This is a genomic window from Streptomyces sp. NPDC028308, assembly GCF_055565855.1.
The window spans coordinates 247,666-302,255 of record NZ_JBVHTO010000009.1 but is presented as its reverse complement, the minus strand read 5'-3'; the positions used below and the strand labels follow the sequence as shown (position 1 = coordinate 302,255).

53 protein-coding genes are annotated in these 54,590 nt (G+C 72.5%); 13 read left to right on the top strand and 40 right to left on the bottom strand.

The genetic code is table 11. The features are described 5' to 3' along the window. Both ACZ4VA_RS22450 and ACZ4VA_RS22445 read right to left on the bottom strand, forming a co-directional pair. Positions 1–1,138 (bottom strand): protein kinase (locus ACZ4VA_RS22450; RefSeq protein ID WP_356243067.1); only part of this gene is annotated, 1,138 nt, incomplete at its 3' end. Between the two features lie 205 nt (positions 1,139–1,343). Next, positions 1,344–3,530 (bottom strand): serine/threonine-protein kinase, encoded by a 2,187-nt coding sequence (locus tag ACZ4VA_RS22445; protein ID WP_356243100.1) that lies wholly within the window; start codon positions 3,528–3,530, stop codon positions 1,344–1,346. 213 nt (positions 3,531–3,743) lie between these two features. Between ACZ4VA_RS22445 and ACZ4VA_RS22440 the strand changes: the two genes are divergently transcribed. Further along, positions 3,744–5,096 carry a serine hydrolase domain-containing protein gene (locus tag ACZ4VA_RS22440; protein WP_468082417.1) on the top strand — a complete coding sequence of 451 codons (1,353 nt, stop codon included), beginning with the start codon at positions 3,744–3,746 and terminating at the stop codon, positions 5,094–5,096. Positions 5,097–5,790: 694 nt separating this feature from the next. Here the strand turns inward: ACZ4VA_RS22440 and ACZ4VA_RS22435 are convergent. Next, the gene (locus ACZ4VA_RS22435) at positions 5,791–7,497 is read right to left on the bottom strand and encodes a glycerol-3-phosphate dehydrogenase/oxidase (RefSeq protein WP_355790412.1); all 1,707 of its coding nucleotides are present in this window, start codon (positions 7,495–7,497) and stop codon (positions 5,791–5,793) included. A 272-nt stretch (positions 7,498–7,769) separates the two neighbouring features. Here ACZ4VA_RS22435 and ACZ4VA_RS22430 point away from each other — a divergent pair, with 272 nt between their 5' ends. Both ACZ4VA_RS22430 and ACZ4VA_RS22425 read left to right on the top strand, forming a co-directional pair. Beyond that, positions 7,770–8,978, top strand: coding sequence for a nucleotide sugar dehydrogenase (locus ACZ4VA_RS22430; protein ID WP_356170029.1), 1,209 nt, complete (start codon positions 7,770–7,772; stop codon positions 8,976–8,978). Between the two features lie 122 nt (positions 8,979–9,100). Further along, on the top strand, positions 9,101–9,667 hold the full coding sequence (locus tag ACZ4VA_RS22425) for a hypothetical protein (RefSeq protein WP_355794078.1): 567 nt from the start codon (positions 9,101–9,103) through the stop codon (positions 9,665–9,667). Between the two features lie 65 nt (positions 9,668–9,732). Here ACZ4VA_RS22425 and ACZ4VA_RS22420 read toward each other — a convergent pair whose 3' ends face one another. The 4 genes from ACZ4VA_RS22420 to ACZ4VA_RS22405 form a co-directional block, all read right to left on the bottom strand. Beyond that, a complete protein-coding gene (locus ACZ4VA_RS22420; RefSeq protein ID WP_355794079.1) occupies positions 9,733–10,857 on the bottom strand; it encodes a GuaB3 family IMP dehydrogenase-related protein in 1,125 nt (374 codons plus the stop codon). Positions 10,858–10,985: 128 nt separating this feature from the next. Beyond that, the gene (gene guaB / locus ACZ4VA_RS22415; RefSeq protein WP_356170024.1) at positions 10,986–12,488 is read right to left on the bottom strand and encodes an IMP dehydrogenase; all 1,503 of its coding nucleotides are present in this window, start codon (positions 12,486–12,488) and stop codon (positions 10,986–10,988) included. A gap of 369 nt (positions 12,489–12,857) precedes the next feature. Continuing rightward, positions 12,858–13,445 (bottom strand): sigma-70 family RNA polymerase sigma factor, encoded by a 588-nt coding sequence (locus ACZ4VA_RS22410; RefSeq protein ID WP_355793823.1) that lies wholly within the window; start codon positions 13,443–13,445, stop codon positions 12,858–12,860. A gap of 280 nt (positions 13,446–13,725) precedes the next feature. Next, positions 13,726–14,337, bottom strand: coding sequence for a response regulator transcription factor (locus tag ACZ4VA_RS22405; RefSeq protein WP_003948568.1), 612 nt, complete (start codon positions 14,335–14,337; stop codon positions 13,726–13,728). A gap of 387 nt (positions 14,338–14,724) precedes the next feature. Here ACZ4VA_RS22405 and ACZ4VA_RS22400 point away from each other — a divergent pair, with 387 nt between their 5' ends. Beyond that, a complete protein-coding gene (locus ACZ4VA_RS22400; RefSeq protein WP_355789683.1) occupies positions 14,725–15,057 on the top strand; it encodes a WhiB family transcriptional regulator in 333 nt (110 codons plus the stop codon). An 87-nt stretch (positions 15,058–15,144) separates the two neighbouring features. Here ACZ4VA_RS22400 and ACZ4VA_RS22395 read toward each other — a convergent pair whose 3' ends face one another. Continuing rightward, a complete protein-coding gene (locus ACZ4VA_RS22395) occupies positions 15,145–16,041 on the bottom strand; it encodes a LysR family transcriptional regulator (RefSeq protein WP_356170017.1) in 897 nt (298 codons plus the stop codon). Positions 16,042–16,121: 80 nt separating this feature from the next. Here ACZ4VA_RS22395 and ACZ4VA_RS22390 point away from each other — a divergent pair, with 80 nt between their 5' ends. The 3 genes from ACZ4VA_RS22390 to ACZ4VA_RS22380 all read left to right on the top strand — a co-directional run bounded on the left by ACZ4VA_RS22390 (position 16,122) and on the right by ACZ4VA_RS22380 (position 18,503). Continuing rightward, positions 16,122–16,790, top strand: a complete 669-nt coding sequence (locus ACZ4VA_RS22390; RefSeq protein WP_355789677.1) for an MOSC domain-containing protein — start codon at positions 16,122–16,124, stop codon at positions 16,788–16,790. A 105-nt stretch (positions 16,791–16,895) separates the two neighbouring features. Beyond that, positions 16,896–17,669: an SDR family NAD(P)-dependent oxidoreductase gene (locus ACZ4VA_RS22385; protein WP_355789674.1), complete on the top strand. Its 774-nt coding sequence runs from the start codon at positions 16,896–16,898 to the stop codon at positions 17,667–17,669. Between the two features lie 126 nt (positions 17,670–17,795). After that, positions 17,796–18,503, top strand: coding sequence for an ester cyclase (locus ACZ4VA_RS22380; RefSeq protein ID WP_355789671.1), 708 nt, complete (start codon positions 17,796–17,798; stop codon positions 18,501–18,503). Here ACZ4VA_RS22380 and ACZ4VA_RS22375 read toward each other — a convergent pair. Further along, the gene (locus tag ACZ4VA_RS22375) at positions 18,500–19,408 is read right to left on the bottom strand and encodes a helix-turn-helix domain-containing protein (RefSeq protein WP_356170011.1); all 909 of its coding nucleotides are present in this window, start codon (positions 19,406–19,408) and stop codon (positions 18,500–18,502) included. The genes ACZ4VA_RS22380 and ACZ4VA_RS22375 overlap by 4 nt on opposite strands. Positions 19,409–19,522: 114 nt before the next feature. On the opposite strand from ACZ4VA_RS22375, the gene ACZ4VA_RS22370 reads away from it, so the two are divergent. Continuing rightward, the gene (locus ACZ4VA_RS22370; protein ID WP_468082416.1) at positions 19,523–20,221 is read left to right on the top strand and encodes an SDR family NAD(P)-dependent oxidoreductase; all 699 of its coding nucleotides are present in this window, start codon (positions 19,523–19,525) and stop codon (positions 20,219–20,221) included. Positions 20,222–20,348: 127 nt separating this feature from the next. Here ACZ4VA_RS22370 and groL read toward each other — a convergent pair whose 3' ends face one another. The 4 genes from groL to ACZ4VA_RS22350 form a co-directional block, all read right to left on the bottom strand. Next, positions 20,349–21,977 carry a chaperonin GroEL gene (gene groL / locus ACZ4VA_RS22365; protein WP_356170005.1) on the bottom strand — a complete coding sequence of 543 codons (1,629 nt, stop codon included), beginning with the start codon at positions 21,975–21,977 and terminating at the stop codon, positions 20,349–20,351. A gap of 111 nt (positions 21,978–22,088) precedes the next feature. After that, positions 22,089–22,397: a co-chaperone GroES gene (groES, locus tag ACZ4VA_RS22360; RefSeq protein ID WP_019066754.1), complete on the bottom strand. Its 309-nt coding sequence runs from the start codon at positions 22,395–22,397 to the stop codon at positions 22,089–22,091. Positions 22,398–22,622: 225 nt separating this feature from the next. Then, positions 22,623–23,399 carry a polysaccharide deacetylase family protein gene (locus tag ACZ4VA_RS22355; protein ID WP_388904374.1) on the bottom strand — a complete coding sequence of 259 codons (777 nt, stop codon included), beginning with the start codon at positions 23,397–23,399 and terminating at the stop codon, positions 22,623–22,625. A gap of 49 nt (positions 23,400–23,448) precedes the next feature. Beyond that, positions 23,449–24,420, bottom strand: a complete 972-nt coding sequence (locus ACZ4VA_RS22350) for a polysaccharide deacetylase family protein (protein WP_389391176.1) — start codon at positions 24,418–24,420, stop codon at positions 23,449–23,451. A gap of 90 nt (positions 24,421–24,510) precedes the next feature. Here ACZ4VA_RS22350 and ACZ4VA_RS22345 point away from each other — a divergent pair, with 90 nt between their 5' ends. Then, on the top strand, positions 24,511–25,689 hold the full coding sequence (locus ACZ4VA_RS22345) for a class I SAM-dependent methyltransferase (protein ID WP_356170001.1): 1,179 nt from the start codon (positions 24,511–24,513) through the stop codon (positions 25,687–25,689). A gap of 499 nt (positions 25,690–26,188) precedes the next feature. On the opposite strand, the gene ACZ4VA_RS22340 is transcribed toward ACZ4VA_RS22345, so the two are convergent. From ACZ4VA_RS22340 to tsaB, 10 genes are all read right to left on the bottom strand, one after another. Then, a complete protein-coding gene (locus ACZ4VA_RS22340; protein ID WP_468082444.1) occupies positions 26,189–27,397 on the bottom strand; it encodes an RNA polymerase sigma factor in 1,209 nt (402 codons plus the stop codon). A 104-nt stretch (positions 27,398–27,501) separates the two neighbouring features. After that, positions 27,502–27,858, bottom strand: a complete 357-nt coding sequence (locus ACZ4VA_RS22335; protein WP_355780647.1) for a YciI family protein — start codon at positions 27,856–27,858, stop codon at positions 27,502–27,504. Positions 27,859–28,027: 169 nt separating this feature from the next. Next, positions 28,028–29,098 (bottom strand): LCP family protein, encoded by a 1,071-nt coding sequence (locus tag ACZ4VA_RS22330; protein ID WP_468082415.1) that lies wholly within the window; start codon positions 29,096–29,098, stop codon positions 28,028–28,030. 112 nt (positions 29,099–29,210) lie between these two features. Further along, complete coding sequence (locus ACZ4VA_RS22325) at positions 29,211–30,443, bottom strand: RNA polymerase sigma factor (protein ID WP_468082414.1); 1,233 nt, start codon at positions 30,441–30,443, stop codon at positions 29,211–29,213. A gap of 13 nt (positions 30,444–30,456) precedes the next feature. Further along, on the bottom strand, positions 30,457–30,858 hold the full coding sequence (locus tag ACZ4VA_RS22320; protein WP_356169995.1) for a YciI family protein: 402 nt from the start codon (positions 30,856–30,858) through the stop codon (positions 30,457–30,459). A 180-nt stretch (positions 30,859–31,038) separates the two neighbouring features. Further along, on the bottom strand, positions 31,039–32,094 hold the full coding sequence (locus ACZ4VA_RS22315) for a LacI family DNA-binding transcriptional regulator (protein ID WP_356169992.1): 1,056 nt from the start codon (positions 32,092–32,094) through the stop codon (positions 31,039–31,041). A gap of 135 nt (positions 32,095–32,229) precedes the next feature. Continuing rightward, entirely contained in the window at positions 32,230–32,493 is a 264-nt protein-coding gene (locus tag ACZ4VA_RS22310; protein ID WP_355787111.1) for a hypothetical protein, read from the bottom strand. Next, the gene (tsaD, locus tag ACZ4VA_RS22305) at positions 32,490–33,596 is read right to left on the bottom strand and encodes a tRNA (adenosine(37)-N6)-threonylcarbamoyltransferase complex transferase subunit TsaD (protein WP_389391171.1); all 1,107 of its coding nucleotides are present in this window, start codon (positions 33,594–33,596) and stop codon (positions 32,490–32,492) included. The genes ACZ4VA_RS22310 and tsaD overlap by 4 nt, the downstream gene beginning before the upstream one ends. After that, positions 33,589–34,095, bottom strand: a complete 507-nt coding sequence (rimI, locus tag ACZ4VA_RS22300; RefSeq protein WP_355787125.1) for a ribosomal protein S18-alanine N-acetyltransferase — start codon at positions 34,093–34,095, stop codon at positions 33,589–33,591. Before rimI ends, tsaD begins: the two co-directional genes overlap by 8 nt. A gap of 17 nt (positions 34,096–34,112) precedes the next feature. After that, positions 34,113–34,766 (bottom strand): tRNA (adenosine(37)-N6)-threonylcarbamoyltransferase complex dimerization subunit type 1 TsaB, encoded by a 654-nt coding sequence (gene tsaB / locus ACZ4VA_RS22295; protein ID WP_355787117.1) that lies wholly within the window; start codon positions 34,764–34,766, stop codon positions 34,113–34,115. Between the two features lie 122 nt (positions 34,767–34,888). Between tsaB and ACZ4VA_RS22290 the strand changes: the two genes are divergently transcribed. Next, positions 34,889–35,443, top strand: coding sequence for a L,D-transpeptidase (locus ACZ4VA_RS22290; RefSeq protein ID WP_355787120.1), 555 nt, complete (start codon positions 34,889–34,891; stop codon positions 35,441–35,443). Positions 35,444–35,485: 42 nt separating this feature from the next. Here ACZ4VA_RS22290 and ACZ4VA_RS22285 read toward each other — a convergent pair whose 3' ends face one another. The 8 genes from ACZ4VA_RS22285 to ACZ4VA_RS22250 all read right to left on the bottom strand — a co-directional run bounded on the left by ACZ4VA_RS22285 (position 35,486) and on the right by ACZ4VA_RS22250 (position 43,331). Then, positions 35,486–35,653 carry a hypothetical protein gene (locus tag ACZ4VA_RS22285; RefSeq protein ID WP_356169988.1) on the bottom strand — a complete coding sequence of 56 codons (168 nt, stop codon included), beginning with the start codon at positions 35,651–35,653 and terminating at the stop codon, positions 35,486–35,488. A 160-nt stretch (positions 35,654–35,813) separates the two neighbouring features. Beyond that, positions 35,814–36,347 carry a tRNA (adenosine(37)-N6)-threonylcarbamoyltransferase complex ATPase subunit type 1 TsaE gene (gene tsaE, locus ACZ4VA_RS22280; RefSeq protein WP_355785348.1) on the bottom strand — a complete coding sequence of 178 codons (534 nt, stop codon included), beginning with the start codon at positions 36,345–36,347 and terminating at the stop codon, positions 35,814–35,816. Then, a complete protein-coding gene (locus tag ACZ4VA_RS22275; RefSeq protein WP_355785351.1) occupies positions 36,313–37,560 on the bottom strand; it encodes an alpha/beta fold hydrolase in 1,248 nt (415 codons plus the stop codon). Before ACZ4VA_RS22275 ends, tsaE begins: the two co-directional genes overlap by 35 nt. Before the next feature lie 218 nt (positions 37,561–37,778). Beyond that, on the bottom strand, positions 37,779–38,930 hold the full coding sequence (gene alr, locus ACZ4VA_RS22270; RefSeq protein WP_468082413.1) for an alanine racemase: 1,152 nt from the start codon (positions 38,928–38,930) through the stop codon (positions 37,779–37,781). A gap of 326 nt (positions 38,931–39,256) precedes the next feature. After that, positions 39,257–40,687, bottom strand: coding sequence for an NAD(P)H-hydrate dehydratase (locus ACZ4VA_RS22265; protein ID WP_355788821.1), 1,431 nt, complete (start codon positions 40,685–40,687; stop codon positions 39,257–39,259). Positions 40,688–40,750: 63 nt separating this feature from the next. Then, positions 40,751–41,122, bottom strand: coding sequence for a holo-ACP synthase (locus ACZ4VA_RS22260; protein ID WP_356169981.1), 372 nt, complete (start codon positions 41,120–41,122; stop codon positions 40,751–40,753). A gap of 49 nt (positions 41,123–41,171) precedes the next feature. Further along, positions 41,172–43,019 (bottom strand): glutamine--fructose-6-phosphate transaminase (isomerizing), encoded by a 1,848-nt coding sequence (gene glmS / locus ACZ4VA_RS22255; protein ID WP_389391168.1) that lies wholly within the window; start codon positions 43,017–43,019, stop codon positions 41,172–41,174. Between the two features lie 78 nt (positions 43,020–43,097). Further along, complete coding sequence (locus ACZ4VA_RS22250; RefSeq protein WP_355792251.1) at positions 43,098–43,331, bottom strand: hypothetical protein; 234 nt, start codon at positions 43,329–43,331, stop codon at positions 43,098–43,100. A 169-nt stretch (positions 43,332–43,500) separates the two neighbouring features. Here ACZ4VA_RS22250 and coaA point away from each other — a divergent pair, with 169 nt between their 5' ends. Together coaA and ACZ4VA_RS22240 are read left to right on the top strand one after the other, a co-directional pair. Further along, the gene (gene coaA / locus ACZ4VA_RS22245; protein ID WP_355792249.1) at positions 43,501–44,490 is read left to right on the top strand and encodes a type I pantothenate kinase; all 990 of its coding nucleotides are present in this window, start codon (positions 43,501–43,503) and stop codon (positions 44,488–44,490) included. A gap of 16 nt (positions 44,491–44,506) precedes the next feature. Further along, entirely contained in the window at positions 44,507–45,451 is a 945-nt protein-coding gene (locus ACZ4VA_RS22240; RefSeq protein WP_355792246.1) for a DUF389 domain-containing protein, read from the top strand. 261 nt (positions 45,452–45,712) lie between these two features. Here ACZ4VA_RS22240 and glmM read toward each other — a convergent pair whose 3' ends face one another. The 4 genes from glmM to ACZ4VA_RS22220 all read right to left on the bottom strand — a co-directional run bounded on the left by glmM (position 45,713) and on the right by ACZ4VA_RS22220 (position 49,784). Further along, positions 45,713–47,071, bottom strand: a complete 1,359-nt coding sequence (gene glmM / locus ACZ4VA_RS22235; RefSeq protein WP_356167248.1) for a phosphoglucosamine mutase — start codon at positions 47,069–47,071, stop codon at positions 45,713–45,715. A gap of 224 nt (positions 47,072–47,295) precedes the next feature. Continuing rightward, positions 47,296–47,817, bottom strand: coding sequence for a 30S ribosomal protein S9 (rpsI, locus tag ACZ4VA_RS22230; RefSeq protein WP_355780867.1), 522 nt, complete (start codon positions 47,815–47,817; stop codon positions 47,296–47,298). 42 nt (positions 47,818–47,859) lie between these two features. Continuing rightward, positions 47,860–48,303, bottom strand: a complete 444-nt coding sequence (gene rplM / locus ACZ4VA_RS22225) for a 50S ribosomal protein L13 (protein WP_010986363.1) — start codon at positions 48,301–48,303, stop codon at positions 47,860–47,862. 269 nt (positions 48,304–48,572) lie between these two features. Next, on the bottom strand, positions 48,573–49,784 hold the full coding sequence (locus ACZ4VA_RS22220; protein WP_355780864.1) for a glycosyltransferase 87 family protein: 1,212 nt from the start codon (positions 49,782–49,784) through the stop codon (positions 48,573–48,575). A 74-nt stretch (positions 49,785–49,858) separates the two neighbouring features. On the opposite strand from ACZ4VA_RS22220, the gene ACZ4VA_RS22215 reads away from it, so the two are divergent. Next, complete coding sequence (locus ACZ4VA_RS22215; RefSeq protein ID WP_355780861.1) at positions 49,859–50,725, top strand: hypothetical protein; 867 nt, start codon at positions 49,859–49,861, stop codon at positions 50,723–50,725. 15 nt (positions 50,726–50,740) lie between these two features. Here the strand turns inward: ACZ4VA_RS22215 and truA are convergent, their stop codons facing one another. The 5 genes from truA to rpsM form a co-directional block, all read right to left on the bottom strand. Then, complete coding sequence (gene truA / locus ACZ4VA_RS22210; protein ID WP_355780858.1) at positions 50,741–51,604, bottom strand: tRNA pseudouridine(38-40) synthase TruA; 864 nt, start codon at positions 51,602–51,604, stop codon at positions 50,741–50,743. 91 nt (positions 51,605–51,695) lie between these two features. Then, on the bottom strand, positions 51,696–52,217 hold the full coding sequence (gene rplQ, locus ACZ4VA_RS22205) for a 50S ribosomal protein L17 (RefSeq protein WP_355780856.1): 522 nt from the start codon (positions 52,215–52,217) through the stop codon (positions 51,696–51,698). 178 nt (positions 52,218–52,395) lie between these two features. Continuing rightward, on the bottom strand, positions 52,396–53,418 hold the full coding sequence (locus ACZ4VA_RS22200; RefSeq protein WP_003966937.1) for a DNA-directed RNA polymerase subunit alpha: 1,023 nt from the start codon (positions 53,416–53,418) through the stop codon (positions 52,396–52,398). A gap of 140 nt (positions 53,419–53,558) precedes the next feature. Further along, entirely contained in the window at positions 53,559–53,963 is a 405-nt protein-coding gene (rpsK, locus tag ACZ4VA_RS22195) for a 30S ribosomal protein S11 (protein WP_003956432.1), read from the bottom strand. A gap of 99 nt (positions 53,964–54,062) precedes the next feature. Continuing rightward, positions 54,063–54,443 (bottom strand): 30S ribosomal protein S13, encoded by a 381-nt coding sequence (gene rpsM / locus ACZ4VA_RS22190; protein ID WP_355780853.1) that lies wholly within the window; start codon positions 54,441–54,443, stop codon positions 54,063–54,065. Positions 54,444–54,590: the final 147 nt, after the last annotated feature.

The window sequence follows — 54,590 nt, the reverse complement described above, 5'->3', positions numbered from 1 at the left end:
GACCGGTCTCGGGGTCGTGGCCGGGGCCTCGGCCGGTCCCGGGGCCGTAGCCGCCCGGTGCCGGGAGGGAGGGGTTCGTGGTGGAGGACGGGGGCTCGGCGGGGCCCGGCGCAGGGCGGGGGCCGGGCAGGGCGGCGCGGCTGTCGCGCTCCTCGTCCTGGACCCGGGCCGCGGCACGCGCACCGGCCCGGTACGCGGCGATCGCCCCGGCCCTTGCCGCCCGTACGTCGTCGCCCTCGGGCGCGTGGCCACCGAGGGCCGGAACACCTCCGCGGGGGCCCTCCACGGCGGGTGCACGCCCCGCGGCCCGCGCCTCGACGCCGGCCGCCCGCGCCTCCATGCCCTTCTCGCGGGCCTCGATCGCGGCCCGCCGAGCCGCTTCGGGGTCCCGGCTGAGCGGGCCGCCGCCCCCGGCGCCCGCGCCGAGCGAGTGGCCCGCGACTCCTCCGGCGACCGGGCCGCCGTACGCGCCGCCAGGACCGGGGACACGCTCGTCCCCGGTGCCCGCCTCCCCGTCCCGGGGCGGTACGGGGTCGTACCCGCACAGCGCCTCCTCGGCGGCGCCGACCGCCAGGCCGCTGAGCATGACGCGGCCGTCGTCGCAGACGAGGACCGTGCGGGCGGTGATGTTCCGGTGAACCCAGCCGTGCGCGTGCAGCACCCGCAGGGCCATGAGCACGTCCGAGGCGACCTCGGCCGCCCGGTACGGCGTCAACGGTTTCTCGGCGAGCAGCGCCGCCAGCGGCCGGGCGGCCACCAGCTCACTGACGACCCAGAGCGAACCACCCTCGGCGAACACGTCGAAGACCTGGTCGAGCCGGGGGTGGTCGGGTATCTGCGCGGCGGCCTGCGCGGCCTCGATGGCGCGCCGCACGGCCGGTTCGGCGGGACGCCGGGTCGGCCGGGCGGTCCGGCCGCGCCGGTCCTGGACGCCGTCCCGCGCCACGAACCCTTCCGGCAGCCCGTCCGCGTCGAGCACCTCCGCCTCGACGACCTCGGGCAACGGCACCTGGCGGACCAGGACCTCCTGCCCGCTGTAGGTGTCGAAGGCGCGGGTCTCGGCGAGTTCGTACTCGTCGGACGGCGGCAGGGGCAGGCGGTAGCGGTCGGCGAGTACCCGTCCCGCGTAGTCGTCCACGACGCCTCCCCCGGCCGCCCGGTGGTCAATTCCGTTCGGGTTGCGCTCCGTTGTGATTCCGTACGGTCCGCAACCACTCACGATACGTGCCGGAGGCAACTCGCAAGGAGGTGATGCGAGATCTCAGGCCCTCAACTCCTACCCACACGCGGCCGGGTGAACAATCCCCTCCGAACTGTCCACCCCCACCGGCCCCGTCGCGGCGTCACGACTTCGGCTTGAACGTCCTCGTCAGCGTGCGCCAGGTGTCCCTACGCAGGTCGCTGCCCCATTTGGCGTCCTTCGCGGTGTACATGAGCCCGTACCCCTGATGCGAGTTGACGACGAATCCGCGGTCTATCGACCGGTACTTCGTCCCGCTCTCCACGTAGGTGAACTCCCAGTCGGCCGTGTTCCAGCCGCGGTAGTCCACCTTCTCTATCCGTATGCGCTGGTACTGGGGGCGCGTCATGTAGCGCTCCTGGTTCTTCCAGTCCGCGACCGGGTCGTCCTTGGGCGTGGACGTCCAGCCGACCAGCAGCTTCTGCCCGTCGGGGCCGGTGAAACGAGCCCCAGCAGCGCCCGTGGACTGGTACTTCCAGCCCTTCGGCAGTCCTATGGAGAACCCCTGACCGGAGCGGTACGTCTGTACGGCGGTGTAGTCGTCCGACTTCGTCTCGTCGTCCGAGTCCGAGTCGCCCGACGCACTCGCGCTCGGCGAGCTTCCGGCTGTGCCGTCTCCGGCCGAGCCGTCCGAGGCGCCGGCCGAAGGCTTCTTCTCGTCGCCGTCCGCACCGGCGCCGGAACCCTTGTCCTTGTCACCGCTGCCGGCCGCCGTACCGCCGGACGAGGACTTGGCGTCGCCGCCCTTGCTGTCCTCGGAGCCGCCGTCACCGCCCCCGAGGGTCAGCGCCAGCACGGTGCCGATGATGGCGAGGACCACGACGACCGCCGTTATCACCAGCGTCCGCCGCGGCACCACGTCGGTGAGCGACGCCTTGGGCGCCGGCCTCGCGGGAGCCGGGGGAACCTCCGGCCAGCCGGAACCCCGGCCCGCCGTCGCCCCCTTGTCCAGGCCGGCCGTGGCACCGTCCCCGACACCGGACGACCGGGACACCGTGGTCGCCGCACCGGCGCCTTCTCCCGAACCGGCGTCACCTGCCCGGCCCGCGCCGACCGCCGCCGCACCGGCGCCGACCGCACCCGCGGCACCCGCCCGGGACGCGGCACCGGACGTCGCGTCACCGGAACCGGGCTTGCCCGCACCGGACTTGGCGGAACCCGTCGTGCCGGAGGCCAGCGCGCCCCCGCCGGTCCCCGCGGCACCGGTGCCCGCGACGGGCGTGGAACCGGACGTCCCCGTGGAGCCGGACTTGGCGCGTGCGGCCCCCGCGGCAGCTCCCGCCGCCGTGGCCGCCTTCCGCACGGAACGCAGGGCCCCGCGCAGCCGCTCGCCCGCGTCCTCCCGCTTGGCGCCCCTGCCCGAGTCCGCGTCCGGGAGCGGCGGCATCGCCACGACCTTCGTCGCGTCCGGCGGCTCCGGCGCCGAGTCCCCGGCCTCGGTCGCGCGCAGCACCTCGGTGAGCATCGCCCGGGCGCCCGCGTCGTCGAGCCGCTGCTCGGGATCCTTGGCGAGCAGCCCGTAGATCACCTTCTCCAGCGGTCCCGCGTGCTTCGGCTGCTCCACCGGCTCGGTCATCACCGCGGTGAGCGTCGCGATGGCGGAACCCTTGTCGTACGGCGGAACGCCCTCCACCGCCGCGTACAGCAGACCGCCGAGCGACCAGAGGTCCGCCGCGGGGCCGGGCTTGTGGCCGCGTGCCCGCTCGGGCGAGATGTACGAGGGCGCGCCGACGAGCATGCCCGTCGAGGTGATGGACGGATCGCCCTCCACCTGCGCGATGCCGAAGTCGGTCAGCACGACCCGGCCGTCCTCGGAGATCAGCACGTTGGACGGCTTCACGTCCCGGTGCAGGATGCCCTCGCGGTGCGCGGAGCGCAGCACGTCGAGGATCGCCAGGCCGACCTCCGCCGCCCGCCTCGGCGTGAGCAGCCCGTCCTCGCGGATGGCCTCGGCGAGGGACTTGCCCTCGACGAGCTCCATCACGATCCAGGGCCGGTCGTCCTCGTCGACCACGTCGAACACGGTCACCGCGCCGTTGTTACGGATCCGCGCGATCGCCTTCGCCTCGCGCAGGGTCCGTGTGATCAGCCGCCGCTTCTCGTCCTCGTCGATGCTCGACGGGAACCTCAGCTCCTTGACGGCCACCGTGCGACCCAGGGTTTCGTCCTCGGCGCGCCACACCGTGCCCATGCCGCCGCGGCCGAGTACGTCTCCCAGCCGGTACCGCCCGGCGAGGAGACGCCCGCTCTTGTCCTGACGGGATGCTCCCGCCCGCTCCGCCTCCGACATGCGTCCCCTCATGCAACCCGCCCTGACAGAGCCTTCATTGTCCCCCACGTATGGACCACCCGACGCCCAGGGTGCCTCTGGACTCCGGGCGGGACCGGGCCTCGGTGCGCCCGACCAGGGGGACTGCCTGCCGCGCGACGCCATTCGTCCCGCATGATGGGCCCCCGACAAGGGAGGTTCGCGATGCCGCTGCTCCGGACACGCCGGACACTCGTGACCATTCCGGTTGCCGCCGTCCTGCTCGGCCTGACTCCGACCGGCGCCCCCGCCGACGCGAGCGTCGCCGCGGACTCCGCGCTGACCCTGCTCGTCTCCCGGGGAAAGGCCCCGGCCGCGGCCCTCCTGGCCCGCGAGGAGACGGGTACCCGCTACTCCCACGCCGAAGCCGTCACCGACGCAACCACTTACGGCGCACGGACCCCGTCGGCACCGGGCGCCCCCTCAGCCCGCGGCATCTCCGCGGCACCTGACGCCGCGTCGGCCTCGGCCGCACCCGCCGCCACGTCCGGCCGGACCGGCGTCCGGACCGAGGCCGACTCCGCGCCCGTACGAGACACCGGCCCGACCGCATCTGACGCCACCTCCGGAACAGCCACCCCTTCCCCTCCCGGAACCTCCCTTCCCGACACCGTCCGAGGCCCGACCGCCGGAACCCGCACCGAGACCGCCCTCCGCCGCGGCGACCACTTCCGCGCCGGCAGCATCACCAAGACGTTCCTCGCGACGGTCGTACTGCAACTCGCCGCCGAACACCGCCTTTCCCTGTCGGACTCCGTGGACCTGCACCTGCCGGGACTGGTGGCGGGAGCGGGCAACGACGGTCGCGCGCTGACCCTGCGTGCCCTGCTCACCCACACCAGCGGTCTGTACGACTTCACGGCGGAGACCAGGGGGGCCGTCCCCGTCACCCCGCGTCAGGCTCTGCGCATCGCCGTCACCCACCCCCCAGCCGACCCCGGCCGCTTCTCCTACTCGAACACCAACTACGTACTGCTGGGCCTGGTCGTACGACAGGTCACCGGCCACTCGTACGCCACCGAGATCCGGCGTCGCCTCATCACCCCCCTTCATCTGACGGGCACCTCCTTCCCCGGCGCCCGCACCTCGCTCCCCTCCCCGCACGGCCGCGCGTACGCCGCCGACGGTTCGGACGTCACCGAACTCGACCCGCGCGTGGCCGGCGCGGCGGGCGAGCTGGTCAGCACCCTGGCCGACCTCGACCGCTTCTACGCGGCCCTGCTGGGGGGTGAGCTGCTCCCGCCGGACCGGCTGCGGGAGATGCTCGACACCCGGGCCGCACACGGCCGGTACGGCATGGGTCTCTATCCCGTGAAGCTGCCGTGCGGCATGACGGTGTGGGGCCACAACGGACGCATAGCCGGCAGCTACGTGCGCACCGCAGCCACCGTCGACGGCCGTCGTGTCCTCACCTTCCGGGTGAACACGGACGGGATCGCAGACCCGAGCCTCGAACCGGCCCTGCTCGCCGCCGAGTTCTGCCCCCGCACCCCTCAGAACGCCCGGGTTCCGAGCAAAGATCCCAGCCCACGACACCCGTTCGAGTGACATCCCGCCGGGACGGCACCCGCCTGAGCGGCGAGCGCGAACCGCGAACCGCGAGTCGCGAGTCGCGAGTCGCGAGTCGCGAACCGCGAGCCACGAGCGGCAGCCCGCTAGCCCGCCCCACCGATGTCACCCGCCGCGAGGCCTCGACAACGTCTCCGCCGACCCCAGCGCCACCCGCCGCCCGCCGCCCGGTGAGCGGGGCCGACCGGACCCCGTGACAGTGAGCGGGGCCGGGGGCCGCCGCCCGCATGGACCACAGCGCCGCCCGACCACCCGGCGCTCACCACTCGGCGCCCGCCAGACGGTGAGCGGGGTCGGAAGGGGTCGGGCAAGCCCCCACATGACAGTCAGCGGGGCCGCGTGCCGGCGCCCGCATGGACCACCGCGCCGCCCGGCACCCGGCACCCGGCACCCGGCACCCGGCACCCACCGGACGGTGAGCGGGGTCGACCGGACCCCCACATGACAGCGAGCGGGACCGAGTGCCGCCGCCCGCGTGACCGTGCCCGGAGTCATGGCGGCGACGACGTCCGCGACCCCCAACGCGCCCCCACGACACGGCATCCGGTACGGGATCGCCCCGCACCGGACACCCTCAACCACCGCAGCAGCCTCACAGCACAACGCGGCTCGCCCCACCCGAAGCCACCGTGGCCGTCTCACCGGGCCACGGCACGACCCCCGCGCCCGCGCGTCACCGCGCCACGATGTCCGGCGCCCCCAGACGGGCCGCGTCCGCCGTCAGGTCGTCGGGCTGGCGCTGCGACTCCCGTTCCGCCTCGACCCGCTTCTCGTAGTGCTCGACCTCGCGCTCGATCTGGTCCTTGTCCCAGCCGAGAACCGGCGCCATCAGCTCCGCGGCCTCACGGGCGCAGCGCGTGCCCCGGTCGAACGTCTCGATGGAGATGCGGGTCCGGCGGGTGAGGACGTCGTCGAGGTGGCGGGCACCCTCGTGCGAGGCGGCGTAGACGACCTCGGCGCGGAGGTAGTCGTCCGCGCCCTGCAGCGGGGCGCCGAGCGAGGAGTCGGCGGCGATGAGGTCGAGGAGTTCGTCGGCGAGGGAGCCGTAGCGGTTCAGCAGGTGCTCCACCCGCACGACGTGGATACCGGTCTCGGCCGCGATGCGCGCCCGCGCGTTCCACCGGGCGCGGTAGCCCTCGGCGCCGAGCAGCGGGATGTCCTCGGTGACGCACTCGGCGACGCGCTGGTCGAGCCCGTGCACCGCCTCGTCCACCGCGTCCTTGGCCATCACGCGGTACGTCGTGTACTTGCCGCCCGCCACGACCACGAGTCCCGGCACCGGATGCGCGACGGTGTGCTCGCGGGAGAGCTTGCTCGTGGCGTCGGACTCGCCGGCGAGCAACGGTCGCAGTCCCGCGTAGACGCCCTCGACGTCGTCACGGGTCAGGGGCAGGGCGAGGACCGCGTTCACGTGCTCCAGCACGTAGTCGATGTCGGCGCTGGAGGCCGCCGGGTGCGCCTTGTCGAGGTCCCAGTCGGTGTCGGTGGTCCCGACGATCCAGTGCCGTCCCCACGGGATGACGAAGAGCACGGACTTCTCGGTGCGCAGGATCAGACCGGTCGTGGAGTGGATGCGGTCCTTCGGTACGACCAGGTGGACGCCCTTGGACGCCCGTACGTGGAACTGGCCGCGCTCCCCCACCATCGCCTGGGTGTCGTCGGTCCACACCCCGGTCGCGTTCACCACCTGCTTGGCGCGGATCTCGTACTCCCCGCCGCTCTCGACGTCGAGCACCCTGGCGCCGACGACGCGTTCGCCCTCGCGCAGGAAGGCGGTCACCCGCGTTCGGTTGGCCACCTTGGCGCCGTAGGCCGCGGCCGTGCGCACCAGCGTGGCCACGTAACGGGCATCGTCCATCTGCGCGTCGTAGTACTGCAGCGCGCCGACCAGCGCGTCCTTCTTCAACGCGGGAGCGACGCGCAGGGCGTGGCGGCGTGTCAGGTGGCGGTGTCCGGGCAGGCCGCGGCCGCGCCCCCGGGCCATCGCCATGACGTCGTAGAGGGCGACGCCGGAGCCCGCGTACAGCCGCTCCCAGCCCTTGTGCTGCAACGGGTAGAGGAAGGGCACGGGCTTCACGAGGTGTGGAGCGAGCCGTTCCAGGAGCAGTCCGCGCTCCTTGAGGGCTTCGCGCACCAGTGCGAAGTCGAGCATCTCCAGGTAGCGCAGACCTCCGTGGATCAGCTTGCTGGACCTGCTCGACGTGCCGGAAGCCCAGTCGCGCGCCTCGACCAGTCCCGTGGACAGGCCCCGCGTCACGGCGTCCAGCGCGGTCCCCGCACCGACCACGCCCGCGCCCACGACCAGCACGTCCAGCTCCCGCTCGGCCATTCCCGCAAGTGACTCGGCGCGCTCCGCCGGCCCCAGTGTCGCTGTCCTCACCGCTGCCTCCCGCTATCCGTTGCGCTGGCCGCACCCGTCCGGCGAAGCCCGGCTCTCATCCCCCATGCCCAAATTCTGACCGTGCTGCCCACCTTCGGCCACTGCCCGCCGTACCGCCTGTGGAGATCAATCGGGGACTCTCGAGAAAACACAGTCGAGTAATCCCGCAAATCGGTCATATTTACTCCTAGTCTGACATTGCGCTCGCCCGTTCTGTCCACCGGGCTTGCACACCTGTCCCACTACGGCTACTGGGAAGGACGGCCCACGCCATGCCCGCAGATCTCGCCGTCATCGGACTCGGTCATCTCGGCCTGCCCCTGGCCCAGGCCGCCGTCGCCGCCGGCATCCCCACGGTCGGCTACAAGACCGGCCCCGAGGGCGGCTCCCTCACGGCCGCCGAGCTGCGCCGGATGCACTCGGAGGGCTTCCGGCCGACCACCAACGCGGCCGAACTCGGCCGCGTACGCACGGCGGTCATCTGTGCGCCCACTCCACGCGGCGCGGACGGGGCCCCGGACATGAGCCAGGTGGCCGGCGCCGCCCGCACCCTGGCCGCCCGGCTGCGCCCGCACACCACGGTGATCCTGGAGTCCCCGGTGCACCCGGGGACCACGGAGGAGTTCCTGCGCCCCCTCCTGGAGGAGGGCTCGGGCCTGCGTGCCGGCCGCGACTTCCACCTCGCGTACTCGCCCAGCCGGGTCGACCCGGGCAACCGCGACTTCCACCCGTCCAACACCCCCAAGGTGATCGGCGGCCTCACCCCGGCCTGCACCGAGTCGGCCGCCGCCTTCTACGGGCGCCTCACCGACAAGGTCGTACGCGCGCGTGGACCACGCGAGGCGGAGACCGTGCAGCTCCTGGAGACCAACTTCCGGCACGTGAACATCGCCCTGGTCAACGAGATGGCCGTGCTCTGCCACGACCTCGGCGTCGACCTGTGGGACGTCATCCGGTGCGCCGAGACCAAGCCGTTCGGCTTCCAGGCCTTCCGGCCGGGACCCGGCGTCGGCGGCCACGCAGTCGCCCAGGACCTCACCGGACGCTCGGGCCGCACCCTGCGCATGGTCGAACTGGCGCGGCAGGTCAACGACCACATGCCGCAGTACGTCATCCAGCGCGCCGCCACCCTCCTCAACGAGCACGGGAAGTCGGCCCGCGGCGCGCGCGTGCTGCTGCTGGGCGTCACCTACAAGCAGGACCTCGCCGACCAGCAGGGCTCCCCCGCGCACGAGATCGCGCTGCGCCTGATGGAACTCGGCGCGTCCGTCAGCTACCACGACCCGCTCATCCCCGCCTGGAGCGTCCTCGACCGCCCGATCCCGCGGGCCGACTCGCTCTACGAGGCCGCGGCCGACGCCGACCTGACGATCCTGCTCCAGCAGCACCGCACGTACGACCTCCAGGGCCTGTCCGTGAAGGCGCAGCTCCTCCTGGACACGCGCGGCGCCACGCCGACCGGGGCGGCACACCGCCTCTGACCTCCCGGAAATCCCCGTACGGACTGTCGGTGCGGCCTGCTACTGTGCGGCAGCTCTCGCACACACGTGCGCTCGCGTTCTCGGCGCACCCGTCGTGCGCCGCTGTCCCTGGGGGGATCCACATGAGCCAGTCGTCCACGCCGCCGCCCGTGCCGCCGGCCGAGCAGTCCGGGAACCCGTACGCGCAGGGTGCGGGCCCGCAGGACACGCCGCCCGCGCCCGGCTTCCCGCAGCAGCAGGGCGGCTCCGCCTTCCCGATGGCCCCGGTCGCCCCCACCGGCCCGGTCTTCACCAACCTCGGCCTCGGCCTCGCGGCCGCCGTCGGCGCCGCTCTGGTCGGGGCGGTCGTCTACGGCGTCGTCATCGGCCTCACGAAGCACCAGATCGGTTGGGCGGCCGTGGGCGTCGGCTTCCTGATCGGTCTCGCGGCGGGCCGTGTGGGCGGGCGCAACCCGGTCCTGCCGGTCGTCAGCGTCGTGCTGGCCGCGGGGTCGGTCTACCTCGGCCAGCTGGTCGGCGAGGCCATGATCGGTGCCAAGGAGATCGGCGTCGGCTTCAACGAGCTCTTCTTCGACCACCTCGACCTGGTCCAGGAAGCATGGAAGGCGGACGCCGATCCGCTGACCTTCGTCTTCTTCGCGATCGCCGCGTACGTGGCCTTCTCCAGCGCCAGGAAGGCCGGTCACTGACGGCGGACAGCACGCGGAAGGGCCCGGTCACCCCAAGGCGACCGGGCCCTTCGACGTCGTACGGGCTAGCGCTTGTGCTGCGCGTCCGCGACCGTGACCTCGACGCGCTGGAACTCCTTGAGCTCGCTGTAGCCGGTGGTGGCCATGGCGCGGCGCAGGGCGCCGAAGATGTTCATGGAGCCGTCGGGGATGTGCGAGGGACCGGTGAGGATCTCCTCGATCGTGCCGACGGTGCCGAGGTCGACCTTCTTGCCGCGCGGCAGCTCCTCGTTCACCGCCTCCATGCCCCAGTGGTGGCCCCGGCCGGGCGCGTCCGTGGCACGGGCCAGCGGGGAGCCCATCATCACGGAGTCGGCACCGCAGGCGATGGCCTTGGGGAGGTCGCCGGACCAGCCGACGCCGCCGTCGGCGATGACGTGCACGTACCGGCCGCCGGACTCGTCCATGTAGTCCCGGCGGGCCGCGGCGACGTCCGCCACCGCGGTCGCCATCGGGACCTGGATGCCCAGGACGTTGCGGGTGGTGTGCGCGGCGCCGCCGCCGAAGCCGACCAGCACACCGGCCGCGCCCGTGCGCATCAGGTGCAGGGCGGCGGTGTACGTGGCGCAGCCGCCGACGATCACCGGGACGTCCAGCTCGTAGATGAACTGCTTCAGGTTCAGCGGCTCGGCGGCACCGGAGACGTGCTCGGCCGACACCGTCGTACCGCGGATGACGAAGATGTCGACGCCCGCGTCCACGACGGCCTTGGAGAACTGCGCCGTCCGCTGCGGGGACAGCGCCGCCGCGGTGACCACGCCCGAGTCGCGCACCTCCTTGATGCGCTGCCCGATCAGCTCCTCCTTGATGGGAGCCGCGTAGATCTCCTGGAGGCGGCGGGTCGCGGTGTCCGCGTCCAGCCCGGCGATCTCGTCGAGCAGCGGCTGCGGGTCCTCGTACCGCGTCCACAGCCCTTCGAGGTTGAGGACGCCCAGGCCGCCCAGCTCGCCGATGCGGATCGCGGTGGCCGGGGAGACGACCGAGTCCATGGGGGCGGCCAGGAAGGGCAGCTCGAAGCGGTAGGCGTCGATCTGCCAGGCGATCGAGACCTCCTTCGGGTCCCGGGTCCGGCGGCTCGGGACGACGGCGATGTCGTCGAAGGCGTACGCCCGGCGGCCGCGCTTGCCGCGCCCGATCTCGATCTCAGTCACGTGTGTGGCCTTTCCGTCTGCGTTCCAGCGCCTACCAGTATCCCCGACGCATACGGCGAGAGCGGCCCCGAAGGCTCCGGGGCCGCTCTCGATCGCACATCGGGACGCGCTTCACGCGCGCGGGGACCTCACGGACGGCTGTAGTTGGGGGCCTCGACCGTCATCTGGATGTCGTGCGGGTGGCTCTCCTTGAGACCCGCCGAGGTGATCCGCACGAAGCGGCCCTTGGTCTCCATCTCGTCGATGGTGGCGGCGCCGACGTATCCCATGGTCTGGCGCAGACCGCCGACGAGCTGGTGCAGCACGTTGGCGAGCGGGCCGCGGTAGGGCACCTGGCCCTCGATGCCCTCGGGCACGAGCTTGTCGTCGGAGGCCACCTCGGCCTGGAAGTAGCGGTCCTTCGAGTACGACCGGCCCTGGCCGCGGGACTGCATGGCACCGAGGGAGCCCATGCCGCGATAGGACTTGAACTGCTTGCCGTTGATGAACTGCAGCTCGCCCGGCGACTCCTCGCAGCCCGCGAGGAGGCTGCCCAGCATCACCGTGTCGGCGCCGGCGGCGAGCGCCTTGCCGATGTCACCGGAGTACTGCAGGCCGCCGTCGCCGATGACCGGGACGCCCGCGGCGCGGGCCGCGAGGGCGGCCTCGTAGATGGCGGTGACCTGGGGGACGCCGATGCCGGCGACCACACGGGTCGTACAGATGGAGCCGGGACCCACGCCCACCTTGACGCCGTCGACGCCGGCGTCGATCAGGGCCTGGGCGCCGTCACGCGTGGCGACGTTGCCGCCGATCACGTCGACGCCGACGCTCGACTTGATCTTGGCCATCCAGTTGAGGGCGTTGCTGTTGTGCCCGTGGGAGGTGTCGACGATCAGGAAGTCCACACCGGCCTCGGCGAGCGCCTGGGCCCGCTCCAGCGCCTCGGGGCTGGCGCCGACGGCGGCACCCACGAGGAGGCGGCCCTCGGCGTCCTTCGCGGCGTTCGGGTACTTCTCCGCCTTGACGAAGTCCTTGACCGTGATGAGGCCCTTGAGGATGCCCGCGTCGTCGACCAGCGGCAGCTTCTCGATCTTGTGGCGGCGGAGCAGCTCCACCGCGTCGTTCCCGGAGATGCCGACCTTGCCGGTGACCAGGGGCATCGGGGTCATGACCTCGCGCACCTGACGGGAGCGGTCGGTCTCGAAGGCCATGTCGCGGTTGGTGACGATGCCGAGCAGCTTCTTGTTGCCGTCGGTGACGGGCACGCCGCTGATGCGGAACTTGGCGCACAGGGCGTCCGCCTCGGCGAGCGTCGCGTCCGGGTGCACCGTGATCGGGTCGGTGACCATGCCGGACTCGGAGCGCTTCACGAGGTCGACCTGGTTGACCTGGTCCTCGATGGACAGGTTCCGGTGCAGCACGCCGACACCGCCCTGGCGGGCCATGGCGATGGCCATCCGGGACTCGGTGACCTTGTCCATCGCCGCCGAGAGCAGCGGGATGTTCACGCGCACGTTGCGGGAGATGCGGGACGAGGTGTCGACCGCGTTGGGCAGCACTTCCGATGCGCCCGGCAGCAGCAGCACGTCGTCGTAGGTCAGCCCGAGTGTCGCGAATTTCTCGGGCACTCCGTCGACGTTTGCAGTCATGACACCTTCCCCAAATGGCCTTGATCGGTGCGGATGTCCATGCTAACGGGAAGCACGGCTCTCTCATTCCACGGTTTCCGGCGCCCGTCGGCTTCGTAGCTTCGTACGAGCCGGGAGCCGGCTCCGTTCACGCGCCGCCCCCGGGAGGGTCTCCCGGGCACTCGGCGCCGACCTGGCCCGCCCGGCGCTTCCGCGTCCCGCCCGTCACGGTCCTCGCCGACGCGGCGGAACGCAACTGCCGCCCCTGCGCGAGGTCCCGCACCGGCGGACGTCGGCCCGACGCCGTCGTCCCGGTGCCGCGAACAGCGGCGACCGCCGGGAAGCCCGCGGCTCCCGGAGCGGAGGCGGTGCGTGCCCGGCGGGGAGCCGTTACTGCTCCGCCAGGGCCCGCAGGCGGCTCAGGGCCCGGTGCTGGGCCACGCGGACCGCACCGGGTGACATTCCCAACATCTGACCCGTCTCCTCGGCCGTGAGCCCCACCGCGATGCGCAGCAGGAGCAGCTCCCGCTGGTTCTCCGGGAGGTTGGCCAGGAGCTTCTTGGCCCACTCGGCGTCGCTGCTGAGCAGGGCGCGCTCCTCGGGACCGAGCGAGTCGTCCGGCCGCTCGGGCATCTCGTCCGAGGGCACGGCCGTCGAGCCGGGATGGCGCATCGCGGCGCGCTGGAGGTCGGCGACCTTGTGCGCGGCGATGGCGAAGACGAAGGCTTCGAAGGGGCGCCCGGTGTCCTTGTAGCGCGGCAGCGCCAGCAGCACCGCGACGCAGACCTCCTGCGCCAGGTCCTCCACGAAGTGCCGCGCGTCGCCCGGGAGCCGGGAGAGACGCGTGCGGCAGTACCGCAGAGCGAGAGGATGTACGTGGGCGAGCAGGTCGTGTGTGGCCTGCTCGTCGCCGTCGACCGCACGATGGACGAGCGCACCGATTGCCCCTTGGGCAGTGGCCGCCTCGTCGTCACGCATCGGTCCATGGTGCCTCGGCGTCGTTCGATCCGTGGCACCGCGTCCGTAGTTGTGCACCGAAGCGTTATGAGCAGGTGCGCCGGAACTCATCTCCTGCGCCCTCCCCTTCCGCTCGACCGAATCGTCCCCGAGGAACTCCACACCTCAAGGATGCGGCATCCGCCGGGAAACGGGGATCGGGCATCGGAGGGACCGTGTGAATGGGCCCGGCCCCGCCCGCCCGGAGGCGGACGGGAGGCGCCGTACGGCGGGTGGGGATCGCCGTCCCGGGGCAGCTCACCTAGCGGACCAGGCCCCAGCGGAAACCGAGCGCCACGGCGTGCGCGCGGTCGGAGGCGCCGAGCTTCTTGAAGAGCCGTCGCGCGTGGGTCTTGACGGTGTCCTCGGAGAGGAACAGCTCACGTCCGATCTCCGCGTTGGAGCGGCCGTGGCTCATGCCTTCCAGGACCTGGATCTCACGCGCAGTGAGCGTCGGCGCGGCGCCCATCTCGGCCGACCGCAGCCGGCGCGGGGCGAGCCGCCAGGTCGGGTCGGCGAGCGCCTGCGTCACCGTGGCCCGCAGTTCGGCGCGCGAGGCGTCCTTGTGCAGGTAGCCGCGGGCACCGGCGGCGACGGCGAGCGCCACACCGTCCAGGTCCTCGGCGACGGTGAGCATGATGATGCGGGCGCCCGGGTCGGCGGAGAGCAGCCGCCGGACCGTCTCCACGCCGCCCAGACCGGGCATGCGCACGTCCATCAGAATCAGGTCGGAGCGGTCGGCGCCCCAGCGGCGGAGCACTTCCTCGCCGTTGGCCGCCGTCGTCACGCGCTCGACGCCGGGCACGGTAGCAACCGCGCGGCGGAGCGCCTCTCGGGCAAGCGGGGAGTCGTCGCAGACGAGGACGGATGTCATGGCCGCCCTCCGCAGCTGATGCGCGTCACCTTGAGCCTCCAGGCTGGTACGAATCGTCACCTGTGCGGTCGACACTCGTGGACGGATACTGCCGTCTGCCCGAGCGCTTGTTCCTTCAACCGCCTCGCACTCTCAACGATGGTCACTCGAAAGAGTTACGGGGCCGTCCGCCATCTTCGGCACTCTACGTGAGGGGGCGGACACGGTGCAGACATGCACAACGGACCCTCAACCTTTCATCACAAGCCATGCCCCATTTAGCCGGTTTTCTTCCCTTTTGCTGGTGTCTATGGCTAGATTCGCAATGAGTCATATTTTCATCTCCTTAGATCGTAGATGTACGGTCGGTGGGCACAGAGGCCCAGAACGGCAACAAGGGGACACGCAATGGCAGATTTCTCCCGCCTTCCCGGTCCGAACGCGGACCTCTGGGACTGGCAGCTCCTCGCGGCCTGCCGCGGGGTCGACAGCTCGCTCTTCTTCCACCCGGAGGGCGAGCGTGGTGCGGCACGGAGCGCTCGCGAGAACTCGGCCAAAGAGGTCTGCATGAGATGCCCCGTACGCGCCCAGTGCGCGGCCCACGCCCTGGCGGTGCGCGAGCCGTACGGCGTGTGGGGCGGGCTGACCGAGGACGAGCGCGAAGAGCTGATGGGACGGGCGCGCAACCGGCTGGTCTCGGCGGCGAGCAGTGGTGGGCCGGCAGACCGGCCGCACAACTGAAGGAACGTTTCTCCAACGACGGGCACGCGCAGGCGTGCCCCTGCTTTTGGTGCCGCGGAGCGTGCCGCTGAGCCGGCGCCGCGCGCGTCAGCGGGCCGCGGCCCGGGCCAGCCGGTCGAGGGTGGCCGCCACGGCGGGCACCTGGGCGAGGTCGGGCAGGGTGAGCGCGACGATCTCCCGCCGCACCGGGGGTTCCACCGCCACCGTGCGCACCCCCTTGGGGCGTACGGACTCCACGGCCAGCTCGGGCAGGACCGCGACGCCGAGGCCCGCGCCGACGAGGCCGACCACCGCCGGGTAGTCGTCCGTGGCGAAGTCGATGCGAGGCACGAAGCCGGCGCTCTCGCAGACCTCGACCAGCTGGCCGCGGCAGCGCGGGCAGCCCGCGATCCACGGCTCCCCGGCGAGTTCCGCTATGGCCACCGAGTCCGCCGTCCCCAGTCGGTGGCCCGCCGGGACGAGCCCGACCAGCCGGTCCACCAGCAGCGGCCGTACGACCAGGTCGTGCCACTCCTCGGCGCCCGCCGCGCCCTCGTAGCGGAAGGCGAGCGCGATGTCGCAGTCGCCCTCGCGCAGCATCTCCACCGAGCGCGGCGGTTCGGCCTCCTCAAGGGAGACGCGGGTGCCGGGGTGGTCGGCGCGCAGGGCCGCGAGCGCGGTCGGCACCAGGGTGGAGCTGCCGCTCGGGAAGGAGACCAGGCGGACGCGGCCCGCGCGCAGTCCGGCGATGGCGGCCACCTCCTCCTCGGCGGCCGTCAGCCCGGCGATGATGCCCGCCGCGTGCCGGACGAGGGCCTCGCCGGCCTGGGTCAGGCGCATCTCGCGGCCGGTGCGGATCAGCAGCGGCGTGCCCACCGAGGATTCGAGGGCCTTCATCTGCTGGCTGACGGCGGGCTGGGTGCAGCCCAGCTCGCGCCCCGCCGCCGAGAACGAGCCGGTGGCGGCCACGGCGCGCAGGACACGGAGATGACGGGCCTCGATCACCCGTCGAGCATAAGCGACGCTTGGGTACGCCGCCGAATATTGCGTCGACGCTTTGGCCGCCCGTCGCCTAGCGTGCCGCCATGAAGCTTCTGTCGCTGAACATCGGCCGCCCGCGGGCGGTCACCTACACGGACCAGCCCGAGGGCCTGACCGGCATCGACAAGCGGCCGGTGGACGGGCCCGTGGCGGTCTCGGCCCCCGGGCCCAAGGGCGTCGGGGCCGGCGGGCTGGCCGGGGACGCGGTGTGCGAGAAGCGCCATCACGGCGGTGACGACCAGGCGGTGTACGCGTTCGCGCGGGAGGACCTGGACGAGTGGGAGCGCGAGCTCGGCCGCCCGCTGACGAACGGCTCGTTCGGCGAGAACCTGACCACGTCGGGGCTCGACGTGTCCGGCGCCCGGATAGGCGAGCGGTGGCGCGTGGGGCCCGAGGCCGTCCTGGAGGTCACCTGCGGGCGCATCCCCTGCCGTACCTTCCAGGGCCACCTGGGCGAGCGGGGCTGGGTCAAGCGGTTCACCCAGCGGGGTGCACCCGGCGCATACCTGCGGGTGGTCCGGCCCGGCGAGATCCGCGCGGGCGACCCGATCGAGATCCTGCACCGCCCGGACCACGACGTGACCGTGGCGCTCCAGTTCCGTGCCGTCACGGTCGAGCGGACCCTGCTCCCGCGGCTGCTCGCGGCCGGGGACGCGCTGCACCCGGAGGTGCTGGCGGACGCGCGGAAGTACGTGGAGAAGTACGGCCGCTGACGCGGGCGGGGGACGCGGGAGACCGGTGCCGGCGCGGGTGCGGCGGGCGCGGCACCGGGCGGTGGGGGGCGTCGGGACGTGCGCCCCGGTCACTAACCTTGGCCCATGACAACGGCTCTGATTACGGGATCGACCGCGGGCATCGGCGCCGCGTTCGCGCGGCGGCTGGCGGCCGACGGCCACAACCTCGTCCTGGTGGCGCGCGACACCAAGCGGCTGCGCGAGCAGGCGACCGAGCTGCACGACCGGCACGGCATCGAGGCGGAGGTGCTGACGGCGGACCTGGCGACGGACACCGGCATCGAGGCGGTCGCCGCGCGTCTGGCCGACCGCAGAAGCCCGGTGGACCTGCTGGTCAACAACGCGGGCTTCGGCAACAAGGGCCGCTATCTCGACGTCTCGATGGCGGACGAGCTGAAGATGCTGAAGGTGCACTGCGAGGCGGTGCTGCGGCTGACCTCGGCGGCGTCCGAGGCGATGCGCGAGCGCGGCCGGGGCGGTGTCGTCAACGTCGCCTCGGTCGCCGCCTTCGTACCGCGCGGGACCTACGGGGCCTCGAAGGCGTGGGTCGTCCAGTTCACCCAGGGCGCGGCGAAGGACCTGGCGGGCAGCGGCGTACGGCTGATGGCCCTGTGCCCCGGCTTCGTGCGCACCGAGTTCCACCAGCGGGCCGGGATGGGCACGGACAACATCCCCGGCTGGATGTGGCTCGACGCGGACAAGCTGGTCGCGTCGGCGCTGGCGGATCTGGCCCGGGGGAAGACCGTGTCCGTCCCGGACCCGCGGTACAAGGCGCTGATGGGCGTGGTGAAGCTGACGCCGCGCGCCCTGCTGGGCGGGGTCACGTCGCGGACGGGACGCAAGTACGGGCCCCAGTAGGGGCGTACGCGCGCCGACCCGCCCGGCGGGCCGGTGCGGAGCGCGTACCGCGGAGCGGGTGGTGCCGTCCTTCCGGTGGGACGATGGGAAGTGTTCGACCGGACCCAGGGGGCCGGAGGCGGCGCCATGACATTCGTACAGCTCATCGACTGCAGGACCAGCCGGTTCGACGAGATGAACCTGCTGATGGACAAGTGGGTCGAGAAGACCAGGGGCAAGCGGACCGCGACGCACAGCGTCGTCGGCCGGGACCGCTCCGACGGCGACCACTTCGTGGAGATCGTGGAGTTCCCGTCGTACGAGGAGGCGATGCGGAACTCGAAGCTGCCCGAGACCGACGCGATCTTCGAGGAGATGGTGGCGCTCTGTGACGGGATGCCGACGTTCACCGACCTGGACGTGGTCCGGGACGAACGGCTGTTCGCGGCGAACATCCGCCGGTTCTTCGAGACGGCGGCCGCCGAGGGCGAGCTGTCCCCGCTGAACGACCTGGTCGCGGAGAACTACCACGACCACGATCCCGGCAACGAGCAGGACACCATCGGCCTCGACGGGATGCGGCGCGACCTGAGGATGTGGCGCGCCGGGTTCGACTTCCGGTTCACCGTCGAGGACCAGATCACCGAGGGGGACCGCGTCTGCACGCGGTGGACCTGGGACGGCACGCACAAGGGCGACTTCATGGGTATCCCGGCGACCGGCCGGAAGGTCTCCATGACGGGGGTGACCGTCTTCCGCTGCCAGGAGGACGGGAAGATCACCGAGGGCTGGTGGCAGTACGACCGGCTGGGCTTCATGTCGCAGCTCGGCGCCCTCGACGGCTTCGAGAACTAGGGCCTGGCACCAGGCAGTTCGGACGTCGGCGTCTCCTGGTGCTGTCGGTCGGCGGTGGCCGGCGGGCCCGCGACGGCGGCGAGGCGGAGCCTGGTCTCGTCCTCGCCGGGCGCGGCGGTCATGACGACGATCTTCAGCTCGGAGTCGCCGTCGGACAGCACGTCGCAGTCCACGGTGACCGGTCCCACCGAGGGGTGCTCGATCGTCTTGTGGTCCTCGCGGTGGGCCGCCACCCGCCCGGTCGCCCACAGCTCGGCGAACCTCGCGTTGCCCGCGTCCAGCTCGCGGACCAGCGCGGCCAGGCGGGCGTCCCGCGGGAAGCGGCCCGCGGCGCGGCGCAGGTCGGAGACGACGGCCGCGTCGGTGGCGGCGCGGTCGGTCTCGGTGACCGGCCACTGCGCGAGGCGGGCGGGGCCGCCGTCCACCGGGAACCTGTCGCGGGCGAAGTTGCGCAGCCGGGGCGGCGTGGCCGAGGGGTCGCCGAGCAGGGCGGCCCATCCCTTGTTCCACCACACGAGCTGCCAGTCCGCCGCGAAGACGGCGACGGCGACGTCCCCGAGGCGGGCCAGCACCCGCCGCACGCCAGGCGGGACGTGGTCGGAGATCGCGCCGTCCGCCGGCGGGACCAGCCGGGCCAGCCGGTACAGGTGGTCGCGCTCGGCGGTGGACAGCTGAAGCGCACGGGCCAGGGACGCCACCACCGACGCCGAGGGGGTCGTGGCCCGCCCCTGCTCCAGACGTACGACGTAGTCGACCGACACCCCCGCCAGGTCGGCCAGTTCCTCGCGCCGCAGTCCGGCGGCGCGGCGTCCGACCGCCACCGGCAGTCCGGCGGCCGACGGGGGCAGCCGGTCCCGCCAGGTGCGGATCATCGCGCCCAGTCCGGTTCCGGGGATCGTCGCCATGATCCCCATGCTCCCGCATCACCGGCCGTACGGGCGGCGGCGAGGGTGGTACTGCTCTTCCCTGTGTCGGACCGTCCCTGGAACGACTTCCGGACCGGGGCCATGGTCGGACGTATGACCATCACTTTCATCACCGGAGCCAACAAGGGTCTCGGCCGCGAGACCGCCCGCCGCCTGGCCGAGCACGGGCACACCGTGCTGGTCGGGGCCCGCGACCGCGAAGAGGGCGAGAAGGCCGCCGCGGCGGTCGGCGCGCGCCACGTGCTGATCGACGTGACCGACGACGCGTCCGTGGCCGCCGCCGCGGCGGACGTCGCCCGGCACGAGGGCCGGATCGACGTCCTGATCAACAACGCCGGTGTGCACGGCCCGCTCGGCGACCCCGGTGACCTCACCGCCGCCGAGGCGCTCGCCGTCCTCGACGTCAACGTGGTCGGCGTCGTCCGCACCACCACCGCGTTCCTGCCGCTGCTGCGCCGTTCCTACGACCCCGTGATCGTCAACGTCAGCAGCGGTATGGGCTCCCTCGCCCTCACCCACGACCCGGCCCGGCCGGAGTCGCGTGTCGTCGCGCCGCTGTACACGTCCTCGAAGGCGGCGCTGACGATGCTGACCACCCAGTACGCCAAGGCGCTCGAGGGCGTCCGTGTCAACGCCGCCGACCCCGGCTACACGGCGACCGACCTCAACGGGCACAGCGGCCCGCAGACCGTCACCGAGGGCACGGACGCGATCGTGGCCCTCGCCACCGAAGGGCCCGGCGCCGGCACCGGACGCTTCGTCTCGCGGCACGGCGAGATCGCCTGGTCATGAGCCCGGACCGGCCGCCCGCCGGAACGGAGGAAGCCTCCCTCGCCCCGGACGGGGAGAGGGAGGCTTCCGGAAGGTGTGCCGCTCCTCCCCCGCGGGGGAGGAGAGCCGCCTCGGTGCGCTAATGGCCTCAGTGGGAGTGGCCGTGACCGTGACCGTGGCCCGCGTCGCCCTCGTCCTCGGCCGGCTTCTCGACGACCAGGGTCTCGGTCGTGAGGAGCAGGGAGGCGATGGACGCCGCGTTCTCCAGGGCGGAGCGGGTGACCTTGACCGGGTCGATGACGCCGGCCTTGACCAGGTCGCCGTACTCGCCGGTCGCGGCGTTGAAGCCCTGGCCCTTGTCGAGCTCGGCGACCTTGGAGGTGATGACGTAGCCCTCCAGGCCGGCGTTCTCGGCGATCCAGCGCAGCGGCTCGACGGCGGCGCGGCGGACGACCGCGACACCCGTGGCCTCGTCGCCGGTCTTGCCGAGGTTGCCCTCCAGGACCTTCACGGCGTGGACGAGCGCGGAGCCACCACCGGAGACGATGCCCTCCTCGACCGCGGCGCGGGTCGCGGAGATGGCGTCCTCCAGACGGTGCTTCTTCTCCTTCAGCTCCACCTCGGTGGCGGCGCCGACCTTGATCACGCACACGCCGCCGGCCAGCTTCGCGAGGCGCTCCTGGAGCTTCTCGCGGTCCCAGTCGGAGTCCGTGGCCTCGATCTCGGCCTTGATCTGGTTGACCCGGCCGACGACGTCCTCGGAGTTGCCGCCACCGTCGACGATGGTGGTGTCGTCCTTGGTGACGGTCACGCGGCGGGCGGTGCCGAGCACGTCCAGGCCGACCTGGTCGAGCTTGAGGCCGACCTCCTCGGCGATGACGGTGGCACCGGTGAGGGTGGCCATGTCGCCGAGCATCGCCTTGCGGCGGTCGCCGAAGCCGGGGGCCTTGACCGCGACGGCGTTGAACGTGCCGCGGATCTTGTTCACGACCAGGGTCGACAGGGCCTCGCCCTCGACGTCCTCGGCGATGATCAGCAGCGGCTTCGAGGAGTTGGTCTGGATGACCTTCTCCAGCAGCGGCAGCAGGTCCTGGATCGAGGAGATCTTGCCCTGGTGGATCAGGATGTACGGGTCGTCGAGGACGGCCTCCATACGCTCCTGGTCGGACACCATGTACGGCGACAGGTAGCCCTTGTCGAAGGCCATGCCCTCGGTGAAGTCCAGCTCCAGACCGAAGGTGTTGGACTCCTCGACGGTGATGACACCGTCCTTGCCGACCTTGTCCATCGCCTCGGCGATGAGCTCGCCGACCTGGCTGTCCTGGGCGGACAGACCGGCGACGGCGGCGATGTCGGACTTCTCGTCGATCGGGCGGGCGGTCGCGAGGAGCTCCTCGGACACGGCCTTGACGGCGGCGTCGATGCCCTTCTTGAGCAGGGCGGGGGACGCGCCGGCGGCGACGTTCTTCAGGCCCTCGCGTACGAGCGCCTGGGCCAGCACGGTGGCGGTGGTCGTACCGTCACCCGCGATGTCGTTGGTCTTGGTCGCCACCTCCTTCACCAGCTGGGCGCCGAGGTTCTCGTACGGGTCCTCGACCTCGACCTCACGGGCGATGGTCACGCCGTCGTTGGTGATGGTGGGGGCGCCGAACTTCTTGTCGATGACGACGTTGCGGCCCTTGGGGCCGATCGTCACCTTCACCGTGTCGGCAAGCTTGTTGACGCCGCGCTCAAGGGCGCGACGGGCGTCCTCGTCGAACTTCAGGATCTTCGCCATGGAGCGATTCAGCCCTCTCGGAAAACTTGGGAGAAACGAACTGCGCCCCCAGCGCCCGGCTGATTAGGTCGCGGGGGCCAGGGGCGCAGCTCACTGCAAAACTGGGATGAACTACTTCTCGATGATCGCGAGCACGTCGCGAGCCGAGAGGACGAGGTACTCCTCGCCGCTGTACTTCACCTCGGTGCCGCCGTACTTGCTGTACAGCACGATGTCGCCGGTCTTCACGTCGAGCGGCAGGCGCTCGCCGTTCTCGAAGCGGCCCGGGCCCACGGCCAGGACGACGCCCTCCTGGGGCTTCTCCTTGGCGGTGTCCGGGATGACCAGGCCAGAGGCGGTGGTCTGCTCGGCGTCGAGCGGCTGGACCACAATGCGGTCCTCGAGCGGCTTGATGGCAACCTTGGAGCTGGTGGTCGTCACGATCCGACCTCCCCCTTCGGAGATCTCACGGGGTTAACTGTCTGAGGTGGCGACCAGGTGGATCCGTCGTCGCGGGTGCCGGACCTGCCCGTCGCTATTGGCACTCTCCAGGGGGGAGTGCCAGACCAGAGACTATGACCGCGATTAGCACTCGGTCAAGCGGAGTGCCAAACGGGCGGCGGCGCGGCGTGGGATTCCCACCCCGCGGGTGACCCCCCGGAGCCCCTACAGGTAGTCCTCCAGTCGGGCCGGGGTGAGGCCCTGGGCCCGGATGCGCCGCAGCAGGCGGGTGGTCGTCGCGGCGAGGTCGGGCTCGTCGGTGCCGAGGAGGATGTCGCCGGGGCGCAGGCGGCCGGGGCCGGGCTCGCGGCCGAGGACGACGGCCGAGATCCCGCAGTCGGCGGCGGCGCGCAGGGTGGTGGCGTCGTAGGTGCCGTACGGCGGGCGGAGCAGGCGGGGCCGGACGCCGAAGCGCTCCTTGAGCTTGTCCTGCTGGCCGCAGATCTCGGCGCGCTGGCCCGCGTACGGCAGGCCGCGCAGGGAGGTGTGGTCGAGCGTGTGGTTCTGCACGCTCACGCCGACCGCCCGCAGCCGGGCGAACTGCCCGTACCCCGGCCCGACGACCCGGTCGGTGAGGAACATGCTGACCGGCAGCCGGAGCTCGCGGACCATGGCGGCGAACCGCGGATCGCGCTCGGCACTGTCGTCATAGGTCAGGAAGACCACCTTGTCGCGGGTGGCGACGCGGTCGACGACCGGCGGCAGCGCCGGGTCGCCGGTCCCGCCGGGCGGCAGCGGGCCGGGGTCGAGCGGGGCCGCCGGCTGCCCCTGGCGGCGGTGGACGCCGGCGGGCGGCCCCTGCTGTCCGTGCGGGCGCACGCGCTGCGCCGCCTTCTTGCCGAGCCGCTCGATCGGGTCGACGGACTGGGCGCAGCCGGTGGCGCCGGTCAGCAGGGCGCAGGCCAGGAGCGTGCCGAGCAGGGTGCGCGTCCGCCCGGTCACCGCCGGTGCTCCGATCGCGCGGGACGGGCCGCCGGGCGGATCGCGCTCCTCACAGGTAGTCCTCCAGCCGCGCCACGGCGTACCCCTCGTGCGTGACCTTCTTCAGGAAGCGGCGGAGCATGTCGGGCATGGTGCCCTTCCAGTCCTCGCGGCCCCGGAAGTGGGTGAGCACGATGTCGCCGGGGTGCAGGGACCGGTCCCACTCGCGGTAGTCCCAGTGGTCGGGGAAGACCTCCTCGTTCCACAGCGGGGCGGCCTTGATCCCGCAGGAGCGGGCGGCGCGCAGGGTGTCCTCGTTGTAGTTGCCGTAGGGCGGCCGGAAGAGCGTCGGGCGCTTGCCGAACTGCTTCTCCATGGTGTCCTGCATCCCGCAGATCTCCCGTTTCTGCTGCTTGTACGACAGGTTCGGCAGATACGGGTGGTGGAGCGTGTGGTTGTTCAGGCCGACGCCCCCGGCCTGCATCCTCCTGAAGTAGCCGTAGTCCTCCTTCGCCAGGTAGTGGCTGAGGAAGGCGGTGTACGGGATCTTCAGCTCGCTCGTCATCCTCAGGAACGCGGGGTCCTTCTCGGCTCCGTCGTCGATGGTGAGGAAGACGACCTTGTCCTTGGTGGGGACGGTGGTGAAGACGGGCGGCAGCTCGTCCTGGCCGTCGACCTCGAAGCCCTTGCGGGTGCCGATCACCGGCTTCTTCTCCGGCGCCGGCGGCGCGGTCAGCGGTGTCCGGGTGAGCCCCCAGCGCTTGGCGGCGGCGACCCGCGCGGCGTGCGCGGCGCGCAGTTTCGAGGCGTACGCGTCCAGCGCGCGGGCGGGCGGGGCGTTCAGTGGCTGCTGCCCGGAGGCCGGGCGCACGCCGGAGCCCGCGTCCGCGCACCCGGCGGCGAGCACGGCGGCGGTGAGCACGAGGAGACCGCCCCGGACCCCGCGCAGCGCCCTCCCGGCGGTTGCCGCACCGCGCAGCGCCGCACCACAAAACAGCGTCCGCTCCGTGCGATTTCCGTCATTTTGTCGTACTGGTCGCATGGTGCCGGATCCTCGCAGGTGACCGTCCGCCGCCCGGGCCGACACCGCCGCCGGACGCGCGCCGTCCACCGACTGGCCCACAATGGGCCGGTGACCGACCTGGACCCGCTGGCCTCCTTCGCCTCCCTGCACACCCCCGGGGGCCGTGCCCTCCTCGACGAGGTGCGCGGCACCGACCCGGCGCGGGAGCTGGCCGTCGCGACCCGGCTGCGCCGCGAGCACCCGGCGTCCCTGGTCACGGCGGCACTCGCGCAGGAGCGGCTGCGGCAGCGGGCGGTGGCGAAGTTCGGGGCCGGGGACGCGGAGCGGATGTTCTTCACGCCGGCCGGGGTGGAGCAGTCCACGCGGACGAGCGTCGCGACGTACCGCGCGGAGCGCTTCCGCGCGCTCGGCGTGCGCTCGGTCGCCGACCTGTGCTGCGGCATCGGCGGGGACGCGATCGCGCTGGCCCGCGCCGGTATCCGGGTCCTCGCGGTCGACCGGGACCCGCTGACGGCGGCGGCGGCCCGCGCGAACGCCGAGGCACTGGGCCTCGCGGAGCTGATCGAGGTGCGCGAGGCGGACGTCACGGAGGTCGCCACCGACGCGTACGACGCGGTCTTCGTGGATCCCGCCCGGCGCGGCGGCCGGGGCCGGATCTTCGACCCCGAGGCGTACTCGCCGCCGCTGTCCTGGGCGACCGCGGCGGCGCTGAAGGCACCGCGGGCCGCGCTGAAGATCGCGCCCGGCGTCCCGCACGAGGCGGTCCCGGCCGAGGCGGAGGCCGAGTGGATCTCGGACGGCGGGGACGTGAAGGAGGCCGTGCTGTGGTTCGGCACGGAGCCCGGGCTGATCCGGGCCACCCTGCTGCCGGGCCCGCGCGGACTGCGCGGCCGGGGTCTGCCCGACCCGCCGGTGCGTCCGCTCGGGCGCTACCTGTACGAGCCCGACGGCGCCGCGATCCGCGCCCATCTCGTCGCCGAGGTGGCCGAGGAGCTCGACGGGGGTCTGCTCGACGAGACGATCGCGTACATCACCTCCGACCACCTGCGCCCGACCCCGTACGCGACCGCGTACGAGATCACCGACCGGCTGCCCTTCAACGTGAAGAAGCTGAAGGCGCTGCTGCGGGAGCGGGAGGTCGGCATCCTCACGGTCAAGAAGCGCGGCTCGGCCGTCGAACCGGAGGAACTGCGCCGCAAGGTGAAGCCGCAGGGCCGCAACTCGGCGACGGTGTTCCTCACCCGGGTGGCGGGAGCGCCGACGATGCTGGTCGGCCACCCGGCGTAGGCCGACGCGAGCCGGGGCTCACGGCGCCGGGGCCCGGGTTCGGCGGCGCCGAGGGCTTCCCGAGGTACGGGTTCCGGGCCGGTCGGGCCGGTGTCGCTCCCCCGGCCGCGGGCACGGCGCGGGCGGCCCTCCGTCCGGCCCGGGTGCTGAACCGGCCGGGCGCTCCCGCGTACGGTTCCGGACCGTCGGCGCTCCCCCGGGCTGCGCGCACGGCGCGGGCGGCCCTCCGTCCGGTCCGGGTGCTGAACCGGCCGGGCTCCCCCGCGTACGGTTCCGGACCGTCGGCGCTCCCCCGGGCCGCGGGCACGGCGCGGGCAGCCCTCCGGACGGCCCAGGTGCCGGAACTCCACCGCGTACGGGTTTTGGGCCGTCGACGCCCCCCCCCCGGCCGCGGGCAGGGCGCGGGCAGCCCTCCCGGCAGCCCGGGTGCGGAACCGGCCGGGCTCCCCCGCGTACGGATTCCGGGCCGGCGCTTCTCCCGGGTGGCGGGGGCGAGTTCTCAGCCGCACTCCGCCGCGCGGGCCCGCAGCAGGTCGCGTTCGCGTTCGTTGCGGGCCAGGGACGCGGCGCGTTCGAACTCGGCGCGCGCCTCGGACGTGCGGCCGAGGCGGGCCAGCAGGTCCCCGCGCACGCTGGGCAGCAAGTGGTAGTCGCGCAGGGCGGGTTCGGCGGCCAGGGCGTCCACCAGGACCAGGGCGGGCCCGGGACCCTCAGCCATCGAGACGGCGACCGCGCGGTTCAACTCGACCACCGGGGACGGCGACCGGGCGGCGAGCAGCCCGTACAGGGTGGCGATCCGGCGCCAGTCCGTGTCCTCGTACGCGTACGCCTGAGCGTGGCAGGCGGCGATGGCGGCCTGGAGGGCGTACGGCCCGGGCACCCCGGCGGAGACGGCGTCGGCGCGGGCGAGCGCCGCGAATCCGCGCCGGATCAGCATCCGGTTCCAGCGGCGGCGGTTCTGGTCCCGGAGCACCACGGGCTCGCCGGACGGGCCGGTGCGGGCGGCCGACCTGGACGCCTGGAGTTCCAGCAGCGCCGCCAGGCCGTGCACTTCGGGCTCCTTGGGCATCAGCCCGGCCAGCACGCGGGCCAGCCGCAGCGCGTCCTCGCACAGGGCCGGGCGCAGCCAGTCGTCCCCCGCGGTGGCCGCGTAGCCCTCGTTGAAGATCAGGTAGATGACCTCCAGGACCGACCCGAGCCGGGCCTCGCGCTCGGGGCCGTAGGGCACCTCGAAGGCGACGTTCCTGGTGGCCAGCGTCCGCTTGGCGCGCACGATGCGCTGGGCGACCGTCGCCTCGGGGGCGAGGAAGGCGCGGGCGATCTCGGGCGTGGTCAGGCCGCCGGCCAGCCGGAGGGTGAGGGCGATGCGGGCCTCGGCGGACAGGACCGGGTGACAGGCGGTGAAGACGAGCCGGAGCAGGTCGTCGTCGATGTCGTCGGGGTCGGCGGGTTCGTCGAGGTGGGGCGGCGCCGTCTCCAGGTCCCGGCCGACCTCCGCCAGCTTGCGCGCGTAGCGCTCCCTGCGGCGTACGAGATCGACGGCGCGCCGTCTGGCCGTGGTCATGAGCCAGGCGCCGGGGTTGTCGGGGACCCCCTCGCGCGGCCACTGCTCCAGCGCGGCGACCAGCGCGTCCTGCGCCAGTTCCTCGGCGATCCCCACGTCCCGGACGACGCGTGCGACCCCGGCGATGATGCGGGCCGACTCCATCCGGAAGATCGTGTCGACGGCCTCGGCGGCGGCGGGTGCGTCGGTGGGCTGCTCGGTCACAGCCCACCATGACACATCCGCCCTGCCGCGGGCCGGGCGCCGGCTCAGCCCTCCATGATCTCCCGCACCTCGGACGTGACCGTCCAGTGCTCCTCGTGGATCTTCAGGAACCGCTTCGCCCACTCGATCGCCTCGGCCTTGTCCTTAGCCTGGATCAGCGCGTAACCGCCGACGACCTCCTTGGTCTCGGTGAACGGGCCGTCCGTGACGGAGATCTGCCCGTTCTCCCAGCGGACGCGGGTGCCCTGCGCGGTCGGGGCGAGCCCGGCGGTGTCGAGCAGGACGCCGGCCTTGGTCATCTCTTCCAGCAACTCGCCCATCCGCTGCATGAGTTCGGGGCTGGGGCCCTCGGCGGGCGCGTTGTTCTCGTCGATACGGACCATCGTGAGGTAACGCGGCATGGTGGCTCCTTCGGTACGGCGGCCGGGGTGTTACCGGCCGTCCCGAGCGGGGCCTGTCCCCGCTCTCACCCGTGCGTCGACCAGGAGACACCGGAATCGACACCCGCTCCGGGATTCCCCGAAGTTTTTTTCCGAGGCGGCTCCGCCGGCCCGCTGGGGCCGCCGCGGGTCACCGGAGCGACGCCCACAGCCTCCCCGCCTCCGGCTCGTCGGCCACCACCCGGTTCGGGTCCGAGGGGGCCGGCACGACCGGCATCGTCACCGTCCTGACCTCTTCGGTCGACAGGGCTCCGAGACTGCGCCCGAGCCGCGTCAGCTCGCCCAGGGAGTCGAGGCCGGTGTCCGTCGTGAGGCTTCCGGTGACGGCGTCGGCGGCCCGGTAGAGCCTGGCCGGGTCGGTGAGCAGGCCGGCCGAGGCGGTCTGCTCCAGCAGGGCCTTCACCAGCTTCTGCTGGAGCCCTATGCGGCCGAGGTCGCTGCCGTCGCCCACGCCGTGGCGGGTGCGGGCCAGCGCCAGCGCCCTCGTGCCGTCCAGGTGGTGGGTACCGGCGGCCAGGTGCAGGTGGCTCAGGTCGTCGTCGATGTCCTCGTCCGTGGTGACGGTGACCCCGCCGAGCGCGTCCACCAGGTCCGCGAAGCCCGAGAAGTCGATCTCGACGTAGTGGTCCATGCGTACGTCCGTGAGGGCCTCCACGGTCTTGACGGCGCAGACGGGACCGCCGACCGCGTACGCGCTGTTGAACATCGCGCCGGACACCGCCGGTGCCGATCCGCCGGACTCCAGCGGGCAGGCGGGACGCGTCACCAGCGTGTCGCGCGGGATGCTCACCACCGTCGCGCTCGTCCGGCCCTCGTCGAGATGGACGACCATCGCCGTGTCCGAGCGCGCGCCACCGCTGTCGCCGCCGCCCAGCGCGGCGTTCTCCGCGCCGCTGCGCGAGTCCGAGCCGAGCACCAGGATGTTCAGGGCGCCCGTGGACGGCGGGACCGCCGGGGCGGACGTGGACGCGGACGCCGAGGGGGCCGGCGCCATCGCCGGGCGGTCGTCGCCGAGCGCGCCGTCGATGTCGACGCTCTTGATGTTGCCGTTCAGGTGCCGGTAGGCCCAGCCGGCCCCGGCTGCGGAGAGCACCAGGACACCGGCGAGGGCGATTCCGGCGGCCTTGAGCAGGCCCCGCCGTCCGCCCGCCGCTCGCGCGGGGGCGCTCCGCCCGTCCCCGGGCTCGTCTTCTCCAGTCACACGGGGGAACGTAAGTCCGAATTATGACGAGCAGGAACCTCTTCTCGGCTTTCCTTCGGAAATTCTCAGACTTCTCAGGCCGGCTTCAGCCCGCTCCGGCACGAGCGGCACGTCACGTGATGTCGCCGAGGCGGGCCGCGCGGGCCCGGAGGTAGCGCTGTTCGGGGAGGCTCAGGGTCTTGGCGGCGGCCGACTCGTAGGCGGCCCGGGCGGCCTCGGGGTCGCCGGCACGTTCCAGGAAGTGGGCGCGGACCGAGTCCAGACGGTGGCCCGTGGTCAACTCCGGGGCGAGGGCGTCCAGTTCGGCCAGGCCGGCCGCCGGTCCGTGGACCATGCCGACGGCCACCGCACGGTTGAGCCGTTCGACAGGGCTGGGGACGAGGTGGACGAGGACGTCGTACAGGCCGAGGATCTCGGGCCAGTCGGTGCTGTCGGGCGAGTCCGCCTCGTCGTGGACGGCGGCGATCGCGGCCCTCAACTGGTAGGGGCCGGGGCTGCGTCGGGACAGAGCCCAGGTCACCAGGGCCACGCCCTCCTCGATCGCCGCCTTGTCCCACAGCCCGCGGTCCTGCTCGTCGAGGGGGATCAGTTCACCGCCCGCCCCGGTCCGCGCGGCGCGGCGGGCGTCGGTGAGGAGCATCAGGGCGAGCAGGCCGGCGACCTCGCAGTCACCGGGCAGCAGGCGGTGCACCGTTCGGGCCAGCCGGATGGCCTCGCCCGCGAGTTCGGCCCGCTGGAGGGAAGGGCCGGAGGTCGCCGTGTAGCCCTCGTTGAAGATCAGGTAGAGCGTGTGGAGGACGGCGGGCAGCCGCTCCTCCCAGTGATCGGGGCGGCCGAAGCGTGTGCCCTTCACCCGCTGCTTGGCCCGGCTGATCCGCTGGGCCATCGTCGCCTCCGGCACCAGATGCGCGCGGGCGATCTCGGCCGTCGTCAGACCGCCGACGGCCCGCAGCGTCAGCGCGATCTGCGCGGGCTGGGACAGCTCCGGGTGACAGCAGAGGAAGAGCAGGGTCAGCGTGTCGTCCTCGGAGGGCGCACGGTCGGGCCCGGGCGGCGGCGCGGTGAAGGCGTCGCGCGGTGTGAGCGCCGCCGCCCTCTCCTCACGCAGCCGCCGTGCCCGATCACTGCGCAGCGCGTCCGTGAGCCGCCGGGAGGCGACCCTGATCAGCCAGCCACGCGGATTGTCCGGAACACCCGACCCGGGCCACTGCCCGGCCGCTGCCAGCAGCGCCTCCTGTACGGCGTCCTCGGCGGCGTCGAAGTGCCCGTACCGGCGGACGAGCGCGCCGAGGACCTGCGGCGCGTGCAGGCGCAGCAGGTCCTCGACCTCGCCCGTACGTCTCACGTGTCTCCCCTGCTCACGCTCCGCCGAGCGGCCGGATGACAACGGGGTACGTGTTCGCGCCCTCGGGAACGGGGCACTGGACGACCCGCGCGGCGATCTCCGTGACCCGCTCCAGGCTCGCGCACTCCAGGAGCCAGTAACCGGCGATCACTTCCTTGGTCTCGCCGTACGGCCCGTCGGTGATCACGGGCTTGCCGTCCGCGCCGGCGCCGACCAGGCGGGTCCTGGCGGGCTCGGCCAGTCCCTGGGCGTCGATGAACTCGCCGCTCTCGGCGAGGTCGTCGTTGATCGCTCCCATGTGCTGGAACATCGCCTGCATGTCCTGGTCGCTCCAGGCCGGGAGACCAGCAGTGGGCTTGCCCGCCTGGGCGTCGTAGTCCGCCTGCGTGCCCTGCACCATCACCAGGTACTTCATGAGTCCGCTCCTTCGGCTTGGGCCGCCCGTGGCGGGCGGCTCTCAGAGGGGACGTCGGAACCGGCCCGCGTTTCTCTACATGCTCGCGGAAGTTCTTCGGGCTCGCGGGACGAGCGTCGGGAGTTCCCGCTGTTCGGCCCTGTCGGCCGCCGTCCGCTCGCCCGCGCGGACGGGCAGCCTTCAGCCCGCGGACTCCGCGGGCCGCTCGCCGCTCGGGGGCGGGGCCGTACTGCTGCGCACCACCAGACTCGTGGCCAGTTCCACCCGGGTCGCAGCCGACGACTCCTCCTCGCGGCCCAGCTCCAGCACCAGTCTGGCCGCCGCCTCCGCCATCTCGGTGAGCGGCTGCCGGACCGTCGTCAGGGGCGGGCCGACCCAGCGGGCCACCGGCAGGTCGTCGAACCCTACGACGCTCAGGTCCTCCGGGATGCGCAGTCCCAGCTCGCGCGCGGCCTCGTACAGGCCGAGGGCCTGGAGGTCGTTGCCCGCGAAGACGGCCGTCGGGCTGTCGGGCGAGCGCAGCAGTTCGAGGCCGGCGCGGTAGCCGGTCTCGTGGTGGAAGTCGCCGGCCCGGATCAGCGCCGGGTCGACGGGCAGCCCCGCCGTCTCCAGCGCGGCGCGGTAGCCGTCGACCCGGGCGCGGCTGCACATCATCCGCGAGGGCCCGCTGATCGCGCCGATCCGGGTGTGCCCGAGCTCGACCAGATGCCGGGTCGCGGCCAGGCCGCCCTGCCAGTTGGTGGCGCCGATGGAGGGCACGTCGGCGCCCGGGTCGCCCGCCGGGTCCATCACGACGAAGGGGATGGAGCGGCTGGTGAGCAGCGCCCGCTGCGACTCGTCCAGGCCGGACAGGACGAGGATCACGCCGTGCGGCCGGCGGGCGGCGACCTGGTCGGCCCAGGACCGGCCGGGGGTGAGCCGGCCCGCGCTCTCGGAGAGGACGACGCTGAGGCCCGCGTCCCGCGCGACGTTCTCGACGCCCCGGATGACCTCCATGGCCCAGGCGCTCTCCAGCTCGTGGAAGACCAGGTCGATGAGGGGCGAGCGGCCCGCCTCGGCCCGGCGGCGCCGGTAGCCGTACGCGCGCAGCAGTTCCTCGACGCGGGTGCGGGTCGCCGGGGCGACGTCGGCCCGCCCGTTGAGCACCTTCGAAACAGTCGGAGCCGACACGCCGGCCTCGCGGGCGATCTCAGCGAGCGTCGCGGACTGCGACTCAGGGCTCTTCACGGGTTTCATGGCCGCGATCGTATCCCCGCGGCCCCGTCGGACGGACCCCCCTGACCGGCTCACGTTCCCGTAACATTCGGCGACACGACCGAAACATTCGCGCACGGGTCCGGCCGAGGGGCCCGCGACGGAACTGCCGAGGGTCTAGGAGGAGGCTTCGGGGACCGACTCGAACCGCCAGCGGTGCACCGCCCGGGCGACCAGGTCACCGGGCGGCTCGGGCAGTTCCGGGAGCACGGCGTCGTACGCCGCGTCCCACCACGTGATCACCAGCACCCGGTCCTGCGGCGCCCGCAGGACCTCCTGGCGCAGGGGCCGCTCGGCCGGCCGCCGCGCCCGCACCCAGGCGAGCAGGTCCTCGCCGCGTCCGGCGACGGCACGGGCCTCCCACATCAGCGCCACGGTCACGAGTACAGGTTCTCCCCGTCCGTCTCGTGCATGTGGTCGTGCGAGTGGGAGCTGCCCGGCACGTGCGGGTCCGTCACCGGCAGCGAGGAGTCCGCCGACAGGTCCCAGTCGGAGGGCGCCCGGTTGCGGGCGACCATCTCCGCGCCGAGCGCGGCCACCATGGCGCCGTTGTCCGTGCACAGCTTGGGCCGCGGGACCCGCAGCCGGATCCCGGCCGCCTCGCAGCGCTCCTGCGCCAGCACGCGCAGCCGCGAGTTGGCGGCCACCCCGCCGCCGATCATCAGGTGGTCGACGCCCTGGTCCTTGCAGGCACGGACGGCCTTGCGCGTCAGCACGTCCACGACCGCCTCCTGGAAGGACGCCGCCACGTCGCGCACCGGAACCTCCTCCCCCGCAGCCCGCTTCGCCTCGATCCAGCGGGCCACGGCGGTCTTGAGACCGGAGAAGGAGAAGTCGTACGCCGGGTCGCGCGGGCCGGTGAGACCGCGCGGGAACGCGATCGCGGCCGGGTCGCCCTCCTTGGCGTACCGGTCGATGACCGGGCCGCCCGGGAAGCCCAGGTTCAGCACGCGGGCGATCTTGTCGAAGGCCTCGCCCGCCGCGTCGTCGATGGTCGCGCCCATCGGCCGTACGTCGGAGGTGATGTCCGTGGACAGCAGCAGCGAGGAGTGGCCGCCGGACACCAGCAGCGCCATCGTCGGCTCGGGCAGCGCGCCGTGCTCCAGCTGGTCCACGCAGATGTGGGACGCCAGGTGGTTCACGCCGTACAGCGGCTTGCCGAGCGCGTAGGCGTACGCCTTCGCCGCCGAGACCCCGACGAGCAGGGCGCCCGCGAGGCCGGGCCCCGCGGTCACGGCGATCCCGTCCAGGTCCTTCGCCGTCACGCCCGCGTCCTTCAGCGCCCGCTGGATGGTGGGCACCATCGCTTCGAGGTGGGCGCGGGAGGCGACCTCCGGCACGACCCCGCCGAAACGGGCGTGCTCGTCGACGCTGGAGGCGACCGCGTCCGCGAGCAGGGTGGTGCCGCGGACGATGCCGACGCCGGTCTCGTCGCAGGAGGTCTCGATGCCGAGGACGAGGGGTTCGTCGCGCGCGTCAGCCATTGATCTCGGTTCCTTGTGTTCCTTGTACGGAGGTCGGGCCGGCGGCGGGGCCGCCGTCGGAGGCCGTGTTCAGCCGCATCACCAGGGCGTCGACGTTCCCCGGCTGGTAGTAGCCGCGCCGGAACCCGATGGCCTCGAAGCCGAAGCGCTCGTAGAGCTTCTGCGCCCGGACGTTGTCGACTCGGCACTCGAGCATGACCTCGGCGCACTCGAAGGCGGTCGCGGCCCGCAGCAGCTCGGTGAGCAGCCGTGCGCCGAGGCCGGTTCCCCACTGGTCGCGGGTGACCGCGATGGTCTGCACGTCACCCAGGTCCCCGGCGGCGGCCAGTCCCGCGTATCCGACGAGCCGCTCCCCCTCGACCGCGACGACGTAGCGCCGGGTGGCCTCGGGGCCGCGGGAGTGGGCCAGCTCGGACCAGAACATCCCCCGCGACCAGGCGTCGTCGGGGAAGAGGTCCTTCTCCAGCTCCAGTACGGGATCGATGTCCCACCAGCGCATCTCGCGCAGCTCCGCGGTCACTTCGGGGTGACCACCTTGTAGTTCTTGGGCACCTGGGCGTCCGGGCGGCGCAGGTACAGCGGTCGGGGGGCGAGCAGTTCCTCCCCCGCGGCGAGCCGCTCCGCGGCGAGCGCGGCCAGCGCCGCCGCGGCGACGTGCTCGGGTTCGCGGGCCACCGGGAAGGCGTCGGGGTAGAGCAGCGCCCCGGCGCCCACGGCGGGCAGCCCCGCGACCGCCTCCGCGATCTCGGCGGGCCGGTCCACGGCGGGTTCGCTCACGCGCGTCCGGGCGTCGGCGTACCGCGCCCAGTAGACCTCTTTGCGGCGCGCGTCCGTGGCCACGACGAAGGGCTCGTCGAGGCCGGAGGCGTAGGCGAGCCCGTCGAGGGTGCACAGGCCGTGCACCGGGACGCCGAGGGCGAGTCCGAAGGTGTCGGCGGTCATCAGGCCCACCCGCAGTCCCGTGTAGGGGCCGGGGCCCACACCGACGACGACGCCGGTGACGGAGTCGAGCCCGGTACCCGCCTCGGCGAGGACCCGGTCGACGGCGGGCAGCAGCAGTTCCCCGTGCCGTCGTGCGTCCACCTGGCTCGACGAGGCGACGACGGACGTCCCGTCGTGCAGGGCGACGGTGACGGCGGGGGTGGCGGTATCCAGAGCGAGCAAGAGCACGCAAACAGCCTACGGCGCCGGGGACCGGGGCACGGCCGCCCCGGTCAGCCGCGCCCCTGCTGCTACCGTCACTTCAAAGGACGTACAGGGCAGGTACGTGGTACGAGAGGTGGGCACACAAGGTGGCTAGGAGCAGCTCGGGATTCGTGGCCGGGCTCACCGCGGCGGCCGTCGCCGCAGTCGGATTCCTCGCCTACCAGGCGTCGGCCAACGTGCCGGACACGCTGGGGAAACCGCACGCGGCCAAGTCGCCCTCGGCCACCACGTCGAAGGCGCCCAGGGACAAGAAGAACCCGGCGGCGCTGCCCGCCCGGTCCGGCACCGGCGAGCGGGTCGTCTACTCGATCGACGACGACCGGGTCTGGCTCGTCGGCGCGGGCGACAAGGTCAGGCGCACCTTCAAGGTCACGCCCAGCGCGGTCGACCCGCTCCCCGCCACCTACACGGTCACGTCCCGGTCGAACGCCGTGACGGGCTCCGACGGCACGCCGATCGAGCACGTGGTCCGCTTCGCCTCCAACCAGGGCGTCGCCATCGGGTTCAGCGCGGCCGTCAGCGGGTCCACGGCCAGGCCGTCGTCGGCCGCGAAGACCGGCGGCATCCGCGAGTCCCGCGAGGACGCCGACGCCATGTGGGACTTCGCGACCATCGGCCAGAAGGTCGTCGTCATCAAGTAGCCGCATGTGCGGCGGCCCTTCCCGGCGGGCCGGGCCCGGAGGTCAGGCGGCTTCCGGGCGCCGTACCTCGGCGGGCTCGGCGCGGGGCGGCGCGGGCGCGGGAGGCGGGGTGGACACCGCGTCGGCCGCCGCGCGCGAGGCCAGCAGGTCCCGCACGGACACGGCGGCTGGCACGCGCGGCAGTGCCTCGTCTCGTTCTGAAGTCGGCATGGACGCCTCCTGGGGCCGCGGGGGCGGGCGTGGTTAGGTAGACCTAACCACGATCTGGTGTCCATGTGACCACGGCCGGGACGCCCTGTGCAACATGTTGCCGACGTCCTGTCGGAACGTTCCCGTCCTCATCGCCCGCGACGGCCCCGGCAAGGCTCCGTCAGAGCGCGAGCACGCCCAGATCCGCCGTCGCCCAGCGCCCGCCGAGCCCGGTCAGCGTGACGTGCCGGACCTCGTCCGTGGTGTCGCCGACGGCACGGTGGATCACCACGTGCAGCCGGTCGTCGGTCAGCTCCTCGACCTTGCCCTCGCCCCACTCCACGACGATCAGCGAGTCGGACAGCGACACGTCGAGATCGAGGTCCTCCATCTCGTCCAGCCCGCCGCCGAGCCGGTACGCGTCCACGTGCACCAGCGGCGGCCCGTCGCCGAGGGACGGGTGGACGCGGGCGATGACGAAGGTCGGGGAGGTGACCGCGCCCCGGACGCCGAGGCCCTCGCCGAGCCCGCGGGTCAGCGTGGTCTTGCCCGCGCCGAGCTCGCCGTTCAGCATGACGAGGTCACCGGCGCGCAGCAGCCCGGCCATGCGGCGGCCCAGCTCCTGCATCTGTTCGGGGGAGGTGACGGTGATCCGGACGCTGACGCCCCCCGCGGCGGGCTCAGCCGGGCTGTGCGGTGCTGCTGGTGCTTCCATAGCCACCCACGGTAGCCCCTGCGGGTACCGCTCCCGCGCGCACGAGGAGGTCCGCGAGGCGGTCTATGACGACCTCCGGATGCTCCAGCATCACGAGGTGCCCGGCGTCCGGCACGAGGACCAGTTCGGCCTCCGGCAGCAGGTCCGCGATGGCCTCGCTGTGCTCGCTCGGGGTCACCAGGTCGCCCACCCCGGCCAGCACCAGCACGGGCAGCCCCGCGAAGTGCACGAGGGCCTCGGTCTTGTCGTGCTCGGTGAACGCCGGGTAGAACTCGGCGACCACGTCGATCGGCGTGCCCTCGATCATCCGCTCGGCGAACCGCTCGATCGCCGGGTCCACCTCCCGGGACGCGAACGAGTACCGCTTGATGACGCCCGCGAACAGGTCGGCCGTGGCCCGCCGCCCCTTCTCCACCAGCTCCGCCCGCTGCCCCAGCGCCTTCAGCACCCCGGGCAGGACACGCCGCACCGCGTTGACGCCCGCGACCGGCAGCCCGAAGTTGACCTCGCCGAGCCGCCCCGACGACGTACCGACCAGCGCCACGGCGACGACGCGGTCGCGGATCAGGTCGGGGTACTGGTCGGCGAGCGCCATCACGGTCATGCCGCCCATGGAGTGGCCGACCAGCACGATCGGGCCCTCGGGGGCGGCCGCGTCGATGACGGCCTTCAGGTCGTGGCCGAGCTGGTCGATCGTGACCGGCTGCCCGTCCCGCACCTGGGCGGCGCCGCGCCCGGACCGGCCGTGGCTGCGCTGGTCCCAGTGCACGGTGCGCACCACACCGCGCAGCGCGGCCCGCTGGAAGTGCCAGGAGTCCTGGTTGAGGCAGTAGCCGTGGCTGAAGACGACGGTGACGGGCGCGGGGGCCTTGCGGCCGAAGAGACGGCGGCGCCGCGGGCTGAGCGAGGCGTCGCTCTCGACCTCGTCCACCTCGTAGTACAGCTCGGTGCCGTCGTCGGCGTACGCCTTGCCCGGGGTGCCGCGCAGCGAGCCGTAGGGACCCGTGGAGTCGAGCGCGAGCCGGGCCTTCCTGCGCATGCCGCGGCCGACGGTGAGCCGCTCGATCGCGACACCAGCGGCGGCGCCCGCGGCGACCACGCCTATCGCGGCCCCGGCGAAACCGGCCCTGCGCCAGTTCCCCGCGGTACCGGCGGCGGAGGCGGCGGCCGCCACGGCGGCGTCCGCGACTGCCTCCGCACTGCTCTCGCTCACGTACCGCTCCTCTTCGCCGGCATGCCGGCTGTCGTCCAGGGCCGGGTCCGGATGGTCGGGTGCCGCCGTCGGCGCCGGCACCCGGGGCGCGGGCGCCGTCGGGCGGGCCATGTCCTGTTGTCCTGCGCAGGTGACCGTCACCGTATGCCGGTTACCCGCGCTGCCGGGACTTCACCTTGTTCATTTGTCGCCGCCGCCCGGTTCCCCGGCCGGCGGCGTCAGCTGCTCGGTCCTTCTCCCGTATGGACGCGCGGGACGCGGGTTCCGATGCGCGTGACGATCTCGTACGCGATGGTGCCTGCCGCCTGCGCCCAGTCCTCGGCGGTCGGTTCACCGCGGTCGCCCGGGCCGAACAGCACCGCCTCGGCACCGGCCGGCGGCTCGTCCCCGCCGAGGTCGACGACGAACTGGTCCATCGCGACCCGGCCCGCGACCGTCCGCCACTTCCCGCCGACCAGCACGGGACCGGTGCCCGAGGCGTGGCGCGGGATGCCGTCCGCGTAGCCGACCGGCACGAGGCCGAGGGTCGTCTCGCCCGGGGTGACGTAGTGGTGGCCGTAGCTGACGCCGTGGCCGCCCGGTACGTGCTTCACGAGCGCGAGCGACGCGCTGAGCGTCATCACCGGACGCAGCCCGAAGTCGGCGGGCGTACCGATCTCCGGGCTCGGCGAGATCCCGTACACCGCGATCCCGGTGCGTACGAGGTCGAAGTGGCTCTCGGGCAGCGTCAGCGTCGCCGGCGAGTTGGCGAGGTGCCGCACCTCGGGGGTCGCTCCCCGCTCCTCCGCGTACGCCACCATCTCGCGGAAACGCGTGAGCTGGGCCTCGATCGAGGGGTGGCCCGGTTCGTCGGCGCAGGCGAAGTGGGACCAGAGCCCGGTGATCCGGACGAGGCCCTCCCGCTCGGCCCGCAGCGCCTCGGCGACCAGCTCGGGCCAGTCGGCGGGCTGGCAGCCGTTCCGGCCGAGGCCCGTGTCGGCCTTCAGCTGCACCCGCGCGGCGGCACCCGCGTCCCGGGCGGCCTCGACGACCTCCCGCAACGCCCACATCGCGCTCACCGACACGTCCAGCCCGGCCTCCACCGCCTGCCGCCAGGGCCCGCCGGGAGTCCACAGCCAGCACATGATGCGCCCGTCGAGACCGGCCGCGCGCAGCGCCAGCGCCTCCTCGGGCGTGGCGGTGCCGAGCCAGGTGGCCCCCGCCTCGGTCGCGGCCCGGGCACACCGCACCGCCCCGTGGCCGTACGCGTCCGATTTCACGACGGCCATCAGGGCCGCGCCGGGCGCGTGGGCGCGCAGGGTCCGCACGTTGGCCCTCAGTGCGGCCAGGTCGATCTCGGCGCGGGCGCGCAGATGTGCTGTCTCAGTCATGGCGCCCCCAGTGTCTCAGAGCCGACCCCCACCCCTCCCGCAGCCCCGTCGGGGTACGGGCGGGCATCTCAGCCCTTCCGGCGTTTATGCCAAGAGCCCGGAGGGCTGATGTCAGCCCGTCCGGCGTTTGAGGACGAGGGCGCAGCGCGAAGGGGGGTCCGGGGGCCGCAGCCCCCGGGAACGGGACGGGAAGGGGCGGAGGAGGCGAAACACCCCTGCCCCGGCCCCTGTTCACCGGGGGAACACGCCCACCCCGGGGCACTTTCGCCCACCCCGGGGCACCCTCACCCACCCCGGTGGAACGCAAACCCCGACAAGGCGGGCGGCTAGCCCCGTACGTCCCGCCACGCGTCCGGAATCGCGTCGGCGACATCGTGCGCCCCCGCGGGAGCCCCACCGGAGGCGAACCTCCCCGCCAGCCCGTGCAGATACGCGGCGACACTCCCCGCGTCCACCGCGGAGAGCCCCGACGCGAGCAACGACCCGGCCAGCCCCGACAACACGTCCCCGCTCCCGGCGGTGGCCAGCCACGACGTCCCCGTCGCGTTCACCCGCACCGCCCCGCCCGCCGCGTCGGCGACCAGCGTCGTCGACCCCTTGAGCAGCACCGTCGCCCCGTAGAGCCCCGCGAGTTCCCGCACCGAGGTCAGCCGGGACCGCTCGACCTCCTCGCGGGCGACGCCGAGCAGCGCGGCGGCCTCCCCGGCGTGCGGGGTCAGCAGGGTGGGCGCGGTACGCCCGCGTACGGCCTCGCGGTCGGCGAGCCGCAGCCCGTCCGCGTCGACCAGCACGGGCACGTCCGCCGCGAGCACCTCGGCCACCGCGGACGCGTCGTCCCCGGCGCCGGGTCCCACCACCCACGCCTGGACCCGCCCGGCCTGCCGGGGCCCCCGGTCGGACACCAGCGTCTCGGGGAACCGGGCGATCACGGCGTCCCCGGCCGCCCCGACGTACCGCACCGCCCCCGCGCCGCCCCGCAGCGCACCGGCCACGGCGAGCACGGCGGCGCCCGGATAGCGCGCGGACCCGGCGGCGACGCCGACCACCCCGCGCCGGTACTTGTCGCTCTCCGCGGAGGGCGAGGGCAGCAGGGCCGCCACGTCCGCGTGCTGCAACGCCTCCAGTTCGGGCGCCACCGGCAGGTCGAGCCCGATGTCGACGAGGCGTACGGAACCGGCGTACTCGCGCGCCGGATCGACCAGCAGAGCGGGCTTGTGGGTCCCGAAGGTCACCGTCAGGTCGGCGCGCACGGCCGCCCCGGACAGCTCGCCGGTGTCGGCCTCGACCCCGCTCGGCAGGTCCACGGCGACGACGGCCGCCCGGGATCTCGCCGCGTGTTCGGCCAGCACGGCGGCCTCGTCCCGCAGACCGCCCCGGCCGCCGATCCCGACGATGCCGTCGACCACCAGGTCGGCCCGCCGGATCAGCGGTTCGGCGGCACCGGGGGCGACCGTGCCGCCGCCCGCGCGCCGCAGCGCGGCCAGCCCTTCCGCATGGGTGCGTCCGGGTGCCGTCAGCACCGCGGTGACACCGGCGCCACGCCGGGCCAGCCGGGCCCCCGCGTACAGGGCGTCCCCGCCGTTGTCCCCGCTCCCGACCAGCAGCACGATCCGGCTGCCGTACACCCGTCCCAGCAACTGGGCGCAGGCGGCGGCGAGTCCGGCCGCCGCGCGCCGCATCAACGCTCCTTCGGGGAGCCGCGCCATCAGCTCCCGTTCAGCGGTCCGCACGGTCTCCACGCTGTACGCAGTACGCATACGTCGAGTGTCCCGTACCCCCGTCGCCCCCGCGCCCCTGCCCCGCCCGGCCGGGCGGGCCGGTCAGCCCTCCGCCACCACCACCGCCGACGCCACCCCGGCGTCGTGACTCAGCGACACGTGCCAGGAACTGACGCCCAGTTCGGCCGCCCGCGCCGCCACCGTCCCGGTCACCCGCAGCCGCGGCCGGCCGCTGTCCTCGACGTAGACCTCGGCGTCCGTCCAGTGCAGGCCCGCCGGGGCGCCCAGCGCCTTGGCGAGCGCCTCCTTCGCCGCGAAGCGCGCCGCGAGGGACGCGATGCCCCGGCGCTCACCGCTCGGCAGGAGCAGTTCCCGTTCCAGGAAGAGCCGTTCGGCCAGTCCGGGCGTTCGCTCCAGCGACACCCGGAACCGGTCGATCTCGGCCACGTCGATGCCGACCCCGATGATGCTCATGCCCCGCACCCTAAGGCGCGGGGCACCGGCACCGCCCGGGGGCCCCGCCTCACTCCACCGTCACGGACTTGGCGAGGTTGCGGGGCTGGTCGACCTCGTTGCCGCGGGCGGTGGCCAGCTCGCAGGCGAACACCTGGAGCGGGACGGTCGTCACCAGCGGCTGGAGCAGGGTCGGCGTGACCGGGACGCGGATCAGATGGTCCGCGTACGGCACCACGGCCTCGTCGCCCTCCTCGGCGATCACGATCGTGCGCGCTCCCCGCGCCCGGATCTCCTGGATGTTGGAGACGATCTTGTCGTGCAGGACCGAGCGGCCGCGCGGCGAGGGGACGACCACGACGACCGGCAGGTCCTCCTCGATCAGCGCGATCGGCCCGTGCTTCAGCTCGCCCGCCGCGAAGCCCTCGGCGTGCATGTACGCAAGTTCCTTCAGCTTGAGGGCGCCTTCGAGTGCCACGGGATACCCGACGTGCCGGCCGAGGAACAGCACCGTGTCCTTGTCGGCGAGCGAGCGGGCCAGTTCCCGCACCGGCTCCATGGTCTCCAGCACCCGTTCCACCGAACGGGAGATCTCCGCCAGGTCCCGGACCACCGCGCGGATCTCGTCGCCCCACTTGGTGCCGCGCACCTGGCCGAGGTACAGCGCCACCAGGTAGCAGGCCACCAGCTGGGTGAGGAACGCCTTCGTGGAGGCGACGGCGACCTCGGGGCCGGCGTGCGTGTAGAGCACCGCGTCCGACTCCCGCGGGATCGTCGACCCGTTGGTGTTGCAGATCGCCAGCACACGGGAGCCCTGCTCACGGGCGTGCCGCAGTGCCATCAGGGTGTCCATGGTCTCGCCGGACTGCGAGATGGCGATCACTAGGGAACGGGGGTCGAGGATCGGGTCGCGGTAGCGGAACTCGCTGGCCAGCTCCACCTCGCAGGGGACCCGCGTCCAGTGCTCGATTGCGTACTTGGCGATCATGCCCGCGTGGAAGGCCGTACCGCAGGCCACGATGACGACCTTGTCGATCTCGCGCAGCACCGAAGCGGGGATCCGCACCTCGTCCAGCGACAACGAACCGGAGCCGTCGATGCGCCCCAGCAGGGTGTCGGCGACCGCCTTGGGCTGCTCGGCGATCTCCTTGAGCATGAAGTAGTCGTAGCCGCCCTTCTCGGCCGCCGAGGCGTCCCAGTCGACGTGGTAGGAGCGCACGTCGGCGGTCCTGCCGTCGAAGCCGGTGACCGTCACCCCGTCCCGGCGCAGCTCCACCACCTGGTCCTGGCCCAGCTCGATCGCCGACCGGGTGTGGGCGATGAACGCGGCGACGTCGGAGGCGAGGAACGCCTCGCCCTCCCCCACGCCCACCACGAGGGGCGAGTTCCGGCGCGCCCCGACGACCACGTCCGGCTCGTCGGCGTGCACCGCGACCAGGGTGAAGGCGCCCTCCAGACGGCGGCACACCAGCCGCATCGCCTCCGCGAGGTCGGCGCACGAGGAGAACTCCTCGGCGAGCAGGTGCGCCACCACCTCGGTGTCCGTCTCCGAGGTCAGGTCGTGTCCGCGCTCGGCCAGCTCGGCGCGCAGCGCGGCGAAGTTCTCGATGATGCCGTTGTGCACGACCGCGACGCGGCCGGCGTTGTCCAGGTGAGGGTGGGCGTTCGCGTCCGTGGGGCCGCCGTGCGTGGCCCAGCGGGTGTGCCCGATGCCGGTCGAGCCGCTCGGCAGCGGCCGGTCGACCAGCTCCTTCTCCAGGTTGACCAGCTTCCCGGCCCGCTTGGCGGCGGCGAGGCCGCCGTCCGCGAGCACGGCGACGCCCGCCGAGTCGTATCCCCGGTACTCCAGCCGCTTCAGGCCGGCCACCACCACATCGAGTGCCGACTGCGACCCCACGTATCCCACGATTCCGCACATGGCTGGCAGCCTAAGGGCCCGTCCTCGTCCCGGCCCGGCAGCGCGTGCCCGATATCGGAGATTGCGGCCCCGGGCGGCTCAGTCCCCGCGCTCGATCCGCTCGATCGCGTCCTGGACCATCCCCAGGTACTCGACCTCCTCGCAGCGCGGCTTGCTGCCCAGCTCGTAGAGGGCCAGACAGTCGTCGAGGTCCTCGCCCAGGTCCTCGTCGGGCAGGTCGACGGCCAGTTCGCTCCACACGCGGCCGGCGAGATCGGCGGGCGCGGCCTCGGTGGCGGGCGTCCTGCGGCGTACGAAATCACGGATGTGCATGGCGATCGCCACTCCCAACCCCCGCGCTTCCGGAGGGCGGCTCTGCCTCCCGGATGGCGGGAACCTATCCCCGCGGAGGGCTCCGGTCCAGACCTGGGACGGGCTGTCACCCGGGAGTGCGTGACGGATCCCACCTCACGCCCCGTTCAAATCCCCGTAACAATGGACTGTGATCTCTCCGGTCCCCGCGCCGCCACGGAGCGCCCACCGGCCCAGGCCGGAGGCGACTCCCTACGTCGACCTCACCCGTGCCGAGTGGAGCGTGCTGCGTGAGAAGACGCCGCTCCCGCTGAACGCCGAGGAGGTCGAGAAGCTGCGCGGTCTGGGCGACGTCATCGACCTCGACGAGGTACGGGACATCTACCTCCCGCTGTCCCGGCTCCTCAACCTGTACGTCGGGGCCACCGACGGGCTGCGCGGCGCCCTCAACACGTTCCTCGGCGAGCAGGGCTCCCAGTCCGGCACGCCCTTCGTCATAGGCGTCGCGGGTTCCGTCGCGGTCGGCAAGTCCACGGTGGCCCGTCTCCTGCAGGCCCTGCTGTCCCGCTGGCCGGAGCACCCGCGCGTCGAGCTGGTGACCACGGACGGGTTCCTGCTCCCGACGAAGGACCTGGAGGCGCGCGGCCTGATGTCCCGCAAGGGCTTCCCGGAGTCCTACGACCGGCGCGCCCTGACCCGCTTCGTCGCCGACATCAAGGCCGGCAAGGCCGAGGTCACCGCGCCCGTCTACTCGCACCTCATCTACGACATCGTGCCGGACCAGAAGCTGACCGTCCGCCGTCCCGACATCCTCATCGTCGAGGGCCTGAACGTGCTCCAGCCCGCCCTGCCCGGCAAGGACGGCCGCACCCGCGTCGGCCTCGCCGACTACTTCGACTTCAGCGTGTACGTGGACGCGCGGGCCGAGGACATCGAGCGCTGGTACCTCAACCGCTTCCGCAAGCTGCGCGCTACCGCCTTCCAGAACCCCTCCTCGTACTTCCGCAAGTACACCCAGGTCTCGGAGGAGGAGGCGCTCGACTACGCCCGCACGACCTGGCGGACCATCAACAAGCCCAACCTGCTGGAGAACGTGGCGCCCACGCGGGGCCGCGCCACCCTCGTCGTCCGCAAGGGCCCGGACCACAAGGTGCAGCGCCTGAGTCTGCGAAAACTCTGACCGTTACGCTGCCGCCATGCTGCATCTGCGCCTGATCACGCCCTCCGACACGACCGACGAGGTGGTCCGGCTCATCGAGCGGACGGTCGGCACCACGCACGTCGTCGTCCTGCCGGGTGCCGCGCGCAACCCCGCCGGGGACGTGGTGCTGTGCGACGTGGCGCGCGAGGCCGGTGACGGACTGCTCAGCGCGCTCCAGGGGCTCGGCCTCGACCGGACCGGTTCCATCGCGGTGGAGAACATCGACCTGTCGCTGTCCAAGCGCGCCGACAAGGCCGAGGACGAGGCTCCGGGCGAGGGCGCCGACGCGGTGCTGTGGGAGCACCTGACCGACGCGACGCACGAGGAGTCGACGCTGTCGGTCACCTATGTCGCGTTCATCACGCTGGCGACGATGATCGCGGCCTGCGGTGTCGTGCTGGACAACGCGATCCTCATTGTGGGCGCCATGGCGGTGGGCCCGGAGTTCGGGCCGCTGGCCGGCATCTGCACCTCGGTCGTGCAGCGCAGCCCGCGGCTGGCGCTGCGTTCCCTGGTCGCGCTGCTGGTCGGGTTCGCGGTGGCGATGGCGGTGACGGTGGGCTTCAGCCACTTCATGGACGCCGTCGGCCTGTTCACCGAGGCCCAGTTGGAGGGCAAGCGGCCCAACACGGGCTTCGTGTACGCCCCCGACTGGTTCTCCTTCGTCGTGGCGGTCCTCGCCGGTGCGGCCGGCACGCTCTCGCTGACGTCCGCGAAGTCGGGCGCCCTGGTCGGCGTCGCCATCTCCGTGACGACGGTCCCGGCGGCGGCGAACGCGGCCGTGGCGCTGAGCTACGGCGACACCGGCCAGACCTGGGGCTCGACGGAGCAGCTGCTGCTGAACCTGCTCGGCATCGTCGTGGCCGGGACCCTCACGCTGCTGGCCCAGAAGTGGTTCTGGGCCAGGCAGCGCGAGCGGGAGCCGGCGACGATCGGCTGAGCGGTCGTCCCGAGCCGTCGTCCCCAGGCCGTGTCCGGCCTAGGGCCTGTCGTTTGGATCAGGTCGGCCGTGACAGACGGTTCGTCCCGGCCGACCCGAGCGGGGTCTGGTGCGTGCAGCTGCAAGGCGGAGGAGGGAGTCGAAGCGATGGGGGTCCCCCCGCTCGAGCGGAGCCGAGAGTGGGGGAGTCGGCGACCGACGACAACGCCGCAGATGTGCGTGCCAGACCCCGCGACACCGGCCTGATCCAAACGACAGGCCCTAGCCGAGCGCGGACTTCACCGCGTCGGCGAGGCGTCCGGCGACGGACCGGGCATGGTCGATGTCGGCGGCCTCGACCATCACGCGCACCAGCGGCTCGGTGCCGGACGAGCGGAGCAGCACCCGCCCGGTGGAGCCGAGTTCGCGCTCGGCCTCGGCGACGGCGGCGGCCAGCTCTGCGGAGGTCTGGACGCGGGACTTGTCGACGTCCGGCACGTTGATGAGCACCTGCGGCAGCCGCTCCATGACGGACGCGAGGTCCCGGAGCGTACGGCCGGTCTCCGCGACGCGGGCCGCCAGCAGCAGGCCGGTCAGCGTGCCGTCGCCGGTGGTGGCGTGGTCGAGGATGATGACGTGGCCCGACTGCTCGCCGCCCAGCGCGTAGTCGTGCTCCTTCATCTCCTCCAGGACGTAGCGGTCACCGACCGCCGTCTGCACCAGGGAGACCCCCTCGCGCTCCATGGCGAGCTTGAAGCCCAGGTTCGACATGACCGTCGCGACAACGGTGTCGGACCGCAACGCCGAGCGCTCCCGCATCGCGAGCGCGAGCACGGCCAGGATCTGGTCGCCGTCCACCTCGGCGCCGGTGTGGTCCACGGCGAGGCAGCGGTCGGCGTCGCCGTCGTGCGCGATGCCGAGGTGGGCGCCGTGCTCGACGACGGCGGCCTTCAGCAGGTCCAGGTGGGTGGAGCCGCAGCCGTCGTTGATGTTGAGGCCGTCCGGCTCCGCGCCGATCGTGACGATCTCAGCGCCGGCGCGCGTGAACGCCTCCGGCGACACCCGGGCCGCGGCGCCGTGCGCCTCGTCGAGGACGACCTTCAGCCCGTCGAGCCGGTTCGGCAGCACGTTGATCAGGTGGGCGACGTACTTGTCGAAGCCCTCCTCGTACGAGGACACCCGGCCGACGCCGGCTCCGGTCGGGCGGTCCCAGGGAGCGCCGGTGCGGTGCTCCTCGTAGACGGCCTCGATCCGGTCCTCCAGCTCGTCGGCGAGTTTGTGCCCGCCCCGGGCGAAGAACTTGACGCCGTTGTCGGGCATCGCGTTGTGGCTCGCCGAGAGCATCACGCCGAGGTCGGCGCCGAGCGCGCCGGTGAGATACGCCACCGCGGGGGTGGGCAGCACACCGACCCGCAGGACGTCCACGCCCGCGCTGGCCAGGCCCGCGACCACGGCGGCCTCCAGGAACTCCCCGGACGCGCGCGGATCCCGCCCGACGATCGCCACCGGCCGGTGGCCCTCGAACGTACCCGCCTCGGCCAGTACGTGAGCCGCCGCGACGGAGAGACCGAGTGCCAACTCGGCCGTCAGATCCGCATTGGCGACACCGCGCACGCCGTCCGTGCCGAAGAGTCGTCCCACTTGCTGTCCTCCGAACTATCGGAAATCCCGAAGAAACCGTCCGAGGCCTCGACCCTGACGAGGACTCAGAAAGTAAAGGAAGCCGTATGAGGCTTCTATAAGCATCCGAGCAGCCAATGCTTTGAACGCCTTATGCCGTTATACGCCCACGGCTGTGATAAACGAACGCCCCGGCGGCACACAGCGTGCCGCCGGGGCGAACGAACGTACGAAGCAGGCAGCGATTAACGCTTGCTGTACTGCGGGGCCTTACGGGCCTTCTTGAGACCGGCCTTCTTGCGCTCGACCGCACGGTCGTCACGCTTGAGGTAACCGGCCTTCTTCAGCGCCGGGCGGTTGTTGTCCACGTCCGCCTCGTTCAGCGCGCGGGCCACGCCGAGGCGCAGGGCACCGGCCTGACCGGAGACGCCGCCACCCGAGATACGGGCGATGACGTCGTAGCGGCCGTCGAGCTCGAGCACCTTGAAGGGCTCGTTGACTTCCTGCTGGTGGACCTTGTTCGGGAAGTAGTCCTCGAGCGTGCGCCCGTTGACCTTCCACTTGCCGCTGCCCGGCACGATGCGCACACGCGCGATGGCGTTCTTGCGGCGGCCCAGGCCGGCGGCCGGCTGGGGGTCACCGAAGCGGGACGCCATCGACTCGGAGGTGTACTCGCCCTCGACGGGGACCTCGGACTCGGTGGTGTAGTTCTCGACGTCGACGAGCTCAGTCTCTTCGACCGGCTGCTCAACAGTGGTCTCGGCCACGATTCTCCTCAGATTCTCTTCAGTCTTAGGGGGTGGCCGGAACTACTGCGCGACCTGGGTGATCTCGAACGGCACCGGCTGCTGGGCAGCGTGGGGGTGCTGGTCGCCCGAGTAGACCTTCAGCTTCGAGAGCACCTGACGGCCCAGGGTGTTCTTGGGGATCATGCCCTTGATGGCCTTCTCGACGGCCTTCTCGGGGTTCTTCGCCAGCAGCTCGTCGTAACGGACGGAGCGCAGACCACCCGGGTAACCGGAGTGGCGGTACGCCAGCTTCTGGGTCTTCTTGTTGCCGGAGAGGTGCACCTTGTCGGCGTTGATGATGATGACGAAGTCACCAGCGTCGACGTGGGGCGCATAGATCGGCTTGTGCTTGCCCCGCAGGATGTTCGCGGCGGTGGTCGCCAGACGACCCAGGACGACATCCTGGGCGTCGATGACGTACCACTGGCGAGTGATGTCGCCGGGCTTGGGGCTGTACGTACGCACGGTCGTAGCCTTCGCTTCTTCAGTGAGTGGGTCCTGACATGGCCACCACGGACGATCACGACAGCCCTGACCGCACTGCGGTGACGCAAACCGCGTGCTGGTCGCTGGTCATCGGCCCGGTGGACCGGTGTAAGGGCCCCTCACGTGAGAATGAGCAAGCCAATACACATAACGAACTGCAAGAGTACCGTCCTGCCCCGGACGGGTCAAAACGCGCGTGCACCACCCGTCCGGCGGCTGTCGCCGCGACCGTGCCGGCCACTATGACGCTACCGCTGCGCACAGTCCTCCCGCCCCGCGGGGCGGGCCGGGACGACCCGTGGCGCCGGGCGCCGGGGGACGGTCCGTGGGAGGACCCCGGGCCGCACGGCCACCGAAGCGGCCAGTACGCACAGCGTAAGACAGTCCTTGAAGGCCCGCCTGGTCACCGGCTCCAGGCCCGGCCAGCCGACGCCGGGGACCTGCGGCACCAGCGCGAGCCAGAACCAGGGCCCGCGCGCCACCGACCCGGCCGACAGCGCCCCGGCCAGCAGCAGCGGCACCACGACCAGCAGATAGTGGTCGTAGGACGGCCGCGAGACCAGGAACGCCGACAGCATCAGCAGCACCGCCGTCTCCACCACCCGCAGCGGCCCCGGATCACCGAGCCGCCACCGCCGGTACGCGCACCAGGTGCCGCAGCCAGCCGCCGCCAGCCCCAGCAGCGCCGCCGCTCCGGCCGGCACCCCGAGCCGCGGCAGCACCGCCCCGGGCGACGCCTCGTAGAGCCGTACGAAGTCGTCGCCCCCGCGCAGCAGGAACGGCAGCGTCCGCGTGAAGAAGCCCGCCGGGTCCGGCATCAGCAGCGCCGCCCCGCCGGAGACCGCCGCCGGCACCAGCACGGCCGCGGCCAGCGCCCGCCACCTCCCGGCGAAGACGAACAGCAGGGCCACCGGCGCGAGCAGCGGTTTCAGCGCGACCGCGGCCCCGATCACGGCACCCGCCGCGACCCACCGCCCGCGCACCGCGCACAGCAACGCCAGCGGCAGCGCCGCGGCCGCCGTCACGGTCCAGTTCCCGAGCCGCACCAGGTGCCCGAACGGCGCGAAGCCCATCGCGAGCGCCGTCAGACCGAGCACGGCGAAGCGGCTGCGCCACGGCACCCCGTGGATCCGCAGGGCACACGCCCACCCCGCCACCAGCAGCGCCGTCACCACCAGCGGGACCAGCACCTTCAGCACGTACGCCGGGAGCAGTGCCTGCGGCACCGCGGCGAGGACCGCGCTCGGCAGATAGAGGAAGTGCGGGTCGTCGTACGGCGAGCCGCCGTCCAGCCAGGCGCGCGCGGCCCGTACGACGATGGCGTTGTCCATCCCGCCGTCCGCCCTCCGGCGCGCGACCCCCAGCACGCCGGCACCGAGGACCGCCGCGAGCACCGGCCACGCGTGCCAGGACGCCCGACGCACCAACCACCCGGAGATGTCACTTTTGCCCGTGTGCATTCAGATCACGCTAGGGGCTCAAGTGCCCTTCGGGGCGGACCGGCACCCCGTGCGGCACGTCTAAGATGCGGCCCATGAGTTATGGGCAGGGGGAGCCCCCGTGGGATCCCTGGAAACCGGGTTCTCAGCAGCCGCAGTGGGACAGCTCGACGCCGGACTGGGCCGCACTCGCCGAGGCGTCCGAGTCGCGCAACCGACGCCGCAGGCTGCTGCTCGTCGGCGGCGCGGCGCTGGCCACCGTCGCGGTGGGCGCCGCGGTCGCGGTGGCCATCGTCTCCTCGGACGGCGACAGCCGGGCCTCCCAGTCGCCCAGCGGGCTGCCCGCCACCGCGGACATCCCGAGCGGCACCGCGGACCCGACGCCCTCGTTCGAGCCGACCTCGGCCCCTCCCCCGCTGGATCCGAAGGACTTCATATCCAGCGCCAAGAAGGACACCGCGCCGCTCAGCCCGGACATCCTCTTCCCCGGCTCGCAGCTGACGATGGGCGAGCGCGTCTACCGCAAGGGCCCGACCGCCTCCACGACCGACTGCGCGTCCGCCGCCCAGAGCACGCTCCCCGCGGTGCTCACCAAGAACAAATGCACGCGCCTCCTGCGGGTCACCTACGCCAAGGACGGCGTCGCGGTGACCGTCGGGGTCGCCGTCTTCGACACCGAGGCGCAGGCCGCCAAGGCCAAGACCGACGCGGACAAGAAGAGCATCGTCGCCTCCCTGTCCGGCCAGGGCGTCCCCACGTTCTGCCGCACGGCGATCTGCCGCTCCACCACCAACTCCTTCGGCCGCTACGCCTACTTCACCCTCGCCGGGTTCACCGACGGCAAGGACGTGACGACGAAGGACGCCAAGGTCTTCACGACCGGTGACGACCTCGCCGAGTTCACGTTCCGCCAGATCCGGCGCCGCGGTGAGGCACAGGCGTCCGCGGCGGCCAACCAGTAGCGGGACGCCGGGAGTTCAGCAGCAGCCGGCGCCGGCTCCAGGGAGCGTGCGCCGGTTGCGTGCCTCCTTGCTGCGCGCGGCCAGCAGCTCGTCGGCCGGGTAGCCGACCTCCTCCAGCGTCAGCCCGTGCGGCCGTACGACGTGCACGGCGGAGTCGCGCACCCCGGCCGCCAGCACCTTCCCCGGCCACTCGGGCCCGCGGTGCCCGTCCCCCACGAACAGCAGCGCCCCGATCAGCGAGCGCACCATGTTGTGGCAGAACGCGTCGGCCCGGACGGTCGCCGTGATGACCCCGTCGTCGCCCCGCACCAGGCTCAGCTGCTGCAGCGTGCGGATGGTGGTCGCACCCTCCCGCTTCTTGCAGTAGGCGGCGAAGTCGTGCTCACCGACGAGCCGGGCGGCGGCCTCGTTCATGGCGTCGACGTCCAGCGGCCAGTCGTGCCACAGCACGTGTCCCCGCAGCAGCGGGTCGACGCCTCCGGGGTTGTCCGTGACGCGGTACGCGTAGCGCCGCCAGATCGCCGAGAAACGGGCGTTGAAGCCGCTCGGCGCCTCGGTAAGGGACCACACCCGCACGTCCTTGGACAGCCGCCCCGCGAGCCGCTTGAGGAGCTTCTCGCGGTGCTCCTCCCACAGCTCCCCGGGCAGGTCGACGTGCGCCACCTGACCGCGGGCGTGCACCCCGGCGTCCGTGCGCCCGGCCACGGTCAGCTCGTACGTGGTCTCCCCCGACCGCGTGACCGTGCGCAGGGCGTCCTCGATCTCGCCCTGGACGGTCCGCCGGCCGCTGGCCTGCTTGGCCCAGCCGGAGAAGGCGCTGCCGTCGTACGACAGGTCCAGCCGCACCCGTACGAACCCGGGCTGTACTTCGTCACTCACTCGCTGATCCTCTCAGGACCGGATTCCGTCCGGACACAGGGAAGCGGGCCCGCCCCCGAAGGGACGGACCCGCTCACAGCCAGGCAGAGCCTCAGGCGTCCTTGGACTCCTCGGCGGCGGCCTCGTCGGCCGGCTTGGCGTCCTCGACCTTGGCGTCCTCGGTCTTGGTCTCCTCGGCCTTGGCCGGAGCCTCGGCGTCCTTGGCGGACCGCTTCGTGGCCGCCTCGGCCTCACCGGTGGCCTGCTGGGCCACGGTCAGGGCCTCCACCAGCTCGATGACGGCCATGGGCGCGTTGTCGCCACGGCGGTTACCGATCTTGGTGATACGGGTGTAGCCACCCGGGCGGTTCTCGTAGCGCGGGCCGATCTCGGTGAAGAGCGTGTGGACGACGCTCTTGTCCGTGATGACCTGGAGCACCTGACGGCGGTTGTGAAGGTCGCCCTTCTTCGCCTTGGTGACCAGACGCTCCGCGTACGGGCGCAGGCGGCGGGCCTTCGCCTCGGTCGTGGTGATGCGGCCGTGCTCGAAGAGCGACTTCGCGAGGTTCGCGAGGAGCAGCTTCTCGTGCGCGGCGCTGCCGCCCAGACGGGCACCCTTGGTGGGCTTCGGCATGGTGTTTCTCCTAGGTGTCTGCCCCGGCCGTATCAGGTACCGAGGTCAGTGTCCGAGCAGGCGATCGCCTGTCGAAGATCCGGGGCGGCCTCGAAGAGGCGCCCCGGAGGAGGTGCGGGGAGCTGCGCGTCGTGCCACAGCGCACCCGCACCGGGTACGGACCGTCGGGTCCGAGCCGTCAGTACTGCTCGGTCTCGACGAATCCGGCGTCCGCGTCGTCGTCGGCGCCGAAGGCGTCGGCGGCGGCGGTCGGGTCGAATCCGGGCGGGCTGTCCTTGAGGGCCAGGCCCATGCCGGCCAGCTTCGCCTTGACCTCGTCGATGGACTTCGCACCGAAGTTGCGGATGTCCAGGAGGTCGGCCTCGGAGCGGGCGACGAGCTCACCCACGGAGTGGATGCCCTCACGCTTGAGGCAGTTGTACGACCGAACGGTGAGCTCCAGCTCCTCGATCGGCAGGGCGAGATCGGCGGCCAGGGCGGCGTCCGTGGGGGACGGGCCCATGTCGATGCCCTCGGCGTCGATGTTGAGCTCGCGGGCCAGACCGAACAGCTCGACCAGGGTCTTGCCGGCCGACGCCATGGCGTCACGGGGACGCATGGCCTGCTTGGTCTCGACGTCGACGATCAGCTTGTCGAAGTCGGTGCGCTGCTCGACACGGGTCGCCTCGACCTTGTAGGTGACCTTGAGAACCGGCGAGTAGATCGAGTCGACCGGGATGCGCCCGATCTCCTGACCGACCTGCTTGTTCTGGACGGCGGAGACGTAGCCGCGGCCGCGCTCGACGGTCAGCTCCATCTCCAGCTTGCCCTTGCCGTTGAGCGTGGCGAGGACGAGGTCGGGGTTGTGCACCTCGACACCGGCCGGGGGCGCGATGTCGGCGGCGGTGACCAGACCCGGGCCCTGCTTGCGCAGGTACATCACGACCGGCTCGTCGTGCTCCGAGGAGACGACCAGCTGCTTGATGTTGAGGATCAGGTCGGTGACGTCCTCCTTGACGCCCGGCACGGTGGTGAACTCGTGCAGGACACCGTCGATACGGATGGACGTGACCGCCGCACCCGGGATCGAGGAGAGGAGCGTACGGCGCAGGGAGTTGCCGAGGGTGTAACCGAAGCCCGGCTCCAGCGGCTCGATCACGAACCGGGACCGGAACTCGTCGACGACCTCTTCGGTCAACGAGGGGCGCTGAGCGATCAGCATGTGTGAATCAGATCCTTCTTTCGTGGACGCCCGCTATTTGACGCCCGACGGATCCGCACGTTCGACGGTGCGGTTACTGCAAGGGTACGGGCGGCACGGCAGAAGAGCCGTACCGCCCGGAACCTCAAGACGACCGAGCCTCAGACGCGGCGGCGCTTGGGCGGACGGCAGCCGTTGTGCGGGGTGGGGGTGACGTCCTGGATCGAGCCGACCTCGAGGCCGGTGGCCTGGAGGGAGCGGATCGCGGTCTCACGGCCGGAGCCGGGACCCTTGACGAAGACGTCGACCTTGCGCATGCCGTGCTCCTGCGCGCGGCGGGCGGCCGACTCGGCGGCCATCTGCGCGGCGAAGGGGGTGGACTTGCGCGAGCCCTTGAAGCCGACGTGGCCGGCGGAGGCCCAGGAGATCACGTTGCCCGAGGGGTCCGTGATGGAGACGATCGTGTTGTTGAACGTGCTCTTGATGTGCGCGTGGCCGTGAGCGACGTTCTTCTTTTCCTTGCGGCGCACCTTCTTGGCGGCGCCCTGACGTCCCTTGGGGGGCATGTCTTGTTCTCCTACGGGAGGTGGTCGGTCCTACAGCGAAGACCGCTGGAATGCGGGCGTCCGGGACGCACCCGGACGCTCCGCAGCGTCCGCTGAGGACTACTTCTTGCCCGGCTTCTTCTTGCCGGCGATGGCGCGACGCGGGCCCTTGCGGGTACGGGCGTTCGTGCTGGTGCGCTGACCGTGGACGGGCAGGCCACGACGGTGGCGCAGACCCTGGTAGCAGCCGATCTCGACCTTGCGGCGGATGTCGGCCTGAACCTCACGACGGAGGTCACCCTCGGTCTTGATGTTGCTGTCCACGAACTCGCGGATCTTGACCAGCTCTTCCTCGGAGAGGTCGCGAACGCGGGTGTTCGGGTTGACGCCGGTCTCGGCCAGCGTCTTCTGCGAGAGGGTCCGGCCGATGCCGAACACGTAGGTGAGGGCGACCTCCACGCGCTTGTCGCGCGGGATGTCAACACCGGAAACGCGTGCCATTCAATGGCTCCAGTTGTCGTTCGGAGGTCTTCCGCAGAACCGGATCCCGCCCGCCGTCGTCCTCCCTCGGGAGAAGTCGGTACGGCGCGGGTCCCCGGCCTCCGACCGGGGGTGTCAGGGTCCGATGAGACTCAGGCCCTGGGCTCT

Bases quoted from the DNA above. Each gene is read 5' to 3' on its own strand.
- ACZ4VA_RS22405 (WP_003948568.1), bottom strand. From the start codon at position 14,337: ATGACATCCGTCCTCGTCTGCGACGACTCCCCGCTTGCCCGAGAGGCG.
- guaB (WP_356170024.1), bottom strand. From the start codon at position 12,488: ATGACTGCAAACGTCGACGGAGTGCCCGAGAAATTCGCGACACTCGGG.
- ACZ4VA_RS22265 (WP_355788821.1), bottom strand. From the start codon at position 40,687: ATGCGTACTGCGTACAGCGTGGAGACCGTGCGGACCGCTGAACGGGAG.
- alr (WP_468082413.1), bottom strand. From the start codon at position 38,930: ATGACTGAGACAGCACATCTGCGCGCCCGCGCCGAGATCGACCTGGCC.
- ACZ4VA_RS22375 (WP_356170011.1), bottom strand. From the start codon at position 19,408: ATGGCGACGATCCCCGGAACCGGACTGGGCGCGATGATCCGCACCTGG.
- ACZ4VA_RS22320 (WP_356169995.1), bottom strand. From the start codon at position 30,858: ATGAAGTACCTGGTGATGGTGCAGGGCACGCAGGCGGACTACGACGCC.
- ACZ4VA_RS22250 (WP_355792251.1), bottom strand. From the start codon at position 43,331: ATGCACATCCGTGATTTCGTACGCCGCAGGACGCCCGCCACCGAGGCC.
- tsaD (WP_389391171.1), bottom strand. From the start codon at position 33,596: ATGGCTGACGCGCGCGACGAACCCCTCGTCCTCGGCATCGAGACCTCC.
- ACZ4VA_RS22215 (WP_355780861.1), top strand. From the start codon at position 49,859: ATGAGTTATGGGCAGGGGGAGCCCCCGTGGGATCCCTGGAAACCGGGT.
- tsaE (WP_355785348.1), bottom strand. From the start codon at position 36,347: ATGGAAGCACCAGCAGCACCGCACAGCCCGGCTGAGCCCGCCGCGGGG.
- ACZ4VA_RS22385 (WP_355789674.1), top strand. From the start codon at position 16,896: ATGACAACGGCTCTGATTACGGGATCGACCGCGGGCATCGGCGCCGCG.
- ACZ4VA_RS22220 (WP_355780864.1), bottom strand. From the start codon at position 49,784: ATGCACACGGGCAAAAGTGACATCTCCGGGTGGTTGGTGCGTCGGGCG.
- ACZ4VA_RS22410 (WP_355793823.1), bottom strand. From the start codon at position 13,445: ATGCGTGACGACGAGGCGGCCACTGCCCAAGGGGCAATCGGTGCGCTC.
- ACZ4VA_RS22400 (WP_355789683.1), top strand. From the start codon at position 14,725: ATGGCAGATTTCTCCCGCCTTCCCGGTCCGAACGCGGACCTCTGGGAC.
- ACZ4VA_RS22260 (WP_356169981.1), bottom strand. From the start codon at position 41,122: ATGAGCATCATCGGGGTCGGCATCGACGTGGCCGAGATCGACCGGTTC.
- ACZ4VA_RS22315 (WP_356169992.1), bottom strand. From the start codon at position 32,094: ATGAAACCCGTGAAGAGCCCTGAGTCGCAGTCCGCGACGCTCGCTGAG.
- glmS (WP_389391168.1), bottom strand. From the start codon at position 43,019: ATGTGCGGAATCGTGGGATACGTGGGGTCGCAGTCGGCACTCGATGTG.
- ACZ4VA_RS22240 (WP_355792246.1), top strand. From the start codon at position 44,507: ATGCTGCATCTGCGCCTGATCACGCCCTCCGACACGACCGACGAGGTG.
- ACZ4VA_RS22430 (WP_356170029.1), top strand. From the start codon at position 7,770: ATGCCCGCAGATCTCGCCGTCATCGGACTCGGTCATCTCGGCCTGCCC.
- ACZ4VA_RS22390 (WP_355789677.1), top strand. From the start codon at position 16,122: ATGAAGCTTCTGTCGCTGAACATCGGCCGCCCGCGGGCGGTCACCTAC.
- ACZ4VA_RS22370 (WP_468082416.1), top strand. From the start codon at position 19,523: ATGACCATCACTTTCATCACCGGAGCCAACAAGGGTCTCGGCCGCGAG.
- ACZ4VA_RS22340 (WP_468082444.1), bottom strand. From the start codon at position 27,397: ATGGAGTCGGCCCGCATCATCGCCGGGGTCGCACGCGTCGTCCGGGAC.
- rplQ (WP_355780856.1), bottom strand. From the start codon at position 52,217: ATGCCGAAGCCCACCAAGGGTGCCCGTCTGGGCGGCAGCGCCGCGCAC.
- rimI (WP_355787125.1), bottom strand. From the start codon at position 34,095: ATGCGCTGGTGGGACATCGATCCCGTACTGGAGCTGGAGAAGGACCTC.
- rpsK (WP_003956432.1), bottom strand. From the start codon at position 53,963: ATGCCCCCCAAGGGACGTCAGGGCGCCGCCAAGAAGGTGCGCCGCAAG.
- ACZ4VA_RS22380 (WP_355789671.1), top strand. From the start codon at position 17,796: ATGACATTCGTACAGCTCATCGACTGCAGGACCAGCCGGTTCGACGAG.
- ACZ4VA_RS22335 (WP_355780647.1), bottom strand. From the start codon at position 27,858: ATGCCGCGTTACCTCACGATGGTCCGTATCGACGAGAACAACGCGCCC.
- ACZ4VA_RS22350 (WP_389391176.1), bottom strand. From the start codon at position 24,420: ATGCGACCAGTACGACAAAATGACGGAAATCGCACGGAGCGGACGCTG.
- ACZ4VA_RS22200 (WP_003966937.1), bottom strand. From the start codon at position 53,418: ATGCTGATCGCTCAGCGCCCCTCGTTGACCGAAGAGGTCGTCGACGAG.
- ACZ4VA_RS22445 (WP_356243100.1), bottom strand. From the start codon at position 3,530: ATGTCGGAGGCGGAGCGGGCGGGAGCATCCCGTCAGGACAAGAGCGGG.
- rpsM (WP_355780853.1), bottom strand. From the start codon at position 54,443: ATGGCACGCGTTTCCGGTGTTGACATCCCGCGCGACAAGCGCGTGGAG.
- groL (WP_356170005.1), bottom strand. From the start codon at position 21,977: ATGGCGAAGATCCTGAAGTTCGACGAGGACGCCCGTCGCGCCCTTGAG.
- ACZ4VA_RS22285 (WP_356169988.1), bottom strand. From the start codon at position 35,653: ATGCCGACTTCAGAACGAGACGAGGCACTGCCGCGCGTGCCAGCCGCC.
- ACZ4VA_RS22425 (WP_355794078.1), top strand. From the start codon at position 9,101: ATGAGCCAGTCGTCCACGCCGCCGCCCGTGCCGCCGGCCGAGCAGTCC.